This is a genomic window from Halorubrum sp. CBA1229 (assembly GCF_003721435.2).
Lineage (GTDB): Archaea > Halobacteriota > Halobacteria > Halobacteriales > Haloferacaceae > Halorubrum.
The window spans coordinates 780850-836045 of record NZ_CP054585.1; the positions used below are offsets into that span (position 1 = coordinate 780850).

General features: G+C 69.4%; 56 protein-coding genes, 2 tRNA genes and 1 pseudogene (2 of these 59 only partly in view). 29 read left to right on the forward strand and 30 right to left on the reverse strand.

What is annotated here, in order from left to right; translation table 11 throughout:
• Positions 1-731, forward strand: the 3' portion of a protein-coding gene (locus tag Hrr1229_RS03890; RefSeq protein WP_123114099.1) for an SDR family NAD(P)-dependent oxidoreductase. The gene continues 181 nt to the left of window position 1, outside the view; only the last 731 of its 912 coding nucleotides appear in the window; its start codon lies off the left edge, out of view; its stop codon occupies positions 729-731.
• A gap of 44 nt (positions 732-775) precedes the next feature.
• Here the strand turns inward: Hrr1229_RS03890 and Hrr1229_RS03895 are convergent, their stop codons facing one another.
• The 4 genes from Hrr1229_RS03895 to Hrr1229_RS03910 form a co-directional block, all read right to left on the reverse strand.
• Positions 776-994 (reverse strand): DUF2892 domain-containing protein, encoded by a 219-nt coding sequence (locus Hrr1229_RS03895; RefSeq protein ID WP_123114098.1) that lies wholly within the window; start codon positions 992-994, stop codon positions 776-778.
• Between the two features lie 134 nt (positions 995-1128).
• On the reverse strand, positions 1129-1395 hold the full coding sequence (locus Hrr1229_RS03900) for a hypothetical protein (protein ID WP_123114097.1): 267 nt from the start codon (positions 1393-1395) through the stop codon (positions 1129-1131).
• Positions 1392-1652 carry a hypothetical protein gene (locus Hrr1229_RS03905; protein WP_123114929.1) on the reverse strand — a complete coding sequence of 87 codons (261 nt, stop codon included), beginning with the start codon at positions 1650-1652 and terminating at the stop codon, positions 1392-1394. The genes Hrr1229_RS03900 and Hrr1229_RS03905 overlap by 4 nt, the downstream gene beginning before the upstream one ends.
• Positions 1653-1837: 185 nt before the next feature.
• A complete protein-coding gene (locus Hrr1229_RS03910) occupies positions 1838-2197 on the reverse strand; it encodes a hypothetical protein (RefSeq protein WP_123114096.1) in 360 nt (119 codons plus the stop codon).
• A 73-nt stretch (positions 2198-2270) separates the two neighbouring features.
• On the opposite strand from Hrr1229_RS03910, the gene Hrr1229_RS03915 reads away from it, so the two are divergent.
• From Hrr1229_RS03915 to Hrr1229_RS03925, 3 genes are all read left to right on the forward strand, one after another.
• The gene (locus Hrr1229_RS03915) at positions 2271-2735 is read left to right on the forward strand and encodes a pyridoxamine 5'-phosphate oxidase family protein (RefSeq protein WP_123114095.1); all 465 of its coding nucleotides are present in this window, start codon (positions 2271-2273) and stop codon (positions 2733-2735) included.
• Positions 2736-2947: 212 nt separating this feature from the next.
• Complete coding sequence (locus Hrr1229_RS03920) at positions 2948-3451, forward strand: FlaD/FlaE family flagellar protein (protein ID WP_123114928.1); 504 nt, start codon at positions 2948-2950, stop codon at positions 3449-3451.
• Complete coding sequence (locus tag Hrr1229_RS03925; RefSeq protein WP_123114094.1) at positions 3448-4503, forward strand: hypothetical protein; 1056 nt, start codon at positions 3448-3450, stop codon at positions 4501-4503. Before Hrr1229_RS03920 ends, Hrr1229_RS03925 begins: the two co-directional genes overlap by 4 nt.
• 25 nt (positions 4504-4528) lie before the next feature.
• On the opposite strand, the gene Hrr1229_RS03930 is transcribed toward Hrr1229_RS03925, so the two are convergent.
• The 10 genes from Hrr1229_RS03930 to Hrr1229_RS03975 all read right to left on the reverse strand — a co-directional run bounded on the left by Hrr1229_RS03930 (position 4529) and on the right by Hrr1229_RS03975 (position 12455).
• A complete protein-coding gene (locus tag Hrr1229_RS03930; protein WP_123114093.1) occupies positions 4529-5002 on the reverse strand; it encodes a hypothetical protein in 474 nt (157 codons plus the stop codon).
• Between the two features lie 96 nt (positions 5003-5098).
• Complete coding sequence (locus Hrr1229_RS03935; RefSeq protein WP_158606081.1) at positions 5099-5548, reverse strand: hypothetical protein; 450 nt, start codon at positions 5546-5548, stop codon at positions 5099-5101.
• A gap of 156 nt (positions 5549-5704) precedes the next feature.
• On the reverse strand, positions 5705-6046 hold the full coding sequence (gene mnhG, locus Hrr1229_RS03940; RefSeq protein ID WP_123114090.1) for a monovalent cation/H(+) antiporter subunit G: 342 nt from the start codon (positions 6044-6046) through the stop codon (positions 5705-5707).
• Between the two features lie 73 nt (positions 6047-6119).
• Complete coding sequence (locus Hrr1229_RS03945; RefSeq protein WP_123114089.1) at positions 6120-6413, reverse strand: monovalent cation/H+ antiporter complex subunit F; 294 nt, start codon at positions 6411-6413, stop codon at positions 6120-6122.
• Positions 6403-7137, reverse strand: a complete 735-nt coding sequence (locus Hrr1229_RS03950; protein ID WP_123114088.1) for a Na+/H+ antiporter subunit E — start codon at positions 7135-7137, stop codon at positions 6403-6405. The genes Hrr1229_RS03945 and Hrr1229_RS03950 overlap by 11 nt, the downstream gene beginning before the upstream one ends.
• Positions 7134-8741, reverse strand: a complete 1608-nt coding sequence (locus Hrr1229_RS03955) for a proton-conducting transporter membrane subunit (RefSeq protein ID WP_123114927.1) — start codon at positions 8739-8741, stop codon at positions 7134-7136. Before Hrr1229_RS03955 ends, Hrr1229_RS03950 begins: the two co-directional genes overlap by 4 nt.
• Positions 8738-9082, reverse strand: coding sequence for a sodium:proton antiporter (locus Hrr1229_RS03960; protein ID WP_123114087.1), 345 nt, complete (start codon positions 9080-9082; stop codon positions 8738-8740). Before Hrr1229_RS03960 ends, Hrr1229_RS03955 begins: the two co-directional genes overlap by 4 nt.
• A gap of 46 nt (positions 9083-9128) precedes the next feature.
• Positions 9129-9593: an MnhB domain-containing protein gene (locus Hrr1229_RS03965; protein ID WP_123114086.1), complete on the reverse strand. Its 465-nt coding sequence runs from the start codon at positions 9591-9593 to the stop codon at positions 9129-9131.
• Entirely contained in the window at positions 9590-11986 is a 2397-nt protein-coding gene (mbhE, locus tag Hrr1229_RS03970; RefSeq protein WP_123114085.1) for a hydrogen gas-evolving membrane-bound hydrogenase subunit E, read from the reverse strand. Before mbhE ends, Hrr1229_RS03965 begins: the two co-directional genes overlap by 4 nt.
• A 318-nt stretch (positions 11987-12304) precedes the next feature.
• Positions 12305-12455 (reverse strand) — tRNA-Gln (locus Hrr1229_RS03975).
• 101 nt (positions 12456-12556) lie between these two features.
• Between Hrr1229_RS03975 and Hrr1229_RS03980 the strand changes: the two genes are divergently transcribed.
• Complete coding sequence (locus tag Hrr1229_RS03980) at positions 12557-13450, forward strand: NAD(P)-dependent oxidoreductase (protein WP_123114084.1); 894 nt, start codon at positions 12557-12559, stop codon at positions 13448-13450.
• An 18-nt stretch (positions 13451-13468) separates the two neighbouring features.
• Here Hrr1229_RS03980 and Hrr1229_RS03985 read toward each other — a convergent pair whose 3' ends face one another.
• From Hrr1229_RS03985 to Hrr1229_RS04005, 5 genes are all read right to left on the reverse strand, one after another.
• Positions 13469-14773 carry a DUF5305 domain-containing protein gene (locus tag Hrr1229_RS03985; protein ID WP_158606080.1) on the reverse strand — a complete coding sequence of 435 codons (1305 nt, stop codon included), beginning with the start codon at positions 14771-14773 and terminating at the stop codon, positions 13469-13471.
• Between the two features lie 4 nt (positions 14774-14777).
• Positions 14778-15941: a signal peptidase I gene (locus tag Hrr1229_RS03990; RefSeq protein WP_123114083.1), complete on the reverse strand. Its 1164-nt coding sequence runs from the start codon at positions 15939-15941 to the stop codon at positions 14778-14780.
• A gap of 167 nt (positions 15942-16108) precedes the next feature.
• On the reverse strand, positions 16109-17014 hold the full coding sequence (locus tag Hrr1229_RS03995; RefSeq protein ID WP_123114082.1) for a hypothetical protein: 906 nt from the start codon (positions 17012-17014) through the stop codon (positions 16109-16111).
• 112 nt (positions 17015-17126) lie between these two features.
• Positions 17127-18662 (reverse strand): DUF1102 domain-containing protein, encoded by a 1536-nt coding sequence (locus Hrr1229_RS04000; protein WP_123114081.1) that lies wholly within the window; start codon positions 18660-18662, stop codon positions 17127-17129.
• 223 nt (positions 18663-18885) lie between these two features.
• Positions 18886-19641 carry a hypothetical protein gene (locus tag Hrr1229_RS04005; RefSeq protein ID WP_148041766.1) on the reverse strand — a complete coding sequence of 252 codons (756 nt, stop codon included), beginning with the start codon at positions 19639-19641 and terminating at the stop codon, positions 18886-18888.
• Positions 19642-20107: 466 nt separating this feature from the next.
• Here Hrr1229_RS04005 and Hrr1229_RS04010 point away from each other — a divergent pair, with 466 nt between their 5' ends.
• The 3 genes from Hrr1229_RS04010 to Hrr1229_RS04020 all read left to right on the forward strand — a co-directional run bounded on the left by Hrr1229_RS04010 (position 20108) and on the right by Hrr1229_RS04020 (position 23419).
• On the forward strand, positions 20108-20689 hold the full coding sequence (locus Hrr1229_RS04010; protein ID WP_123114079.1) for a hypothetical protein: 582 nt from the start codon (positions 20108-20110) through the stop codon (positions 20687-20689).
• Positions 20690-20841: 152 nt separating this feature from the next.
• Complete coding sequence (locus tag Hrr1229_RS04015) at positions 20842-21684, forward strand: hypothetical protein (RefSeq protein WP_123114078.1); 843 nt, start codon at positions 20842-20844, stop codon at positions 21682-21684.
• A 643-nt stretch (positions 21685-22327) separates the two neighbouring features.
• Positions 22328-23419, forward strand: a complete 1092-nt coding sequence (locus tag Hrr1229_RS04020; RefSeq protein ID WP_148041765.1) for a hypothetical protein — start codon at positions 22328-22330, stop codon at positions 23417-23419.
• Positions 23420-23478: 59 nt separating this feature from the next.
• Here Hrr1229_RS04020 and Hrr1229_RS04025 read toward each other — a convergent pair.
• Positions 23479-24119 (reverse strand): annotated as a pseudogene (locus tag Hrr1229_RS04025) (IS6 family transposase).
• A gap of 447 nt (positions 24120-24566) precedes the next feature.
• On the opposite strand from Hrr1229_RS04025, the gene Hrr1229_RS04030 reads away from it, so the two are divergent.
• Positions 24567-25211, forward strand: a complete 645-nt coding sequence (locus Hrr1229_RS04030) for a DUF1102 domain-containing protein (RefSeq protein WP_148041764.1) — start codon at positions 24567-24569, stop codon at positions 25209-25211.
• 614 nt (positions 25212-25825) lie between these two features.
• Here Hrr1229_RS04030 and Hrr1229_RS04035 read toward each other — a convergent pair.
• Together Hrr1229_RS04035 and Hrr1229_RS04040 are read right to left on the reverse strand one after the other, a co-directional pair.
• Positions 25826-26104 carry a hypothetical protein gene (locus Hrr1229_RS04035; protein ID WP_123114076.1) on the reverse strand — a complete coding sequence of 93 codons (279 nt, stop codon included), beginning with the start codon at positions 26102-26104 and terminating at the stop codon, positions 25826-25828.
• Positions 26082-26684: a hypothetical protein gene (locus tag Hrr1229_RS04040; RefSeq protein ID WP_123114075.1), complete on the reverse strand. Its 603-nt coding sequence runs from the start codon at positions 26682-26684 to the stop codon at positions 26082-26084. Before Hrr1229_RS04040 ends, Hrr1229_RS04035 begins: the two co-directional genes overlap by 23 nt.
• 125 nt (positions 26685-26809) lie before the next feature.
• On the opposite strand from Hrr1229_RS04040, the gene Hrr1229_RS04045 reads away from it, so the two are divergent.
• A complete protein-coding gene (locus tag Hrr1229_RS04045) occupies positions 26810-26959 on the forward strand; it encodes a hypothetical protein (RefSeq protein WP_170938252.1) in 150 nt (49 codons plus the stop codon).
• A 57-nt stretch (positions 26960-27016) separates the two neighbouring features.
• On the opposite strand, the gene Hrr1229_RS04050 is transcribed toward Hrr1229_RS04045, so the two are convergent.
• The 3 genes from Hrr1229_RS04050 to Hrr1229_RS04060 form a co-directional block, all read right to left on the reverse strand.
• Complete coding sequence (locus Hrr1229_RS04050; RefSeq protein WP_123114074.1) at positions 27017-28147, reverse strand: ABC transporter ATP-binding protein; 1131 nt, start codon at positions 28145-28147, stop codon at positions 27017-27019.
• A 169-nt stretch (positions 28148-28316) separates the two neighbouring features.
• Positions 28317-30566, reverse strand: coding sequence for a phosphoribosylformylglycinamidine synthase subunit PurL (gene purL / locus Hrr1229_RS04055; protein WP_123114073.1), 2250 nt, complete (start codon positions 30564-30566; stop codon positions 28317-28319).
• 519 nt (positions 30567-31085) lie between these two features.
• On the reverse strand, positions 31086-31463 hold the full coding sequence (locus Hrr1229_RS04060; protein WP_123114072.1) for a hypothetical protein: 378 nt from the start codon (positions 31461-31463) through the stop codon (positions 31086-31088).
• A gap of 201 nt (positions 31464-31664) precedes the next feature.
• On the opposite strand from Hrr1229_RS04060, the gene Hrr1229_RS04065 reads away from it, so the two are divergent.
• From Hrr1229_RS04065 to pyrE, 10 genes are all read left to right on the forward strand, one after another.
• Positions 31665-32717, forward strand: coding sequence for a PAS domain-containing sensor histidine kinase (locus Hrr1229_RS04065; protein ID WP_123114071.1), 1053 nt, complete (start codon positions 31665-31667; stop codon positions 32715-32717).
• Between the two features lie 87 nt (positions 32718-32804).
• Positions 32805-33881 (forward strand): MBL fold metallo-hydrolase, encoded by a 1077-nt coding sequence (locus Hrr1229_RS04070; protein WP_123114070.1) that lies wholly within the window; start codon positions 32805-32807, stop codon positions 33879-33881.
• A gap of 81 nt (positions 33882-33962) precedes the next feature.
• The gene (locus Hrr1229_RS04075) at positions 33963-34913 is read left to right on the forward strand and encodes a DUF4129 domain-containing protein (protein WP_123114069.1); all 951 of its coding nucleotides are present in this window, start codon (positions 33963-33965) and stop codon (positions 34911-34913) included.
• Complete coding sequence (locus Hrr1229_RS04080) at positions 34913-35494, forward strand: hypothetical protein (RefSeq protein WP_123114068.1); 582 nt, start codon at positions 34913-34915, stop codon at positions 35492-35494. The genes Hrr1229_RS04075 and Hrr1229_RS04080 overlap by 1 nt, the downstream gene beginning before the upstream one ends.
• Positions 35491-36876, forward strand: coding sequence for a DUF58 domain-containing protein (locus Hrr1229_RS04085; protein WP_123114067.1), 1386 nt, complete (start codon positions 35491-35493; stop codon positions 36874-36876). The genes Hrr1229_RS04080 and Hrr1229_RS04085 overlap by 4 nt, the downstream gene beginning before the upstream one ends.
• On the forward strand, positions 36816-37424 hold the full coding sequence (locus tag Hrr1229_RS04090; protein ID WP_123114066.1) for a hypothetical protein: 609 nt from the start codon (positions 36816-36818) through the stop codon (positions 37422-37424). The genes Hrr1229_RS04085 and Hrr1229_RS04090 overlap by 61 nt, the downstream gene beginning before the upstream one ends.
• A 58-nt stretch (positions 37425-37482) precedes the next feature.
• Positions 37483-37605, forward strand: coding sequence for a hypothetical protein (locus Hrr1229_RS18120; protein ID WP_255212555.1), 123 nt, complete (start codon positions 37483-37485; stop codon positions 37603-37605).
• Entirely contained in the window at positions 37593-38558 is a 966-nt protein-coding gene (gene kdgK1, locus Hrr1229_RS04095; protein WP_176329351.1) for a bifunctional 2-dehydro-3-deoxygluconokinase/2-dehydro-3-deoxygalactonokinase, read from the forward strand. Before Hrr1229_RS18120 ends, kdgK1 begins: the two co-directional genes overlap by 13 nt.
• Positions 38559-38839: 281 nt before the next feature.
• Positions 38840-42103 (forward strand): PAS domain-containing protein, encoded by a 3264-nt coding sequence (locus Hrr1229_RS04100; protein ID WP_123114926.1) that lies wholly within the window; start codon positions 38840-38842, stop codon positions 42101-42103.
• 95 nt (positions 42104-42198) lie between these two features.
• Positions 42199-42747 (forward strand): orotate phosphoribosyltransferase, encoded by a 549-nt coding sequence (gene pyrE / locus Hrr1229_RS04105; RefSeq protein WP_176329353.1) that lies wholly within the window; start codon positions 42199-42201, stop codon positions 42745-42747.
• Between the two features lie 32 nt (positions 42748-42779).
• Here pyrE and Hrr1229_RS04110 read toward each other — a convergent pair whose 3' ends face one another.
• Positions 42780-43742: an AAA family ATPase gene (locus tag Hrr1229_RS04110; RefSeq protein WP_123114064.1), complete on the reverse strand. Its 963-nt coding sequence runs from the start codon at positions 43740-43742 to the stop codon at positions 42780-42782.
• A 156-nt stretch (positions 43743-43898) separates the two neighbouring features.
• On the opposite strand from Hrr1229_RS04110, the gene Hrr1229_RS04115 reads away from it, so the two are divergent.
• Positions 43899-43983: transfer RNA gene (locus Hrr1229_RS04115), tRNA-Ser, on the forward strand.
• Between the two features lie 140 nt (positions 43984-44123).
• On the forward strand, positions 44124-44486 hold the full coding sequence (locus Hrr1229_RS04120) for a group 1 truncated hemoglobin (RefSeq protein WP_123114063.1): 363 nt from the start codon (positions 44124-44126) through the stop codon (positions 44484-44486).
• Positions 44487-44541: 55 nt separating this feature from the next.
• Here the strand turns inward: Hrr1229_RS04120 and Hrr1229_RS04125 are convergent, their stop codons facing one another.
• The gene (locus Hrr1229_RS04125; protein ID WP_123114062.1) at positions 44542-44853 is read right to left on the reverse strand and encodes a hypothetical protein; all 312 of its coding nucleotides are present in this window, start codon (positions 44851-44853) and stop codon (positions 44542-44544) included.
• A 128-nt stretch (positions 44854-44981) separates the two neighbouring features.
• Between Hrr1229_RS04125 and Hrr1229_RS04130 the strand changes: the two genes are divergently transcribed.
• Positions 44982-46652 carry an alpha-amylase family protein gene (locus Hrr1229_RS04130; protein ID WP_123114061.1) on the forward strand — a complete coding sequence of 557 codons (1671 nt, stop codon included), beginning with the start codon at positions 44982-44984 and terminating at the stop codon, positions 46650-46652.
• A 51-nt stretch (positions 46653-46703) separates the two neighbouring features.
• Here the strand turns inward: Hrr1229_RS04130 and Hrr1229_RS04135 are convergent, their stop codons facing one another.
• The gene (locus tag Hrr1229_RS04135; RefSeq protein WP_176329355.1) at positions 46704-48254 is read right to left on the reverse strand and encodes a (R)-citramalate synthase; all 1551 of its coding nucleotides are present in this window, start codon (positions 48252-48254) and stop codon (positions 46704-46706) included.
• 332 nt (positions 48255-48586) lie between these two features.
• On the opposite strand from Hrr1229_RS04135, the gene Hrr1229_RS04140 reads away from it, so the two are divergent.
• Positions 48587-49075 (forward strand): cupin domain-containing protein, encoded by a 489-nt coding sequence (locus Hrr1229_RS04140; RefSeq protein ID WP_123114059.1) that lies wholly within the window; start codon positions 48587-48589, stop codon positions 49073-49075.
• A gap of 16 nt (positions 49076-49091) precedes the next feature.
• On the opposite strand, the gene Hrr1229_RS04145 is transcribed toward Hrr1229_RS04140, so the two are convergent.
• Positions 49092-49775, reverse strand: a complete 684-nt coding sequence (locus Hrr1229_RS04145) for a hypothetical protein (RefSeq protein WP_123114058.1) — start codon at positions 49773-49775, stop codon at positions 49092-49094.
• A 455-nt stretch (positions 49776-50230) separates the two neighbouring features.
• Positions 50231-50911 carry a hypothetical protein gene (locus Hrr1229_RS04150; protein ID WP_123114057.1) on the reverse strand — a complete coding sequence of 227 codons (681 nt, stop codon included), beginning with the start codon at positions 50909-50911 and terminating at the stop codon, positions 50231-50233.
• A 171-nt stretch (positions 50912-51082) separates the two neighbouring features.
• Between Hrr1229_RS04150 and Hrr1229_RS04155 the strand changes: the two genes are divergently transcribed.
• The 5 genes from Hrr1229_RS04155 to Hrr1229_RS04175 all read left to right on the forward strand — a co-directional run.
• Positions 51083-51664, forward strand: a complete 582-nt coding sequence (locus Hrr1229_RS04155; RefSeq protein WP_123114924.1) for a biotin transporter BioY — start codon at positions 51083-51085, stop codon at positions 51662-51664.
• Positions 51665-51719: 55 nt separating this feature from the next.
• On the forward strand, positions 51720-52487 hold the full coding sequence (locus Hrr1229_RS04160) for an ABC transporter ATP-binding protein (protein ID WP_123114056.1): 768 nt from the start codon (positions 51720-51722) through the stop codon (positions 52485-52487).
• Positions 52484-53197, forward strand: a complete 714-nt coding sequence (locus Hrr1229_RS04165; protein WP_123114055.1) for an energy-coupling factor transporter transmembrane protein EcfT — start codon at positions 52484-52486, stop codon at positions 53195-53197. Before Hrr1229_RS04160 ends, Hrr1229_RS04165 begins: the two co-directional genes overlap by 4 nt.
• Positions 53198-53276: 79 nt before the next feature.
• A complete protein-coding gene (locus Hrr1229_RS04170; RefSeq protein ID WP_123114054.1) occupies positions 53277-54113 on the forward strand; it encodes a phosphoenolpyruvate hydrolase family protein in 837 nt (278 codons plus the stop codon).
• On the forward strand, positions 54110-55196 hold the 5' portion of the coding sequence (locus Hrr1229_RS04175) for a Tm-1-like ATP-binding domain-containing protein (protein WP_123114053.1). The gene runs 137 nt beyond the window's last position; only the first 1087 of its 1224 coding nucleotides appear in the window; the start codon lies at positions 54110-54112; its stop codon lies off the right edge, out of view. Before Hrr1229_RS04170 ends, Hrr1229_RS04175 begins: the two co-directional genes overlap by 4 nt.

Below are 55196 nucleotides of genomic sequence, written 5' to 3' on the forward strand. Positions count from 1 at the left end.
AGCTCGAGGCGACCGGTTCGCACGGCCGGTTCGTCCGGGCGGACTTCGCGGACTCCGATTCGGTGCGGGAGCTCGCCGCGAGCGTTCGCCGGGAGACGGACGAGCTCGACGTGCTGATCAACAACGCCGGCGGCTTCTTCCGGAAGGGGCGATTGACCGACCTCGGCGTCGAGTACACCTTCCACGTCAACCATCTCAGTCCGTACCTCCTGACGGCCGAGCTGCTCGATCACCTCGCCGACGGCGCCCGGGTCGTGACGACGGCGTCGGCCGCCCACCGGGGAACGGAGCTCGACCTCTCGAGGGTATGCACGGTCGAAGGGCACTCGGCGACGTGGGCGTACGGCCACTCGAAGCTCGCGAACGTCCTGTTCGCGAACGAACTTGCCGCCCGCTTGGACGCGACCGACCGGAACGTCGTCTCGAACAGCGTCCATCCCGGCGCGATCCCGGGGAGCGGGTTCAGTCGATTCCTCCCGGCACCGCTGCCGCGCGTCCTGGGGGCGCTCGACGCCCTGCCCGTCGTCACGAGCGTCGCGGACGGCGCCGCCGAACTGCTCGTCCCCGCCGTGTCGCCCCGAACGGCCGACGTGTCTGGCCGGTACTTCTCCGGTCAGCGACCGACGCGGCCGGCGCGCGCGGCGGTGGACGCGGCCGCCGCCCGCCGTCTCTGGAAGGCGAGCGCCGAGCTTCTCGACACTGAGCCGCCGCTCTCGACCGCCAGGTCGTGAATCGGGCGGTCGACGTTCGAGAGAACCGGTCGACGAGCGGGGCCTCACTTCGCCGGACAGCGGTCGATGCCGAGCGCTCGGTACAGCAGACACCGCCGCGTCGCGCCCTCGACGATCAGGACCGCCGCGGCGATACCGAGGCCGACCGCGGAGACGACCGGGACGCTCACCGTGCCGCTCGCGACGAGGAGTGCGAGCGCCGCGGTCGCGACGCCGCCCGCGATTCGGGCGATCGCGTCGATCCGTCCGACGTTTCGCTGCATACGCGTCATAGCGGCTCCGCGGGCTAAAGCGCTGGGTGACTGACCCCCGGCGAAGGGGCGAGAATGCCGTCGCGTCGTCTCGAGCGTGCCGATCACGCGGACGTCGCCGTCGAGCTCGCCCGGGCGACGGCCCGCTACCGCTGTGTGACCCGCCACGTGGTCGCCCCGGTGTACGACCACTTCTCGATCTCGAGGTCCTGCATCGAGTCCTGGAGCCGGACGATCAGCGCGCCGATCTCCTTCGGCGAGAGGTCGACGTCGTCGGCGATGAACTTCGCTTTGAAATACGTCTCGCCGTCGGCCGCCTCGGCCCGGAGGAACTCGGCGAGCCGGTCGGCCTTCGACTCCGACGACTCGGGCGAACTCGCGGCCGACCGCTCGGCGGTGTCGGTCGCGCTCATGACCGGCTCGCGGCGCTGTCGTGGTCGTGACCGATGACGACGCACGCCGCGTGGAGGGCGATGAGCGCCAGCGGGCTCCACCCCTCGAATCCCATCGCGCCGTAAGCGGCGGGCACGTACGCGAGCGGCAGGATGATCGCCGCCCAGAAGGCGACCGCGCGAACGCTCGCGACCGCTCGGTTCCAACAGGCGCTCGAGACGCTGGCCCCGATCCGCATCGGCGCTCGAATCCGTGAGGAGGACGTTTTGCTTGACATGGGGAACACCGGACGTACTCGTCGCATGGAGCGGGGACATCATATAACGGCCAGAGCGTTGGCGCTGGTTCGCTTGGATTAACCGAGATACCGGACGTTTCGGGACCGTTCACGAACCGCCCGCGACCGTTCAAATAGCGTCCAGAGACTATTAAACGGTTTATAATCCGCTGAGAGGATGTTATTCAGGAGCGCAGTCGGTCCGCGGGCGGCGACCGAATCACGTCTCGACGGAGCGCGATATCCCGCGGTCGCTCTTCGGGTCGCCATCGACCGCCGATCTGGTCGCGCGGGTAGTCCCGATAGGTGCCGTCGAGGAACGTGGTGACGCAGCCGATCGCCGCGGTGAGCGTGACCGCCCAGACGACCTCCTCGCGGAACGAGGCCTCCAGCGCGCTCAGGTGCGTGGTCCCCGTCCAGTCGCGGGTGCGATGTCGTCGCCTCCCGGCATCTCGCCCGGCGACCGTTCGGACTGCCGACCGGATCCCCGCCCCCGACGACGGCGAGGGCGAGGACGAACGGCGAGTCGTCGCTGAGACGCTCAACCGGACGCACAGGCCGAGAAGGACCCGTCAACGGCCGCGATGGATTTATGTTTTCTCTGGTACATTTCGACGTATGAATCAGCCGCCAGCAGAAGCGCTGGACGACGCGGCGATCGAGTCGTTCCTCGAAACGCAGTCGGTGGGGACCCTCTCGCTCGCCAAGGCGGACGAGTCGTACGGCGTCCCCGTCGCGTTCACCTTCGACCCGGACGCCCGAGACCTGTACTTCCGGCTCGGGTACGCCCCGGGGAGTCGCAAGCGAGAGTTCGTCGACTCGACGGATCGAGCGACGTTCGTCGTCGCCGACGAGACCGAGGCGGGCTGGAAGAGCGTCCTCGCGCGCGGCGAGCTCGAACACCGCAGCACCGTCGAAAGCCTCGACACGCACCGGTCGGGCGACGACTCGGTCAGTCAGGCCGAACGCGAACTCGCGATCCCCTTTTATAATGTGTTCGACGAGCCCGAGGACATGGTCTTTGCACTCGTCCGCCTCCCGATCGACGAGGTGACCGGCGTGGCGGAAGCCGGCACCAACTGACGCTAGGCGCTCGGAACCGGGGCGTGGGGCGAGTTCGGTCGGAGCCGGCCGAGACGGAGAGCCGCGACCGGACGAGTCGGATTCCGGGCGACGGCGCGAGCGCGAGACCGAGGCGCCGGGCGAATAGTTTCTCATCAGTGATAACTGCGGAGGAACTATCATATATCTCGGTGGCCGACCGTGTCGGTACGGACGCGAACGACGGACGGAACATGAGTCTGAATCCACGGCAATACGACGTACGGGAGCTGCGCCGGATCGCGGACGCACCGCGGGACGGCGCGGACGAAGCGCCTCGGGAGCGGCCGCTTCGTCAGCCGAACCGGAACCGAGCGGAGCAAGCGGCCCGCTCGGCCGCGTTCACCGAGCTGCTCCAGCGTCAGCGAGGGCTGCGGCTGTCCGGCGACGGGTCTCGACCCGCAGACGCCGAGGACCGCCCGTACCTGCGGGCGGTCCCGGCCTCGCCGGACGCGGAACGCGAGGTCGGCGACTGGCTCGGCTACCTCGTCGACGTCGGCGGTCACCTGCGGAGCCGCGACGCGCTGTCGTACTACGCCGAACTGGGCTGGGTCGCCCCCGCCGCGGTCGACGCGCTGACGCGTCGGCTGGAGGGGTTCGACGCCCCGCGCCACGATCGGCCGTTCACTCCCGCGGACCACCGGATCAGTCTCGTCTCCATCGTCCGAATCGCTTCGTGTGCGAGTGATCAAGAATGAGCGACGACGACGAATCCACGGAGATCAACGGTACAGACGGCCCCGAAGCGGTCGGCGTGAAACTCGGCAGCACCCGGACGGTGCTCGACCTCCCCGACGGTCGAGGCGGCCGCGAGCGCCACTCGACGCTGACGTGTCTGGCGACGTACGAGGACGCCATCACGGGCGAAGAGAAGGTCCTGTTCGGCCACGAGGCCGCGATCGAGTACCCCGACACGGTGCGGTTCATGCTCCGGTCCGGGCTGCCCGAGGACGACGAGAGCGTCGCGGACGCCGAGCGCTTCTTCGAGGCCCTCGTGGACGCCCACGACGTCCCCGAGGACAGCGCGGTCGTCTACGCGGTCCCCACCATCGACAACGAGGCGGGCGTGAAGAACCTCAAGTCGGTGATCGAGGGCTCCTCCATCGGTGAGGTCGAGACGCGGAGCTACCCCGAGTCGCTGTGCGGGGCGATCCCCGCCTACGGCGACGATCTGGCCGCCATCGACGAGGTGTTCGTCTCGATCAACATGGGGTCGACGACGCTGGAGGCGTGCGCCTACCGGCGCGGCGAGCAGCTCTCGCCGTTCTCGACCGGCTCGGTGACGGGCAACGAGGTCGACCGCCGGATCGTCGCCGCGGTCGAGGAGGAGAGCCAGGGCCGGGTCCACATCGACCGGACGACCGCTCGGGAGTACAAGGAGGAACACGCCGACGTGTACGACTTCGAGCCGTTCACCGACGTGATCCAGCAGCCCGGCGGCGGGAGCCACGAGTTCACCGTCGACCGCGGCGTCCGGGAGCCGGTCGACCGCTACATCGACGAGGCGGTCGACGCCGTCGCCAACGAGTTCCTCCCGGAGCTCGCGAACGACCACATGAAGCCGTACCAGCTCGCGCTTGGGCGCCCCATCGCGGCGACCGGCGGCATGGCCTGCATCCCCGGGCTCACTGAGGAGTTCGAGAAGCGCCTCTCGGCCGAGCTCGACCGCGACGTCGAGGTCGTCTCCCCCGACGACCCCGCGACCGCCGCCGCCGAGGGCGCCGGTCGGATCGCCGAGCGCCTGATCTGATCGGGCGGGTCACCCCCGACGCTATTTAAATATCGAACAGCCGCTCGGCGTCTTCAGCCTGCCGGCGGTAGATCCCCCGTCCCTTCAGCCGCGGCACCTCGTGCCGGTGGAGCGTCTCCGCCTCGCAGTCGTACAGCATGGGAAAGACGTTGGTCCGGCGGCGGGCGACCGTGTACGAGCACGCCGCGTCGACGAGCGACGGGTCCGGGTCGGCGACCGGGAAGACGACGTAGCCGAGGGGGGTCGTCGACCCGTGTCGGTCGTCGACGCGGTCGACGAGCACGTCGCGGAACGCGTCGGCGGTCGAGACGAGGTTCTCCGGCTCGGGATCCGAGTCGTCGTCGACCAGAGTGGCGAGGACGGTGACGGACCCGATCGAGTCGTCGTCGTCGCGTACCTCCCATACCGGGTCGAACCCGTTCGTGTTCCCCTCGATCGGCTCGAAGCCGTGTTTCCGGCGATTCGCGACGACGGCGTCGCGGTACTGCGTATGGTCCATGCGCACACACATGGACCGGATGATAAAAAATGACACACATACCGGCGACCGTCGCCCGTCGCAGCCCGGTCGCCGACGGAGTCCCGACGAGTCGGATCAGCGGAGCCGGTCGAGCTCGTCAGCCGCCGCGAGCTCCGCGATTATATACCGGTGTTGGACCGCCCAGAGCCGCTTCGCGACCGCGTAGGCGACGGCGACGGCGGCGACCGAGAGGAGGCCGGCGGCCGGGCCCGCCGTGACGGCGACGACCGAGGACTGGTAGCCGAGCGCGCAGACGACGAGCGCCGCGACGACGGTGGCGAGGGGGCGACGCAGCGGGTTCCGGGCGAGATCAGCGAGACTCCGGAGGTCCCGTTCGAACGCCGCCGGCAACTCGCCGTCGAGGCGGATCCGCTCCGCCGCCGCCCACGTGTGGGAGTCGTCGGCGGCGTGGGGGACCGGATCGGCGTCGGCAACCGGATCGGCGTCAGCAACCGGATCGGCGTCGGCAACCGGATCGCCGTCGCCCTCTCTCCCCGACCGCGGCGACCGAGGGGATCCCGACATACGGGTGCGAAGGGGCACGCAGCTTATAAATACCTTGTGGATAGTTCACATGTAACGGAGGCGCGGGACGTCGGTCGGGAGTGATCCAACGAGTGAGTCGGATGAAAGCCGGGAAACCTGACGAAGCCGCCGCCCGCGACGGCGTCGGGAGTGCCCCTACTCGTCGTCGGATTTCCCCGGCCACGTCACGGAGCCGAGGAACGGGACGCCGGTCTGTTCCGCCGCTCGCGAGATCATGTGCGCGCCGGTCGGCACCGTCAGGAACAGGAAGACGATGCCGATGAGCGACGAGAGACCGGCGCCTCCGGGACCGAAGTAGACGAACCCGGCGAGGAAGACCGCGACCGCGCCGATGGTCGCCGGCTTGCTCGTCGCGTGCATCCGGTTGTACACGTTCGGCAGCCGCAACAGCCCGATCGTCCCGACCGTGAGGAAGAACGTCCCGACGGCGATGAAGCCGATGACGATCCAGGTCCGTAGCGGGGTCGATTCGATCATCGGCGGTCCCCTCCGGAAACGCGATGCCCCGTCGAAGCGTGCGATTGTGTTCGGTGTCGGTGATTCATGATGGTCACTCCCGCGTAACGATGATGTCGCCTTCGGTGATGAACTTGGCAACCGCGACCGTCGAGAGGAACGCGATGATCGCGAGGACGAGGCTGACGTTCACGAAGATCCCCCGGCCGGTCTTGATCGCGAACAGGACGGCGATCGCGACGACGTTCGTCGCGATGGCGTCCAGCGCGACCACGCGGTCGGGAACCGTCGGTCCTCGGACCGCGCGGTAGCCGCACAGCAGGTTCAGCAGCGCCACGAGGACGATGGCGGCGTCGATGACCGGCAACAGGGCTCCCTCAGCGGCCATTCTTGTCACCTCCCGTGGTCTCCTCGGTCCGCGGATCGGTCTCTGTCTCCTCGGTCCGCGGATCGGTCTCTGTCTTCTCCATCGGTGAGTCGGTCTCTGTCTTCTCCATCGGTGGGTCGGTCTCCTCCCCCGCCTCCGGAGCGGCCTGTTTGAGGGCGGGATGCGTTCGGTCGGGCGGGTAGACGGCGAAGTCCGGCGCGGGGTCGCTCGGCGAGAGCTCCTCGTCGAAGATGACGAGGGCGTAGCGCTCCCACTCGCGGATCGGGTCGACGATGTCCTCCGGATCGCTCCCGTCGATGACGTGGACGTACAGCGCGTTCTCCTCGGGATCGTAGTTGAGCGTGAGCGACCCGGGGGTCATCGTGATGCTGTTGGCGATGGTGGTCACGCCGAGGTCGGTCCGCACGCGCAGGGGGATGAGGATCACCTCGGACTCGATCGGCCCGGCGGGCGCGAGCACGCGGTACGTGACGTCGAGGCTGGCGACGATCGCCTCCCGAACGAACGTCAGCGCGTACAACAACGCGTACGGGACCCCGCGAAGCGTCCGGGGGAGATCGACGGTCGCCCCGTACAGGCGTCGGAAGACGAAGGCCGTGGGCAGGCCGACCACGAGGCCGATCAGCAGCGACCCGACGAGCGGTTCGGGCGCGATCGGCGGCCCCTGGACGAACACCCAGAGGACGGCGAACAGGGACCCGGCGACCGGCCAGGTGCGGGTCACGGGCCGTCACCCCCGCTCAGGCCCACGACGTCGACGTAGCCCTCGGCGTCGAGCGCGGCGGTCGCGGCCGCCTCCGCGAACCGGTAGATCGGGTCGAACCCCACGCCGACGAGAACGACGGCCGCCGCGAGGGCGACGAGGACAGAGACCTGTCCCACCTCGGCGGAAGCGGTCTCGACCGCCGCCGACTCCCGCCCCCAGAACCCGCCGACCCAGACGCGCGTCGAGTACAGGATCGTGAGGACGGCCCCGAGGAGCAGCGCGACCAGTACGAGCGCCGACAGGGTGCCGGGACCGGACGCGAGTCCCCGAACCGCCGCGTCGAACGCGAGGAGCTTCCCGAAGAACCCGGTCAGCGGCGGGAGGCCGATCAGCGAGAGGAGCCCGACGAAGACGGCCCCCGAGAGCACCGGCGAGCGACCCGCCAGCCCGCCGAGGTCCCGCAGCCGCTCGGTCTTGGTCGCGTCCTCGATAGCGGCCACCGAGAGGAAGAGCAGCCCCTTCGCGAGCGCGTGGTGGAGCGCGAACACGAGCGCGGCCGCGACGGCGACCCCCCGGAGCGCCCCCGTGGGGTCCGCCGCCGCGGCGATGGCGATGGAGACCGCGATGAAGCCGACCTGTCCGATGCTCGAGTACGCGAACACGCCGTCGAGCCGGTCCTGACCGACGGCGCCGAACCCGCCGACGACGATGCTCGCCACGCCCATCGCTCCCAGCACCGGGGCGAGGAAGGCCAGCGGCGACGCGCCGGTGATCCCCGGCAGGTCGATCGGGATCGAGGCGGCCGCGAAGACGGTGAAGTAGAGGCGAACGATCGCGTAGACGCCGACCTTCTTCGTGACGCCGGCGAACATCGCGGTGACGGGCGCCGGGGCGGCGCCGTAGGCGGCCGGCACCCAGAACTGGAAGGGGACGAGCCCGGCCTTCAGCGCGAACACCGCGAGCAGCAGCGCGGACAGCCCGACGACGGGCGCGGGGTCGATGCCGTACGCCTCGGGGGCCGCCAGCCGCCGGGCCATGTCGGCCATGTTGAGCGTCCCCGTCGTGGCGTACAGGCCGCCGACGGCGACGAGCATGAGCGCGCTTCCGAACACGTTCATCACGAGGTACCGGAACGACGCCGCGGTGGCGCGATCGGTGCCGTAGAAGGCCACGAAGACGTAGCTGACGATCAGCATCACCTCGAACCAGACGAACAGGTTGAACAGGTCGCCGGTGAGGAACGAGCCGGTCACGCCAACGAGCAGCGTGTGGAACAGCGGATGGTAGTACACGCGCTGGTTCTCGGAAGTCACGTACCGGACCGAGAACAGTATCGAGGCGATGCCGACGCCCGCGGCGATCGCCAGCATGAACGCCGACAGCCCGTCCAGCACGAGCGTGATCCCGAAGGGGGCGGGCCAGCCGCCGACCTGATAGACCGCCGCGCCGGGGGCCGACGGCCCGAGAACGAGCGTCCGAACGGCGACGGCGACGGCTCCGACGTAGCCGACGACGCCGGCCACGCTCGCCGCGCGTTGGACCCGCGGCAGCCGGCCGAGCGCGAGCGTCAGTACGGCGGCGGTCACCGCGATCAGTAGCGGCGCGATCACGAGCACGCTCATCTCGTCCACTCCGTGACGTCCATGGATTCGTTCTCCTCGTAGGCGCGGTACGACAGCACGAGCGCCAGCGCGGTCGTGCCGAGACTGATGACGATCGCCGTGAGGACGAGCGCCTGAACCACCGGGTCGGCGATCTCGGGGACTCCGCCGCCGTGACCCTCGAGGACGGGCACGAGGTCCCGGGTCCCCTCGTCGACGCCGCCCATCGCGATCAGGTAGACGAACGTCGCCTGCGAGACGACGGCGACCCCGAACACGACCCGCACGAGGTCGCGCTGGAGGAGGAGGAACGTCCCGACGGCGAACAGGCCGCCGACCGCGACCGCGAGGGCGACGCTCATCGCTCACCCGCCCCGCGTCCCGTGCCCCGCGTCGCTCCGCTCCGGGTCATTCGGCGCTCACCACCGAGACGATCGTCAGGAGGCTACCGACGACGACGAGGAACACGCCCAGATCGAACGCGAGCGCGCTCGCGAGTTCGACCTCGTGGTAGATCGGGACGCCTTCGAGGTGGACGTACCCCTGCGTCAGGAACGGGTCGCCGACGAGGATCCCCGCGACGCCGCTGCCGAGAACGACCACCAGACCCGCGAGCAGCGTGCGGCGGTAGGCGGTGACCGTTCGGTGCTCGAAGACGCTGGTCCCGGGGTCGACCTCCCGACCGAGCACCCCCGACTCCAGGAAGTCGAGGTCGTAGGCGACGTATATCAGCACGAACGCCGCCGTGGTGAGGACGCCGCCGATGAAGCCGCCGCCGGGCAGGTTGTGCCCCTGAAGGAACAGCGAGATCGAGACGACGAGCACGATGGGAACGGTCACCCGGGCCGTCGTCCGCATGATCGTCGTCGTCACGGCGAGTCACCTCCGTCGGGAATCGGCCCCCCGTCGCCCTCGGTCGCGGCCGCTTCGCCGCGGGTCCGCATCGTCACGAGCACGAGGATGGCGATCGCGGCAATCGCGACGACCAGCAGCTCGCCCAGCGTGTCGAACGCCCGGAAGTCCACGAGGATGACGTTGACGACGTTCGTGCCGCCGCCGCCCGGAACCGCCTGCTCCGTGTAGTACGTCGCGACGCTCGTCGGGTCGGCGTCGGGGCCGGGGATCGTCAGGAGGACCGAGACGAACGCCGTCGCGCCCACGAGGATCGAAACGGCCGCATCGCGGGCGATCGCGAGCGGGCGGACCTCCGAGTAGAACGACGGCAACCGCTGGAGAACTAAAAGGAAGACGAGGAGGACGAGCGTCTCGACGACCAGCTGGGTGAGCGCCAAGTCCGGCGCGCTCGCGAGGATGAAGAAGATGGCGAGCATGAATCCGAGGATCGACAGCATGAGCACGCCCGACACGTGCGACGAGGCGGTCGCCACGGCCACGCCGGCGAGGGTCGCGACGCCCAACACGACGGCCACTGCCGCCGGCACGCCGAGCTCGCCGATCTCGAGGGAGACTCCCGTCGCCGCGAAGCCGGCGAGGGCGAGCAGGCTCCCGGCCGCCGCCACCCATCCCACGTACGTCCGGAGGAGGCCGTTATGGACGGCCGGGCCGAACCGAGCGCTCGTCGCCGCCGCGGTCGAGACGGTCCAGTCGTACCACCCGCTGGGCCGAACGGGGATCGGCGCGTCGACGCCGCGTCGAATTGCCGCCGCCAGCCGCCCGCGAAGCGGGTATGCGCCGAACCCGCCGAGGACGGCGACGGCGGACATGGCGACCGGGGGCGAGAGGTGCGTCGGCAGTCCGACCTCAAGCTGCGCCTCGCCGGTGGCGGTGGCCTCGACGGCCCCCTGGACGATGATGTCGACAGCCAACTGCGGCGCGACGCTGACGACGGCCGCCGCGACGGCCAGCACGGCGGGGGGCCCGACCAGCGCGATCGGGGGTCGGTGGACCTCCGCGACGGGGGCCCGCCGCTCGCCGAAGAACATCGCGAGGAACTGCAGCGAGTAGACGACCGTCAACACGCTCGCGAGGGTCGCCACGGCGGGGTACAGCCAGGCGAGGCCGCCGGCCTCGTGGGCGACTTCGTACGCCGCCTCGAACAGCAGCTCCTTGGAGTAGAAGCCGTTGAACGGCGGGATACCGGCCATGCTCAACGCGGCGACCCCAGTGACGGCCGCCGTCACCGGGAGCTCCCGCCACAGTCCCCCGAGGTCGTCGAGGTTCCGGGTTCCGGCCTCGTGAACGACGATCCCGGCGACGAGGAACAGCGGCGCCTTGAACAGCGCGTGGTTGAGCAGGTGGAACGCGCCGGCCTCGCCGCCGTAGACGATATCGAAGCCGAAGCCGGCGACCATCAGCCCGAGGTGGCTCGCCGTCGAGTAGGCGAGCAGCTCCTTGGTGTCGGTCGCGGCCACCGCCAGCAGCGCCCCCACGGTCATCGTCAGCAGTCCGAGGGTCGCGACGATCAACACCCACTCGGGACTCATCAGGAGGGGACGCACGCGACCGAGGAAGTAGACGCCAACCTTGACCATCGTCGCGGAGTGGAGGAACGCGGAGACGGGCGTCGGCGCGACCATGGCGTTCGGCAGCCAGAAGTGGAGCGGCACCTGCGCGGACTTGGCGGCCGCGGCGACGACGATGAGGCCCAGCGCCGGGACGAACAGCCCCGACTCGCGGAGGGCCGCGCGCATCGCCTCGTCGTTCGCGATCATCGCCGTCAGGTCGAAGGTCGCGCCGCCGAGGGCGCCCCGCGCCGCCGCCGCGAGCATGAGCAGCCCCGCGAGCAGACACAGGCCGCCGCCCACAGTCACGACCATGGCCATCCGCGCCGAGTAACGGGACCCGTCGTCCTCGGTGTAGTGGCCGATGAGCACGAACGAACAGAGGCTGGTCAGCTCCCAGAACAGGAAGATCGACACGAGGTCGGAGGCGAGCGCGACGCCGAGTATCGAACCCATAAAGGCCAACAGCGCCGCGTAGTAGCGCGCAAGCCCCTCCTCGCCGTGCATGTACGCCGCCGAGTAGACGAACACGAGGACGCCGATCCCGCTGGCCAACAGCGCGAAGAGGAGCCCCCACCCGTCGACGGTGAACCGGATCCCCACGTCGAGCGCGGGGACCCACGGCACCCCGACGGTGCCGTACTCGCCGATCCCCGTCGCCAGCAGTCCGAAACTGGCCGCCGCGACGACGGCCCCCGCGTAACCGGTCCGTTCGCCGAGGACGCGATACAGAAGCGGCGAGAGGGCCGCGGCGGCGAACGGAAGCGCGACGGCGGTCGAAATGACCGTCAGGTCTGGTGCCATCAGTAATCGCTCTTTCGGCCGATACGTCACCGCCGGGGTCGGTCGGATCGGCCTCTACCCGACCATCTGACGCCTCCGCTAAAACTCCTGTGCCTGATGCGGTGGCGGCGGCCGAACGAGTCCCGAGGCGACGAGTTCCGACGCCGATCGATCCGAGCGGCACGCTCTCGGCTCGCAGTGGAGTTCGCGGCAGAAGTAGTCCTCACGTCGTTCGGAGAATAGTCCCGGGCGGATTCGAACCGCGAAGACTCGAATCCTCTCGTCTTCTGGGCTCGAATCCTCGTTGTGACTATTCGTGCTCACTTCGTTCGCACGGAATAGTCCCGGGCGGATTCGAACCGCCGTCAATGGCTGACTTCGGGCATCCGACGGCCGTCTCCGGCGAACCGGACTACGATCGCGTCTCAACCGCGGACGCCGACGGATTCCCTCCAAAGGCCATTATGATTGGCCACTACACCACGGGACTGCGATCGTGGGTTGTCCGCGCGCACTCAAGTAGGTTACTTTCCCTGACGGGTCGACGACCGATCGCCGGAGCTACGTGCGCCGATCGCGGAGCCCTCGGACATGGCAACCATCCTCGTCACGGGGAGCCGCGGCGGCGTCGGGAGCTGGACGGTCGACCGCTTCGCCGAGGCCGGCCACGAGGTCGTCGGCGTCGACCGCCGGCTCCCGCCGGGCACCCGCGAGAACGCCGCGTTCAAAGCGGCCGACCTGACCGACTACGGCGAGACGAGGCAGCTGGTCGCGGCCGCCGACCCGGACGCCGTCGTCCACCTCGCCGCGATCCCGAACCCGGACCATCACGCCGGCTCGCGCGTCTTCGAGAACAACGTCGTCAGCACCTACAACGTCCTCGACGCCGCGGGCGCGGCCGGCGCGCGGATCGCGTGGGCGTCGAGCGAGAGTCTCTACGGCACCGTCTTCGCGGAGGAGCACTGGCTCCCAGACGCGTTCCCGATCGACGAGGAGACGCCGACCGAGCCGGAGGACCCCTACGGCCTCTCGAAGGTGGTCGGCGAGGAGATCGCGGCGCGGGTCGCCCGGCGGTACGGCGTGCCCGCCGTCTCCCTGCGCGCCTCGTGGGTGAACTACCCCGGCGCCTACGAGACGCGCCCGGCGCGGGAGGGGTTCGACCCCGCGACCGCCGACCCCAGCGGGAACTTCTGGACCTACGTCGACGTGCGAGACCTGATCGACGCGATCGAGGCCGCGATCGACCCGGAGACCGCGATCGAGGGCCACGAGGCCGTCCTCGTCACCGCGGCGGAGAACTTCATCGGGCGCGACACGGCCGCCGCGATCGAGGCGGTCCACGGCGACCTCCCGGACGACTGCGACCTCGACGGCGACGAGGCCGCCTTCGACCTCGGGAAGGCGAAGCGGCTGCTCGGTTGGGAGCCGGAGCACTCGTGGCGCGAGGCGGAGGGGCTCGACGTCGACGGCCCCGACTTCGTCTGAGCGCCCGGCGCGCGGGGCTCAGTCCCGGCCGTCGTCGCCCGTGGGTTCGTCGCGGGTTTCGGGGTCATCCGGCGCGTCGGATCCGTCCGTCGCATCGTCGATGCCCACCGCCTCCTCGACCGTCGTGAGGTCGTCGACGGCGGACTCCTCGTCTCCGTCGGCGGTAGGAGCCTCGCCGGCTCCGGCGGCGGTCGCCTCGTCGCCCTCGACGGCGGCCCCCTCGGCGCCCCCGTCGCCGGACCCGACCGCCGGCGGCGACGGCGGCCGGTACGTGTAGACGAACTCGCCGGCCACGGCGTGGTACGCGCCCGTCTCTGGGTCCTCCACGACGCCGGTGTCGTTGTCGATGGCGAAGTCGACGAGGTCGCGGAGGCTCTCCGCCTCCGCCTCGGGGCGCTCGTGGACGGACGCCGGGAGGCGGAACGTCGTGATCCACTCCGCGAACTCGGACCGGTCGTCGCTGTACGAGAGGTAGTCGCGCTCGGCGGGCGTGAGCGCGAGGTCGCGCTTCCGGCGGACGTACGCCAGCGCCCCGCCGCCGAGGAGTCCGAGCACGAGGAGCATCGGGCCGCCGATCGACCGGAGCGGCCCGTAGCTGCGCTCGACGGTCACGGTCTCCGTGCGCTCGGAGGTGTCCGACTGGACGCCGGGGTCGGAGACCGTGTAGGTGTCGCCGCCGTGGTCGATCCCAAGCTCGACCGTCCGGGCGTACGAGGTCGACTCGCCGTTGATCGTCCCCTCCACCGTCACGTCGGTGACGACGAATATCTCCGTCTCGCCCGGGGACGCGCCCAGCTCCTCCTCGATCGCGGCCGCGGTCGCCGAGGCCGCCGAGCTGTTGAGCGCGAACGACGACGCGGCGGTCTCGCCGGGCTCGACGCCCGAGACCGTCTCCGACGCCAGCGTCTCGCGCTCGCTCCAGTAGACGGTGCCCCCGTCCTCGCCGACGTTGCGGACGACGAGGACGGAGTCGAACTGCACGTCGACGTTGGCCGCGGACGAGGCCGCGTAGCTCGTCTCGACGTCGACGTCGAGCTCGGGGGCGATCCGCGTGAAGTACGTGCTGCGGCCGTCGAGGACCGTCCCGGTCTCGAACACCGAGTTCGGCTCGGTCACCTCGGCGGAGTGGTTGTACGCCGTCTCGACCGTGAACGAGGAGACGGTCTGCTGGCGGGTCTCGGTGCCGGGGTCGACGTGCGTCGTGTAGACGAGCCCGCCGCCGACGGCGGCCGCGATCAGGCAGACGGCGATAATCACGGCGAACTGTGCGTCGAGTAGCGCCCGGAGTCGGAGTCGGGTCTCGTCGGGGGATGAAGAGCTCATTCGGTCACCTGTAGAACTGGCGGAGGACGCGGCGATACAGCGGGGGTTTCTCGCGCGATTCGCGGGAGCGGATCCGCGCGGGCTCGCCGCGCAGGAGAAGGAGGCCGAGGCCGACGATACCGCCGCCGAGCAGGCCGTTGATCGCGACGAGCGGCGCCCACGGGTGGACGCCGTACAGCTGGTCGACCACGCCGTGCGGGAGCACCGCGAGGTACCGGTGCTCGGCGACGAACAGCCGGTAGTAGCCGGTCTCGGGCGGCGCCGTGAGCGTCACCGTGGTGGACGCCTCGCCGCGGCTCCCGACCGCGAGCCGCTGCGGCTCGACCTCGACGCCGGGGCTCGCCGGGGTGACGTACGCGTACACCGGGACCAGTCCGGCGTTGGGGACGACGTACTCCAGCTCCTGGCTCGTGCCGCTCTCGATGACCGTGGGGTTCTCCGACTCGAACTCGGCGCTCACGACGCCGTACTCCTGCGTGCCGGCCGGGACGACCATCGCCGCGGTCGCGGTCGCCATCAACACCAGCGCGAGCACGGCGACGACCGCGAACACCGAGGTGCCGTCGTCCCGGGACCGGTCGCGTTCACGGGTCCCGCGTGAGTTCCGGTTCAGGTACCAGTCGACCGCGTACGCGACCATCGAGAGCGCGAAGAGGATGTACGCCAACCCCTGCGTCCCCTGGAGCGACCGGACTCCGAACGTGACCGCGAGCCACGTCTGGAACGAGCCGAGCCCGGACTGGACAGCCATCGCGACGGTGCCCAAGTGCGGGATGACGACCACGCTCCCGCCCACCGAGAGCGCCACGGCGACGATGTCGGCGTCCTGCACGACGGGTTCGCCCCCGTCCTGATCGGTGAACGGGTTGTTGTCGCCCCGCGTGATATACCCGCGCTCCGTCTCCTCGACGACGCGGTGGGTGGTCAGCCCGCCGCCCTCGATCTCCTGGGCGTCGAACGTCACCACGTCCCCGACGCCGATATTCCCGGCGAGCGGCGCGGGGATCGCGACGAACCCGTCGCCGGGGTCGAGGGTGGGCTGCATGCTGCCGGTCTCGACGAAGCTGAGCAGGATCGGCTGCCCGAGGAGCTGGCCGACGACCAGCGAGAGGACGACCAAGACGACCGCGACCTGCAGCGTTATCGAGAGGACGCGTTTGGGTGACATGGGTCGTGTCGGTTTGCGCGCCACGCCGCGGGCGTCGGTCTCGTCGCGGAGCCGGCGCGTGGCTTCGATCGTGGAGTGTCAGCGAGGCGTTATAAATTCGTGGATCGGAGCAGGATGGGACGGGCGTTTCGCGGTCCGCGGCGGGGGCGTCCCGCCGTGCCGTGGTGTCACTCCTCGAACGCCCCGACCGCGAGCAGGGCGAAGGGTCCGATGAAGGCGAGCGAGAAGCCCAGCAGGTGGACGTAGAGGTTCACGACGCTGCCCGCGCCGGTCGGGTCGCTCGGGAATCCGACGACGGGGTAGCCGACGACGAGCACCGCGCCGACGGCGAACAGGTCCCCCTCGCCCGGGCGCGAGGCGATCTCGCGGGCCCCCCGGCGCGCGGTCGCGAGGACGCGGATCCCCGCGCTCGACGCGTAAATGAGCGCGAGCAGCGCGCCCGCGACGCCGACCGCGAGCCCGGCGAGACCGACGCCGGTCGTCGAGAGCGGGAGCGCGAGCAGCGCGATCCAGCCGAGGAGCGCGAAGAAGACCGCGGGGAGCGCGCGGAGCGACGCGCCCGGGGCGAACCGCTCGCGGGCGTACGTCCCGAGCAGCAGCGGGAGCAGTCCCGCGAGCGCCATGTTGATCCCGGAGAAGCCGAAGCCGATCGCGTCCCGCGGGACGGCGAGGTTCAGCCCCGAGAGGGCGAACGGGAACGCCAGCAGGAACGCCGCCAGCGCGGTCAGAAAGAAGCGGCGGGCGCCCCCGAGGACCGCGAGCGCGTAGCCGACGCCCGCGAGGAGGCAGTAGCTCGCCACGTTCCCGGCGAGGTGGCCGGCGTCGAGGTGGACGTAGTGCGCGGTGAACGCGGTCGGAACGGTCGGGTCCGCGTACGCGAACGCGAGCGACCGGCGGGTCGACTCCGGGAGCGCGAAGACCGCGATCAGGACCGCCGGCACCGCGAGCAGGACGAGCAGGTCAATCGCTCGGGCGCTCGCGAGCAGCTCCCGGCGGAGGGACCGGTCCCCGTCCCGGTCGGCGGTCGCGGCGCCGGCGGCACGGTCGCGCTCGTCGGTCGGTGACGCGGTCACGGGCGGGACCTCGCCGACCAGCGGTTAAGACCTGTCGGCGCGCGTCTCACCGCCGCAAGATCGATGCCCAAGAGGGCGGTTCGGACGAGAAACTCTCCCGACGACCGATCGGTCATCGCGGCATCCGCCGGACGAGCGTGAGAGTGGCGAGGGAGATGACCACGAGCGCGAGCGGGCCGGCGAGGTCTGCCGGGTCGATCCCGAACGGCTCCTCCGTGGTCCCGGTGACGGTGGCGGAGTCGTCGCCGCCGACGTTCGACTCGCCGCCCGATCCCCCCGCGTCGTCGCTCGCGAGGTCGCCGACGAGCAGCGTCCCGACGGCGGTCCCGTCGACCGCGAGGTCGTAGGCGCCGGGGGACTCGAAGGTCGCGTCGAACGCCACCGTCGCCGTCTCGTTCGGGTCGAGCGCGACGGTCTCGTTCGCGATCGGGGTGCCGTTCGCCGTCAGCGTGACCGCGCGCTCGCCCGCCGCGCCGCCGCCGTTTCGCAGGGTGGTCCGGACCGTGACGTTCTCGCCGGGGTCGATCGCCTCGGGCGCGACCGTCGCCTCGGTCACGTCGAACCGGGGCTCGTGCGCCGCGACCGCGAACGTCGACGACAGGTCAGTCGTTGCGCGGAAGTGGACGCGGTCCTCGGGGAGCCCCAGCATTCGGGCCACGTCGTCGTCAACGACCTCGACCGGCACCTCCTCCCACGCGCCCGCGTCCGTTTGCCGGTAGAGCGTCACGTCCTCCGGGTCGGTCCCGGTCGCGTTCAGGTGGTCCGGGTCGGCGCTGAACCGGACCGTCATCGCGTCGACCGCGTCGGGGTCGAAGTCGGGCGCCAGCGAGAGGTACCCCATCGGGCGCGGCCTCGTCGGCGCCGTCAGCGGGCCCGCGTCCGCGAACGGCTCCGGGCTCCCCGCGGCGTCCAGCTCGACGCGCTCGTTGTCGATCCCGTCCAGGTCGATCCCCTCCAGCGTCACGTTCTCGCCGTCGAGGTGCATCCCCTCCGCGAGCCACCGGACCGACTCTCCGCGGTCGATCCCGCTCGCGACGAACTCGCGGTGGGTCGCGTTCGGCGCCCTGACCGTGGTGGTCGGGCCGCCGTCGCCGTCGTCGTTGTCGTCGTCGAACGACGTGAATCCGGTCGTGTCGACGTCATCCGGCTCCGCGAGGCTCGCGTTGATCCTGAACTCGTCGGTGCCCAGCTGCGTCCCGGCGGCCGCGTCGCCCGCGTCGAGCGCGAGGCCGACCGTGACGGTCTGGTTGGGTCCGAGCGTGACGTTGTTCGCCTCGCCCTCGATCGAGTCGCCGTCGGAGACGAAGGTGACCTCGCCGTCGCCGTCGTACTCGATCCACACGTGCGCGTACCGCTCGGCCGTGTACGTGATCGTGAAGACGTCGTCGATCGTCGCGGTCGAGTCGACGTTGACCCCCTCGAAGTCGGCCGGGAGGTTCGGGTTCGCCGCCGAGATGTCGATCGCGATCTCGTCGTCGTTATTTAAATAGGCGTAGTCGCCGTTCGGGCCGTCGGCCGGCTGGACCGCGAGGTCGTCGTCCACGAAGTCCGCCGGGCCGTTGACCACTGCTGCACCCGTGGCGAAGGCGAGGGAGCCCGCCGCTACGAGGAGGAGGGCGAGGGTCAGGGTGCGGCGGGTATTGGGCATGCTAATTATCTTAGGGCGCGATTATGATGATTCGCGGTGTTTGAACCACTCATATATTTTTGAACCAGTCCTCTCGACATCGTCTGACTCGCCACCGGATTCCAACAGCTGGCTCTTTGAACCATCTGAATCGAGGGGTATAATTTCATCGACCAGCGCGAGAGCACAGCCGCGAAGCCGATTGAAATAATTTAATGACGGATATATGCTACTTGTCGGCGATTTATTTTGCCTTTGTGCTGCCTTCGGAGTTGGTCTCGGAGGTAGTCGAAGCGGCTTCGTTGGTCACCGTCACGTCGAAGTTCCCAGTTGCGACACTCTTACCAACCGTCCCGTCATCATTATCGAGCAGAACGTATCCGCCGTTATTGTTCTCGCGATAAAATCTTACAATCTTTTTGAAGGTAATGGTGTATGTCGTCGATGAGTCGTCGGTATTAACATCGAGATCGCCGATATCCTGCCCAATAATAGCTGGATCTTGGATACTATCTTGACTAATAGGCGCTCCCTCATCAGCAAGAATTGTCCACTGGATATCGGAGTTCACTTCACCTGCCAGCGCATTAGCGCCAGCCGACGAGCTGTCTTCATCCACCGCGTCGATAGTCCCGGTCTCGCCAGAACCGCCCCAGCCACCGTCAGCGATTAGCTGAACGGAAACCGGGTCACCCTTCTGAAGAACGTACTCTCCATTACTGCGATCGTTTCCTCCTCCGTCAACGATCGAGATTCGGTTCTCGAATGCAACCGCGTCAACACCCACGTCGAAGCCGTCCCAGGAAATCTCGTGATCCAGTGAAACGATAACCTCGGATAGGTCACCATCGTCGTTTGAAATTGAGTTAGCGTCAGCGATATTGAGCGTCGAGGTCGTCTGAGCAGATGCGCCGCCCGACATCGCGATAACGCCAGCTCCGCCAGCACTTGCTGTTGCTGCGATACCACCGATAGCCTTTAGCAGATTGCGTCGTTCCATAGTTATCGAATACCGTTGATCGTTTGCGGCCATTCCCGATCACACCGAACTGCTATCCCATCGGGCCGGACCGCAACGTCATACTACACGAGAGTATCCCATATCGTTATGAACTGACAGAAACACTTCCGGGCGGGACTGAATATTCGACCGGCCGGTTCCGCCCTCGCCTGAACCCCGATCCGACCGCTTCAGGCCCTGCCTGAGATTAACTCGGGACGCATTCAGGGCCATCTTGAAGCGGCAATCGTTGCTGCTGAGATATTCATGTGTTTGATAAGAACTGATAAACGGCGACAAACGGATCAGTGACATCGATCCCCACAAACACTAATTTACGGGCTTTCAACCGATAATACGCCCGAATGACGTGTTCGGTACTCTGATTGTTTGAACTTCGAGAAAGTTTAGCAGATTATCATAACCATGGCATTTATGTTGGCCTATGAATATGTGTCTGACAGAAATGGCGTCGGTACAGCAGATAGACGGGGGAGGGGCAGAACCGACGACGGAGGTGTCCGAGGACGAGCTGTTCGAGGTGTTGGCGAATCAGCGCCGGCGCTTCGCGGTACACCTGTTGAAAAAAGAAGAGGACGAGACGATCGCGATCGGGGACATGGCCGAGCAGATCGCGGCCTGGGAGAACGGGATCGACACGACGGAGATCACGGGTAACGAGCGCAAGCGCGTCTACACCGCGCTCCAGCAGTCGCACCTGCCGAAGATGGACGACGCGGGCGTCGTGGAGTTCAACAAGGACCGGGGCATCGTCGAGCCGACGCCCGCGCTGCAGAACGTCGACTTATATATGGACGTCGTCGAGGGGAAGGAGATCCCTTGGAGCACCTACTATCTGGGGCTCTCGGGGGTCGCCGTCGCGCTCACCGGCGCGGTGGCGCTGGACGCGTGGCCGTTCGTGCTGCTGCCCGACATGGCGTGGACGGTCGCGATCGTCGTGGCGTTCGCGTTCTCCGCGATCGCGCACAAGTACTACACCGCGGAGATGAAGGTCGGCGAACCCGAGGAGCCGCCGGAACTCACCTGAGATCAGTGTTTCAGGCAGCGGTTTCGGGTCTTCCGGCAGCGCATAACCATAGGGTCGGAACACGTCGGATAGCGTGAACAAAGTGTGAGACACCACCGCATATGAGGCGACGAAACCTCATCCTGTTGCTTGGCGGCGCGAGCTCCAGCGCGATGAGCGTCGGTACCGGCGCGTTCAGCAGTATGGAGGCGGAGCGGGGAGTGGAGGTGAACGTCGTCGAGGACGACGAGGCGTTCGTCGGGTACGAAACGCCAAAAGAAAACAAGAACGGGAACGTTCCAGTATCTGACGGGGATCGTCTAACATTAGTGACGGTTCGGAACCGATTCAGCTCGAACCACGCGATCGGTCTGGTGGGTTTCGAGATTGACGATGACGGGAAGGATATAATTGAAGACGTCAGTATCGACGTTGAGCCACCCGACAAAAGCGAGAAAGATCCAAGTTCGATTGAGGATCTAGGAAACGAATACGACGTCCAGTCGCCTGAGAAAACTTTCAAGCCACCTGGAAAAGCACAGATCACCGCAGACATCGACGGAATTTCGTCCGGACAAACAGTCGATATCGAAGTCACGATCACGGTCAAGGGGACTGGCGTCGCAGCCCGGCTGTTCGGCGATACGCGAATGTTCACGCTCGAAGGGACCGGTCCCGCAAGAATTGACAGCCTCACGTTCAACGGTGCGCGAAACGCGAATACTGACGGCGCGTCCGGAACCTACACACTCGACTTCTGGCTCGTAAATAAGAACGACTCAGACGACTACATCACGCAAGAGCGCGAGTGGAACGGAACTGGAAACGTCAATTCAGGTAACGGTCAGGGGAACAGCGAAATCAACAATTATCGCCTCCTCGCGGTCCGATTCCATGAGACGAATCAGGCGTTTTATCGCCCAAACTGCGGCATCAACGAAACCGACCTACCGTGGAATGTAGGGACGGTTGTCGAAGCCGACGGAAACGGGAATTCCGCGTGTAATCCGAACTAAGCAGTACTAGTCGACCCATTACGACTGCGGATCGTATCTCCACTGGAATACACAAAGTGACGAGTATTGGTTCGTCTATAGCAGGTCACAGATCGTTTTTGCGGCAGCGTGCAACTCGTCTAGTTTCTACATGTTCGGCTCTGTTGAAATCCTTAAGAACTGATAGGATTGGCGTGCGAGATGAAATGCGCGTATCGGTCACGTTCTATTAGTCCAATCCCTAATGATTCTCGGACGCTGTTTTTTGTTTATTAGTTCGAATATTAGACTACCCCTGCTAGATTAGGATTGAATGGGTGGTAGTTATACTGGGTGACAACTCATCGAAACGTAGTTTCATACCCCAAAATATATTGATCGCTTCGGTTCGTGGGTATAAGCCCTGAAAGCTGTTGATTCAAATCGAGAGTAAACACCGTTTTAACGGGGTTGTTGCTAGTTTCAAGCAATCCCTGAGCCTCGAGAAGGAGAATCTGGGCACACCTGAAACTAAATAGGAGGTCCAGCGTGTCATTCAGGGCTACCAATATATTTTCACATGAGGCCTGTCATTAACGGCGGTCCTATCAGGCACCTCAATACAATATAGGGAGGTGTACATGGACGAGATGAGCGCTCCCGAAGTGGGACACTCGGTTGACTCATGCAACGACGTAAACTCCTCAAGACGGTCGGCGGTATCGGCGCGGTAGCAACAGCCAGTGGTGCAGGCATCCTCGCAACGACGGGGAGTGCGGCGGCGTCAACAGTGAACATCAGCGCCGGGAACCCCGGTACGGTCAAGAATGACCGTGGTGACCTGAGCCAGGTCACTATCGACCCTGAATTTACGGTGACTTGGGAAGACCTAGACGACTACGTGGGAAAGATATTCTACCTCGTGGAAGCGAAGGTGGGAGGCGGCGACTGGGAACCGATCTACCGAGCGACTCCGTGGATCGGTTTTGAGGTCAAGAACAATTCGTACTTTCGCGTCGAGCCAGGGACGACTGGAGAGTACCGGTTGAAGCAGCCGTTCTCGGTGGCAACGTCTCAGGACCCCCGATTCAATGACGGTGATGGTCCTGATATCAGTGCCAGCCCACTCGTCATCGCAGACGAGCAGGGGAAGCCTGACTACTCGTCTCTGTCCTTCCCCGGTGGTGTGGATATCGATTCCTTCCTGGACGGGACGAGCATTGGAGGCGCAAGTGACTACCCCGGTGCTCACGAGGACGGTGGATTCCAGAACAACTACCACGATATCGACGCTGGATACTACGGAGCGGCTTCGGACACAGCCCCGTTAGACAACGGGGACGACAACGCTGGCGAAGGCTCGACCAAGACCACGCCGGTCCAGCTTCGGTACACGTTCGAGCTCCAGCGCCCGAACCTGAGTCAGCTCAAGTACGCCATCACCACGATGTACGGCGGTCAGCGTGTTCTGGCTGACGACCAGGCGACGACGTGGGCAAGTCTCTCGGACTCCGAGAAGAAGGAGGCAGGCGCAAGCCGAATTGACGGACTCGAAGTCTCGGACATCAACGCAGGCAACTCCGAGATAGTGATGTACGGCGAGGACGGATACACCGACTTCGGTGGCGCTACTCCGTCCGGACTCTCGTACTCCCAGATGCAGAACAACGACGGCCACGTCGGTGTCATGGTCGCCACGACGAGCTTCGACGTGAGTGTGACCAACGAAGGGTCGGGCTCCGGAGTCACGGGCGACTCGAACACCGGGGCGAACTAAGGTACTGGCAAACAAGCTCTCCAGCACTTTCACATACATTAGGAAATATATCGTAGTGTTCAGATAAGCTGATTCCATGCGAAAGCGAACGATCTGAGCCACTCGTCAGCAGTTTCTGCTTCGGCGTTGCTGAAACAGTTTGAGAAACAGGTAGTTCTCCGTTTTACCTCACGAAAAACACGTTCGACGCTGTTTCGATTTCCATGTCGTTCGTGTCTGAAATCGAGGTTGTGTTTGTGACAGGCTCGCTAAAGTGATGCTGATCATCGACGAGAACAGTTGCGTCATCAATATCGTGTTTGTCACGGAGATCAGCGAAAAACAGATCTGCGAGAGCGTTATTTGTAGTTGGTTCAAACTGTGTGTGTAGCAAATCGTTTGTTTCCGGATCGACAGCAGCATACAGCCAATACTGTTCATCGTTAAGTCGAATCACTGTCTCATCGACCGCAACGTGATTTGGGCTCCGACCAGATTCCGGCTATAGATCGGCCTTGTGAACCCAGTTATGAACGGTGGAGCGAACTCGATCAACACCGAATACCTCAAGAAACGAAACAGTATTCGAAAGCGATAATCCAGCCAAATGAAGCTGAATACTGAGCTTCATCAGCAGTTTCGGTGTTGCCTCTCGCTCCACAAACTCTAAGTTGATCTCGTCTAAACAGCCGCCGAGGCGGGCGTTTTCGGGATAGGTCACTTTGAAGACGCACCGCCTCGCCTTTCAATCCTTATCTGAACACCGCCCTGCTGGTGAGGCAAAGAACTACGGAGTGAATTGCTGACTACATCCTCTGTATTCAGCAGAACGCTGAGAACATATCACCAGTTGAGGATTTCAACAGAGCCACATGTTCAGGTTATAGGATGAGATCAGGCCGGTCTGGATCACACGGGAGAGAGTCATCGAAACGCAACTGCGAGTCAGCCAGATAATCGGTTGAAGGGGCTGCTTGAAAAGCGACAGAGCAAGCCTGAATCGGGATAGAACGACTCTGAAACGTCTTCAGTACTTGCCAGACAGTCTTCTGCCGACTCATAACGATATGGGATACGTCCCATGAGTGTAGTAGAGCGACCCGGGGTGACACGGGATGTCTCGTGTCCCCGAACGCGGGTCGCGTGCGGTAACAGAGGTAGACCAACCATGGAACGACGCAAATTCATGATCGGACTTGGATCGCTCGCTGCTGGCGGGGCAGCTGCAACTGGGACGGGCGCCTTCTCAGAAGTTACGGCAACCCGTAATGCAGATGTCCAGATTGCGTACGACGGAGACGCCTACCTAGCGATGAAGCCGGATTCGGGGCCGAATGGCGATTACGCCCAGTGGGCAGGTGACGGATCTGGAACACTCACACTCGATTTTAGCGGCAGCAACAGTGATGTCACCGGTGGCGGAGCCGGTGTCAATAACCAAGCGGAGTTCCGAGCAGACCGCGTGTTCACGATCACAAACCAGGGAACGCAAGATGTCTGGGTTTGGTTTGAGGATGGTGTCCCCGATGAAGGAGATCCCTTGGACGTGGTCGGGTACCCCGGTTCAACAGATGGGCCGTTCGATATCTGGTTCTACCACTTTGAGGCACGTAGCCCAGAGCAAGCGCTTGACGGCGCTGCAGGCTATGTCAACTTAGGTCCCGGAGATAGCTCAAGGATCGGTGTCGCAATCAACACTGACGTAGATGGCAATCTCAGCGAATATACTGTCCCCGTCAAGGTGATAGCTAACGATACTCGCCCGGACGACAAGCCGACCCCTGAAGGCGTGGACAGCAAGAGCGGATTCTAAGAGACCAATAGAATCTGAGAATCACACGTATTGGAGTCAAGCACTAAGCTATTCGGCTGTTGTTTCCATATTGTTCAACAATAATTAGTATGATTAATTTCCTAGTTTCTCGTTCACAATCACGTTGATATCTCGAAGTCCACAAGTCAGGCGTACGGTCAGTATTCTTATATCAAGTCGCTACAATACGTGATCGATGGTCTTGGTGAAATGGGTTACAAAAGACAGCCTTTCTCTCCCACTCCACACCACGATCCCTCAGCGGTAATACTCGATAGCATCTCGCGCGGTTCACTGGAGGCTCCGCTCGTGGTCGTATAGCTCACACCTAGACAAAGACAGGGAGCCTCCTAACCAACGTTTCGAGTCATTAACGCACGAGTATTTATTACGGCTGGTACGTGGTGCCGGACGCATACACGAAGATCGCTAGGAATCTGGAATCGTTCGAGTAACGAGTATCAGGGCTCGTGAGAAAATCTCGGTATGGCGTCGTCGCTCCCGCTATCAGAGGAGGAAAAAGAACGAATGCGGCGCGGCCGAGTCAGTTCCAGGGTCGCGACCGACGAAGCGGATATCGACGAGATACTCTACGGCTGAGTTCTGGTGTCGATTCACTCCCCGTCCTCACCATTCCCATCGCTCTCACGTTCCGCTCGCAACGTCTCCTGCGCGAACTCCCGAATTCGCTTTTTATCATCGACGCTCACGTCGACCGCCTGTGCGCTCTCGATCTGGCCGTTCACGACCGCGTTCTGCTGTGGCCCCCACACCTCGGGCGGCTGTTCCTTTATATACTCGGCCCACCGGATCACCTGCTCGTAGCGAGGCGGTCGCTCGGGGTCGTCGTCGGCTTCGGCCGAGTCCTCTTCAGGCGTTCGTGAGTCGCTCATAGCGCTCCTCGACGTCGAGTCGTTCGACCCACGTTTCGAGTCGGTCGCGGGAAAGCGTTTCTCCGAAGACGGTGTAGAGGTGCGCGGCGTCCTCGAGGTCGGTGCGACCGCCGAGCGAGAGCTTGTACGCGATCTGGAGTTCGAGCGGGCCGATGGGGACCGTGTGGCCGCCGACGTGCGCGTCCACCGCGTTCGCGAGGGACGCGTCGTCGAACTCGTCGCTCGGGAACTTCACTTCGAGGTGGGGCGTCATCTCGCCGTCCGGAGCGACCCAGATGTTCGTCTCGTTGGAGAGATTCCCGTACGTCTCGGAGAGCGGCATCGCGGGGCCCCAGTACCCCTCGCGTTCCAGCTCGGCGACGAGCCCGTCGATCCGCTCGGCCGAACAGCGCTCGATGAACACGTCGATGTCCTCGGTCGACCGCGACCGACCGGCGAGGATCGCGACGTAGCCGGCGACGAAGACGTGGTCGATGTCGAACCGAGAGAGGATCTCGGAGAAGCCGACCGCGAGCTCGTCGAGTCGATTCGGCTCGCGGTCGACGACGAGCCCCCGATCGGTGAGTTCGACGCCGGTCATACGGGCCGATTCGCGCGATGGCGGATAAATCTCCCCGACGAACCCTCCGGGAACTGCGCGATCGGGCGTCGTATCCGCCGCCCGGTTCAGATGCGCTTATATGTCCGCCGTACTGACCCTCGCACATGGACGACCACTCACACGAGCCCGACCCGGACGAGCGCGTGACCGCCCCCATGCAGGAGTTCGGCAGCCGCGAGGTCGGCATCGGCGCGGCGGTGACCCTCGTCGGCCTGCTGGTCGCGTACGTCCTCCCCTTCCTGTTCAGCTTCTGAGCGACACGCGTCGCTTCCCGATTTAAAAGACACGACGAACCGCCGCCAGCGACGCGCTTACCGCGGGTACCAGGCCAGCGGGTGGTCGGCGGTCAGCTCTAAGCTCACGGGCTCGTCGAGCCCGAACTCCTCGACGTGGTTGTGCAGGCAGTGGACCGTGTCGCCGGTCTCCAGCTCCACCCGGTAGACGAACGAGGGGCCGACGTACTGCCGCGAGACGATGACCCCGTCGGCCAGCTCAGGGCTCGCGGGCGTCGCTCGGAGGTCGTCCGGGCGCACCAAGACGTCGACGGGCGCGCCGTCGTAGACGGTGTCGTACCCCTCCAGCGTGACGGCGTCAAACCGGCCGATCCCGGTCTCGACCTTCCCGTCGCGGAGCTCGCCCTCGAGGAACGACGCGCGCCCGAGGAAGGAGGCGACGAACTTCGACTCGGGGCGCTCGAACACCTGCTCGGGGCGGCCGACCTGCTCGATCTTCCCCTCGTTCATGACGGCGACGCGGTCGGAGATGGAGAGCGCCTCCTCCTGGTCGTGGGTGACGGAGACGGCGGTGACGCCGGCCTCCTTCAGGATCTGCCGCACCTCCTCGCGCATCTCCACGCGGAGCCGGACGTCGAGGTTCGAGAACGGCTCATCGAGGAGGAGCACCTCGGGCTCGGGCGCGAGCGACCGGGCGAGCGCGACGCGCTGCTTCTGCCCGCCGGAGAGCTGGTCGGGCGTCTTCTCGCCGTGCTCGGGCATGTCGACGAGGTCGAGCAGCTCGTCGACGCGGGCCGCGGTCGCCGCCTCGTCGGCGTCGGAGAGCCCGAAGGCGATGTTCTCGCGAACGGTGAGGTGCGGGAACAGCGCGAAGTTCTGGAAGACGATCCCGACGTCGCGCTGCTCGGGCGCGACGAACCCGCCGTCGCCGGCGACGGTCTCGCCGCCGAGGGTGATCTCCCCCTCCGTCGGCTCCTCTAAGCCGGCGATGGTCCGGAGGGTCGTCGTCTTCCCGCAGCCGGAGGGCCCGAGGAAGGTGAGGAGCTCGCCCGGCTCGACGTCGAGCGAAACCCCGTCGACCGCGGTCTCGGGGCCGAACTCCTTGGTCACGTCCGACAGCGACAACACCGGGTCGGGCGACGGGTCCGCGGGCGACCCGCTCTCCGTATCGCTCGACTGCCTCGTGCCGACTGGTTGCGTTTGAGCCATCGGTGAATCGGGCGCCGAGTCGACCGGCGTCCCGTGGTTGCCCCTAGGTATTTTAGGAACACCTAAAAGCGTATCGCTCGCTTTCGCGCGGCGGAAATCGGGAGCGGGAGCGCGTCTCGGGGCGAGACGGACGCGTCTCGGCGAGAGTCGAGCGCGTCTCGGCGCCTCGTCAGGCCAGTTCGCGCTCGATCACGCCGCGGAGCTCGCGGATCGCGTCGGCGTCGACTGCGGTCGACTCGCCGCCGACCGACAGCGAGAGCGTCCCGTCCGTCGTCACGTCGCCGAGCCGGTGCACGGGAAGCTCGCCCGCGGCCTCGGCGACCGCCTCGGGGTCGGTCGTCTGCACGACGAGGCGGCCGGGCGTCTCGTCGAACGCCGCGACGCGGTCGGGGAGACGAACGTCGGCGCCGGCCGCGTCGGTCACCAGCTCGGCGAGCGCGACCGCGAGCCCGCCGTCGCTCACGTCGTGGGCCGCGAGCGTCGACTCGTCCCGGGCGACCGCCGCGAGCGACGCGACGCGGTCGGCGAGGGCGACGCCGTCCGACTCGTCCGGCAGGTCCGGGAACCGGTCCGTCCCGCCCGCCTGCGCGAGGTACTCGGAGCCGCCGAGCGCGTCGCCGCCGGCGCCGACCAACAGGAGCTCGGAGTCGTCGGCGCGCTCGGCATCGAGCGCCGCCGACGGGGCGTCGTACCCGCGCTTCGTCCCGATCAGCGCGAGCGTCGGCGTCGGCGGGATCGGCCCCTCGACGCTGTCGTTGTACAGCGAGACGTTGCCGCCGACCACGGGGGTGTCGAGGGCGGCGCAGGCGTCGGCGAGGCCGTCGACAATCCCCTTGAATCCGCCGTACACGTCCGGCTTCTCCGGGTTGCCGCCGTTGAGGCAGTCGACCGCCGCGAGCGGGACCGCGCCCTTCGCGGCGAGGTTGGTCGCGTTCTCTACGGCGACCGCGCGGGCCCCCTCGTACGGGGCGGCCGCGGTCCAGTTCGGGTTCGCGCCCGAGGAGAGCGCGAGGCCGACCCCCTGTTCGTCGGGATCGAGCGCGGCGGCCGCCTCGTCGTCCGCCGCGGTCTCCCGGATCGCCATGATTGCGGCGTCGTCACCGGGCTTCACGGCGGTGCGCGCGCCGACCTCGTGGTCGTACTGGCGGTACACCCAACGCTTGCTCGCGGTCGACGGGGCCGAGACGACCGACTCGACCGCGTCGCCGAGGGCCGGCTCTGGGTCGGGCAGGTCGCGGTCAGGCTGCGTCGGCGCCTCGCTCGGGAGGTCGTTCATCGGCGCGCCGTCGGCGAGGTACTCGGCGTCGACGTCGACGACGGTCTCGCTCTCGTCGCCGTCGCCCGCGAACTCGCAGACGTAGTTCCCGTCGGTCACCTCGCCGATGACGGAGCAGCCGAGGTCGAAGCGGTCGGCGAGCGCGGAGACGCGGTCGACGTCGTCGGGGGCGACCTCGTAACACATCCGCTCCTGGCTCTCGGCGAGCAGGATCTCGGTCGCGTTCATGTTCGGCTCGCGCTGGTGGACGCGGTCGAGGTCGATGCGGGCGCCGAGCCCGCCCTTCGCGACGAGCTCGGAGGAGGCGCCGCCGAGCCCGGCCGCGCCGAGGTCGCGGGCCGACAGGATCAGGTCCTCGTCGACCAGCGCCTCGTTGCACTCGATCAGCCGCTTCTCGGCGTAGGGGTCGCCGACCTGCACCGCGGGGCGGTCCTCCGTCTCGGCGTCCTCCGCGAGGTCCTCGCTGGCGAAGGAGGCGCCGCCGAGCCCGTCGCGGCCGGTGCCGTTGCCGACGAGGACGAGCTTGTTTCCGGGCTCCTGAGCGGTCGCGGTCACCAGCCGGTCCTCGTTCGTGAGGCCGACGCAGGCGACGTTGACGAGGGGGTTCCCCTCGTAGCCGCCGTGGAAGGCGACGCTGCCGCCGACGGTGGGGACGCCGATGCAGTTGCCGTAGTGGGAGATCCCCTCGACGACGCCCTCGAAGAGGTACCGCGAGCGCTCGCGGTCGAAGCCGCCGAAGTATAACGAGTCGAGTAAGGCGATCGGGTACGCGCCCATGCTCATCGTGTCGCGGACGATGCCGCCGACCCCCGTCGCGGCCCCGTCGAACGGGTCGACGAAGGAGGGGTGGTTGTGGCTCTCGACGCCGAAGGTGACGTACTGGTCGCCGTAGTCGTCGGCGTCGCGGTCGGCCGCGGGGGCGTTCGCGGCGTCCGGCTCGGGGAGCGCGAGGACGGCGGCGTCGTCGCCGGGACCGACGACGACCTGGTCGCCCTCGCTCTCGAACGCCGACAGCAGGGGCCGCGAGGAGCGGTACGCGCAGTGCTCGCTCCAGAGGTTCTCGAACAGCGCGGCCTCGGCCGTCGTCGGCTCCCGACCGAGCTCGGCGACCACGAGCTCGCGGTCCGGTTCGGACAGACTCATTCACTTACGTGGTTACCGAGCCCGTTCTAATGCTTTTCTATGTGCACGTTCGTGTGGTTCGATCCCGACGGCCGACGTTTGGGGTACGCCATGATCGTTCATCGAACCGACCGGCGCGCGCCTCCGAGCGGCCGTTTTTAAACGGCCGCGAGGAGCGCGTGCGAGGGAGTCGCTGGCACCCTCCGCTTCGCGTCGGGTGCCAGCGACGAGGCTGGGGAGGCGTGAGGCTGCGGTCGCTGTGCGGGGCGGGGCTCAAAGGGGCAGCCGCGAGGACGGCGCAGGCGACGCAAGCACCGCAACGAGGGAGCGAACGAAGTGAGCGACCGAGTGAGGAGCGCAGCGAGCGTGCGCCGTCCTCGCGGCTGGGGCTTTGGCGGTGGTCGCCGACGATCCGTCAGCAACGACGTACAGCCGATCGGCTGGGGCTTTGGAGAGGTTCACCGACGACCCGGTCTCACACGTTTATAAACGAGCGCCCGAGACTTCGGTGAGGATCACCGTCGCTCCGACGGCATCCATTTATAAACCGACGACTGCCACACCGTAGATCACGACAGCGCCGACGACGGCGGCGGCAAGCGACTTCGCGTTCAGCCGGATCGCGCGCTTCCGGTCGGCGGCCAGCGCCGCCTCGTCGAGGACCTGGTTCGTCCCGTCGCCGACGTCGAAGACGCCGATGCCCGCGAAGCCGACGCAGAACCGCTCGCGGTACTGGAGGTAGCCCATCGCGGCGCCGTACAGGGGGAACACCGAGAGCAGCAGCGTCCAGCGCGGCCAGCCGACCGCGACGGCGGCGGCGACGAGGAGAGCCGCGAGGAGGAGGGAGGCGGTCCCGAGGAGGAGTCGCCGTCGCTGTTGGGCCGGTCCGATGTTGCACACGCCCGGTTGGTACTCCATGCGATCGGATGGGCCCGCGGCGACGAAAACGCACCGGATCCGGGCGGGACCCACACCGAATCCGTGCGAGACTCACATCCGATCCGCGCGGGGCTCAAGCCGTATCGACACCGAGCGCGCCCGAAACGACTGCCGAGCGAGCCGACGACCGTGACGGCCCATTTATTACCGAACGGGTGAAACGATCGGGCGAGTAGAGCCATGACGGAACGGTCACCCCGGGACAGGGAGATACGGCGGTACGAGACGATCCTCGAGTCGCTCGACGACGCCGTCTACGCCGTGCGTCCCGACGGGACCATCGCGTACGTCAACGAGCGCTACGCCGAGATGAAAGGCGTGAGCCGCGAGGAGCTGATCGGCACGGAAATCTACGACTGGGTGACCGAGGAGGCCGCGGAGAAGGCGAAGCAGGTACGCCGCGAGATCGAGGCCGGAGAGCGGGACGCCGGGACGGTGGAGTACGAGTTCCTCACCGCGGAGGGCGAGCGGTTCCCGGTGGAGATGCGGTTCAATCGGCTCGCGGGCGAGGGGGAGGACGGCGAGGGAGACAGCGGCGACGCGTCCGACCTCGACCGCGTCGGCGTCATCCGCGACGTCAGCGATCGGAAGCGCCGCGAGGAGGCGCTGCAAACGAAGAACGAGCGGTTAGAGGAGTTCGCGAGCATCGTCTCGCACGACCTCCGGAACCCCCTCAGCGTCGCCGAGGGGCGACTGGACCTCGCCCGGGAGGAGTGCGACTCCGAGCACCTCGACCACGTCGCCCGGGCCCACGAGCGCATGGACTCCCTCATCGACGACCTGCTGACGCTCGCGCGCGACGGCGAGGGCGTCGAGGAGCCGGAGAAGGTCTCACTCGACGAACTCGCCAAGGAGTGCTGGGAGGGAGTCGAGACCGCCGACGCGACGCTCCGGGTCGACACGGACCGCGCGATCCGCGCCGACCGGAGCCGCCTCAGGCAGATCTTCGAGAACCTCGTCCGAAACGCGATCGAGCACGCGGGCGAGGACGTCACGGTCACCGTCGGCGACGTCGGCGGCGGCTTCTACGTCGCCGACGACGGCCCGGGAATCCCCGAGGGCGAGCGCGAGGCGGTGTTCGAGGCGGGGTACAGCACGAACGACGACGGGACCGGCTTCGGGCTGGAGATCGTCGAGGCCGTCGCGGCGGCCCACGGCTGGGAGGTGCGCGTCACCGAGAGCGCCGACGGCGGCGCCCGCTTCGAGTTCTCCGGCGTCGACGTGCTCGACTGAGTCGGAGCGGACCGCTCGGGCCGACGCCGCCCGTCCGCGATTTTCCGCGGAGGTAACCCTCAAATGCGCGCCCGACGAGGAGACGGTGTGAACCGGATCCAGCTCGGCAACACCGTGTTCGAGGGCGAGAACGACGTCTACCTGCTCGACGGCGAGACGACCGCGCTGGTCGACACCGGCGTCGCGCTCCCGGACGTCCGCGCCGACCTGGAGGCCGGCCTCGCCGACCACGGCGTCGACTTCGCCGACGTCGACGAGGTCGTCCTGACGCACTGGCACCCCGACCACGCGGGACTGGCCGGCGAGGTCCAGGCCGCGGGCGGCGCCGACGTGTTCGTCCACGAGGCCGACGCGCCCCTCGTCGACGGGACGGAGACGCCGCTCACGGCCGACCCCGACCTCCAGCGCGAGACGTTCGAGCGGTGGGGGCTCCCCGAGGTCGACCAGAAGCGGCTCCGCGACTTCTTCGACGCGGTGAGCGCCGACCTCAGCGGCCGCCCCGCCGACGTCACGACCGTCGCCGACGGCGACGCGATCGAGGCGGGCGGCGTCGCGCTGGAGGCCGTCCACCTGCCGGGCCACACCGCCGGGCTCACCGGGTTCGCGTTCGACCCGCGCGAGGTCCCGGACCACGAGCCGGTGGGGCGGGCGGGGCGGGACACGCGGAAGGGATCTGCAGCCCCCGCGGAGCTGTTCGCCGGCGACGCGCTCCTCCCGAAGTACACCCCGAACGTCGGCGGCGCGGACGTCCGGGTCGACGCGCCCCTCGCGGCGTACGCCCGGAGCCTCGCGCGGATCGTCGAGCGCGACTTCGACGCGGCGCACCCGGGGCACCGCGAGCGGATCGACGACCCGAGCCGGCGGGCCGCGACGATCCTCGACCACCACCGCCACCGGACGCGGCGCGTCCTCGACGTCCTCGCCGACGGCGGCCCCGCGACGGCGTGGGAGGTGTCGGCCGAGCTGTTCGGCGACTTAGTCGACATCCACGTGCTCCACGGGCCGGGCGAGGCGTTCGCGCACCTCGACCACCTCGCCGACGCGGGGGTCGTCGAGCGCGACGGGACCGACTACCGCCTCGTCGACCCGGATCCCGACGTCGACGCGCTGTTCCCGACGACGCCCCTCGACGACGCCGTCGACGGGAGTGGGACGGCGGAGTGATCCCTCTCGTCGTCGGGAGCGAAACAGCGGAGTGACCGCCGCCGTCGAAAGCTATTCGTTCGACACGGCGTATCCACGGACGTGAATCGGGACACCCTCGCTGCGGTCCTCCTCGCCCTCCTCGCGGTCGTCGCGCTCGGCGTCGCCGCGGCGACCCTCGACTCCGCCGTGAGCCTCGGCGGCGGCGGGTTCGGCGTCGCCGGCGACGGCGGCGGCCCGACCGGGGAGAGCGGCGACGTCGGCGCGTCGCCAGCCCCGAGCGGCGGGGGTGCCCTCTCCCTCCCGCCCGCGTGCTACGAGTTCCTCCGCGAGCCCCCGGCGCTCGCGGCGTTCGCCGCCGTCCTCCTCGCGCTCGCGTGGTTCGTGTACCGGGACACCGGGTCGAGGCTGGCCGCGGGCGCCGTCGCCGCGTCGATGGGGTTCCCGGTCGCCGCGCTGGGGTGGCTGCTCTCGGCCTGCCGGCCGGTCGACCAGGGATTCGAGTTCGAGCGCGGCGCGGCCGTCGCCGGCGAGGGCGGGCTCCTGCCGCAGGGCGGCGGCGGAGCCGGCGCGGGGGGCGGCGAGGGAGCCGCCTCGGCGCCGGAGCTGCTGTTCGCCGCGGTCGTCGTCGCCGCGCTCGTCGCGAGCGTCGCCGTCCTCCTCGCGGCCGGCGGCGACGACGAGGCGGACGCCGGCGAGGCCGGGGCCGGAGGCGAGGACGAGCCTGGGCCGGCCGATCCGGACCTCCGAGAGGTCGGGCGGGCCGCCGGCGAAGCGGCCGACCGGATCGAGCGGTCCGACGCCGACAACGAGGTGTACCGCGCGTGGCGCGACATGACCGAGGCCCTCGACGTGGACCGCCCCGCCTCCTCGACGCCCGCCGAGTTCGCGGCCGCCGCCGTCGACGCCGGCGTCGACGAGGACCCGGTCGCGGACCTCACCGCCGTCTTCGAGCGGGTGCGATACGGGGGCGAGGACGCGACCGCGGAGCGCGAGCGCCGGGCCGCGGACGCCCTCCGCCGGATCGAGGAGCGCCACGGGGGTGCGGAGTAGTGGTCCGGCCACTCGTCGCCGTCGGCGTGGCGGCGGTCGCGGTCGGCTTCGTCGCCGCCGTCGACCGCGGGGTCGCGGCCGCGCTGGACCCCTCGACGACCGTCGTCACGCTGATCGGCGCGCTCGGCGCGGTCCAGGGCCTCAGGTACGCGAACGCCCGTCGCAACCGGACGCGCGAGGCGGCCGCCCCGGGTGACCCGGAGCGGCGGGCGCCGGCGTCGGTTCCCGGCGCCGACCTCGACGAGCGCATCGAGCGGGCGACCGGCCCCGCGCTCGGCGGCCACCGGGCCCGCCGGGAGGTCCGCGACCGAGTTCGCGAGCTCGCGGTCGCGGCCGTCGCCCGCGACCGGAACGCGCCGACCGACGCGGCCGAGGACCTCGTCGAGACGGGCGAGTGGACCGACGACGCGACCGCCGCGGCGTTCCTCGCGCCGCGGTCGTCGTACCCGGTCCGGGTCCGCGTCCGGGCGATGGTCTCGGGGCGCTCGCGCTACGAGTCCGGCCTCCGGGCCGCGGTCGACGCGCTCGACCGACTGGAAGACGGCGAGCCGGAGGACTGCGAGTCGGAGGCCGAGCGATGAGCGAGAGCGGCGGTTCGGCGACTGACGGCGAGCCAGCGGAGCGCGGAGGGGCCGCGGAGGGCGGGGGGGCCGCGGAGGGCGCGGAGGCCGCGGCGACCGAACGCAGCGTCCGCCGCGAGGCGGAGACGGGCCGCTGGGACGGGGTCCGCGGGGCGGCGCTCGCACTCGTCGGCGTCGGGGTCGTGGCCCGACGGCCGGGACTCGTGCTCCTCGGCGCGGTCGGGGTGGGCTACGCACTCTACGCCGGCGTCGGCGAGGCGCCGGCCGCGGCGCTCGACGTGACCCGAACCGTGAGCGACGCGACGCCCGAGCCGGGCGACGAGGTGACCGTCGCGGTCCGGGCGCGCAACGTCGGGGACGCGTCCCTCGCCGACCTCCGACTCGTCGACGGGGTGCCGCCGGGGCTGGAGGTCGTCGACGGTCCCGCTCGGGTCGCGACCGCGCTCCGCCCGGGCGCGGCGGTCGCGTTCGAGTACGCGGTGCGCGCGAGCCGCGGCGAACACGAGTGGGAATCGGTCACGGCGATCACCCGGAACCCGTCCGGGTCGCGCGAGCGGACGACCGCGATCGAGCCGGCCGACCCCGCGCGGGTCGTCTGCACCCCGGAGCTGGCCGCCGGCGGCGACCTCCCCCTCCGGGGGCTGACGACGCGCTCGCACGGGCGGATGCCGACCGACGTGGGCGGGGCGGGCGTGGAGTTCCACGCCACCCGCGAGTACCGCCGCGGCGACCCCCTCAAGCGAGTCGACTGGAACCGCCGGGCGCGGACGGGGGAGCTGGCCACCGTGGAGCTCCGCGAGGAGCGCGCCGCGACCGTCGTCCTCCTAGTCGACGCGCGAGATACCGCGTACGCCGCGGCCGAGCCGGCGGCGGAGACCGGGGTCGAGGCGAGCGTCGGCGCCGCCGGGCAGGCGTTCCGCGCGCTCCTCGACGGCGGCGACCGCGTCGGGATCGCGGCGCTCGGCCCCGTCGACTGCTGGCTCGCCCCGGGCGCCGGCACGGCCCACGCCGCGCGGGGCCGCGAGACGCTGGCGACCGACCCCGCGCTGGCGCCGACGCCCAGCGGGGACCGCTTCTACCGGTCGCTGTGGCTCCGCCGGTTCCGGCGGCGGCTCCCGGCCGACGCTCAGGTGCTCTTCTTCACGCCCCTCGTCGACGACGCGGCCGCGTCGCTCGCGCGCCGGATCGACGCGCACGGCCACCTCGTCACCGTCCTCTCGCCCGACGTCACGGCGAGCGGGACCGCCGGCGAGCGGCTCGTCGGCTTCGAGCGCCGCGAGCGGCTCCGCGAGCTCCGGTCGGCCGGGATCCGCGCGGTCGAGTGGGGCGGGGAATCGTTCCCCGTCGCGGTCGCCCGGGCGACGAACAGGTGGTCGCCGTGAGCGCCGGCGTCGCTCCCGACGACGGCGACGACGCGAACGTCCCGACCGACCCCCGGCCGGAGCGCGACCCCCGGCCGCCGACGCTCGCCGTCGTGGTGAGCCTGGCCGCGGCCGCGGTCGCGAGCCTCGCGGCCCTGATCGCCGCGCCGACCGGGGGCGCCCTCCTCGCGGCCGCGACGGTCGGCCTCCTCGCTGGAGCGCTCCGCCGGTCGCACCGGGTCCTCTCGTGGGCGGCCGGGATCGGGGTCGTCGGGCTCGCCGTCGCGGGGTATCGCGGCGGCGGCGTCGAGGCGCTGCTCGTCGGGGGGGTCGCGCTCGCGGTCGCGTGGGACGCGGCGGACCACGGGCTCTCCGTCGGCGAACAGGTCGGCCGCGAGGCCCGCACCGGTCGGAACGTCGCGGTCCACGCGGGGACGACGCTGCTCGCGGGGGCGCTCTCGGTCGGCGTCGTCTACGGGGTCTACCTCGCCGCCGCCGGGTCGCAGCCGGTCGCGGCCCTCGCGCTGCTGCTGTTCGGGGCGGTGGCGCTGGCGTCGGCGCTGCGGTGACGCGGTGCTGGCGTCGGCGATCGCTTGCCCTTTTATACTCCGACGCCGACGCTCCGGTATGCACACTGCAGCGACCGCGACGGCCGTGGCGATCGCGGCGACCGCGGCGACCGCGACGACGGCGGTGACAGCGGCGGGCGCGCGGGCCGCGACGGCGGGGCCGGCGGGGTGGTCGGCGTGACGGACCTCGTGACGTTCGGCGAGACGATGCTCCGGCTCTCGCCGCCGCGCGGCGTCCGGCTGGAGACCGCCCGGAACCTCGGCGTCCAGGCGGGCGGGGCGGAGAGCAACGTGGCGGTCGGCGCGGCGCGGCTCGGCGCGGACGCCGTCTGGCTCTCCAAGCTCCCGGAGTCGCCGCTCGGCCGGCGGGTCGTGAGCGAGCTCCGAAGCCACGGCGTCCGGACCGGCGTCGCGTGGGACGACCCCGAGTCGAGCCGCGTCGGGACGTATTACCTCGAACACGGCGGCGAGCCGCGCGGGACCACGGTGATCTACGACCGCGCCGACGCCGCGATCACGACGGTCGAGCCCGGCGAGCTGCCGACCGCCGCCCTGGAGTCGGCGGACCGCTTCCACACGACCGGGATCACCCCGGCGCTCTCCGACCGGGCCGCGGAGACGACGACCGCGCTGCTCCGCGCCGCGGGCGAGGCCGGGGCGACCCGCTCGTTCGACCTGAACTACCGGGCGAAGCTCTGGGACCCCGAGACGGCGCGGGCGGCGTACGAGGAGCTGTTCGCGCACGTCGACACGCTGTTCGTCCCGCGGCGGGACGCCCGCGAGGTGCTGGGCCGCGAGGGCGACGCGGTAGAGATCGCCCACGGGCTCGCCGCCGAGTTCGACTTCACCACCGTCGTCGTCACGCGGGGCGCCGAGGGGGCGGTGGCCCTGCGGAACGGCGCGGTGTACGAGCAGGGCGTCTACGACGCGGAGACGTTCGACGCGATCGGCACCGGCGACGCGTTCGTCGCGGGCTACCTCGCGAAGCGGCTCGACGGCGGGGACGTCGCCGACGGGCTGGAGTGGGCGGCCGCGGCCGCCGCCCTGAAGCGCACCGTCGACGGCGACCTCGCCGTGATCTCCCCCGAGGACGTCGCCGCCGTCGTCGACGGCGCCGGCGGGATCGACCGGTAGCGGTCGGCTCCGTTCTCGCCGCCGACGACGCCGGTTCCGTCGTCCGCTTCCGCCGGAGCGGTCACCCGACGGCCTCGTTTCGGGACCGAAGTCGACGCGCGTTTATTTATAAGAGTAAAATGTCAAACCCGAGCGTTCGGGGGGAACCGTTATGTCTCCCGTTCCGGTACGTACGTGCATGATTGGAACGCTCGATCGGGACCGTCGACCCCCGGAGTCGACGACCCCTGCCCTTCGCGCCGAGGAGCGCGGCGCGGTCCGGGACCGCACGCGCCGAGGGGATGGGGACTGACAGACCCGCGCTCCACGTCGGCGACCGCGACGGCCTGCCGGACGCGGCGTGGACGAGCCTGCCGGCGGAGACGACGCGGATCGCGCCGAGCGAGCCAGCTGAACGCGACGACCGATTTAAAAAGGACGCCGTCGTGGTCGTCCGGCTCGACGCGGGAGAGGAGGGCCCCGCCGAACGGCTGCGCCGGATCCGAGAGCGGTTCCCCGACGCGCCGGTGCTCGCCTACTCGGCGGACGACGACCCGGACGCGGCCATCGACGCGGGCCGACTCGGGATCGAGTACGTCTCCGGCCGGCGACTGGCGGCCGACGGCGAGACGCTCGCGGACCGGGTCGCCGAGCTGACGGAACGCGACGGCGACGGTCGCCGTGACGACGTCGACCGCGCGTTCCTCGAACCGTTCGTGCGGATCGTCTCCGACAGGCGCGCGGACTTGGAAGAGCAGATCGACGCGCTGCTCGAACTCGGTCGCGGCTACCTCGGGCTGTCGATCGGGTACTCGTCCCGGATCACCGACGACCGGCTCGAGATCCGACAGTACAGCGATTCCACAGGTGTTCTCGACCCGATCGCGGGCGGCGACGCGGACGGGTCGGTCCCGCTGGAGCTGACCTACTGTCGGCGGACCGTGAGCAGCCGCTCCGCCGGGGGCGACCGGGGAACCGACGGGGGACGGGGCGAACGCGGCGGCGGGGAGGACGGGGAACGAAACGGTCGCCCCGGCGTGTTCGCGTTCACCGACCCCGAGGCCGCCGGGATGCGGGGCGACCCGGCGTACGAGCAGTTCGGCTTCGGCAGCTACGTCGGCGGGCGCGTCGTCGTCGACGAGGAGGTGTTCGGCACGATCTGTTTCCTCGACCCCGAGTCCCGCGACCGCCCGTTCGACGCGTCGGAGGAGCTGTTCGTCGAGCTTCTCGCCGAGTGGCTCGGCCGAGAGATAGAGCGCCGGCTGGCCCTCGAGCGGCGCGAGGCGGCGGTCGAGCAGTACGAGGAGACGCTCGAACGGATCGACGACGCCTTCTTCGCGCTCGACGACGAGTGGCGGTTCACCTACGTCAACGAGAAGGCCGCGACGCTGCTCGACCGCGACCCGGACGAGCTGCTCGGCGCCGAGGTGTGGGAGGAGTTCCCGGCCGCGATCGGCCGGGAGTACGAGCGGAACTACCGGCGGGCCATGGAGGAACAGGAGACGGTCTCGTTCGAGGAGCACTACGAGCCGCTCGACCTCTGGACCGAGGTGACCGCCTATCCCTCGCCGGACGGGCTCTCCGTGTTCTTCTCCGACGTCACCGACCGGAAGCGCCGGGAGGCGACGCTCGAGCGGCTCCTCAGCACCGTTGAGCGGATCCAGCGGACCGACGACAAGGAGGCGATCGCCAACCGGCTGATCGAGGCCGCCGACGAGGTCCTCGGGTACGAGATCGGCGGCGTGCGGCTGCACGACCCCGAGACCGACCGGCTCCGGCTGGTCGCCACGAGCGACGGGCTCGGCGAGCGGTTCGCCGGTCGCGACCCGCGGCCGCCCGGTGAGGGGGTCACGGGCACGGTGTACGAGCGCGGCGAGCCGTGGGTGTGCGACGACGTCGCCGCGCTGGGCGACGACCGCGACTACCACGGGATGCGGTCGTTCGCGACCATGCCGCTCGGCGAGCACGGCGCGTTCGTGGTCGGCGCCAGCGAGCCGAACGCGTTCGACGAGGACGACGTGTCGGTGCTCGAACTGCTGTCGACGAACGCGGTCGCGGCGATGGACGCCCACGACCGTCGCGGCCGCCTCCGGACCTACGAGAACGCCCTCAAGAACGTCGACGACATGGTCTGCGTGCTCGACGCCGACGGCGCAGTGACGTACGCCACGAAGCCGTTCGCCGAGTGGCTCGGCGTCGACGACCGCGCGCTCGTCGGGAGCCGCCTCGAGGAGGCGCTGCCGGACCCGTCGGCCGAGCGCGTCTCGACCGCCGTCCGGGGGCTCCTCGACCACGTCGCCTCCGGCGGACCCGCGGCGGACGGGCCGAACGCCGACCCGGTCCAGAGCGTCGTCGTGTCGGTCGAGCGCGACGACGACTCGCGCACCCAGCGCGGCGAGCTGCGGCTCTCCGCGCTGGCCGGCGGGTCGACCGGGGTGGTCGGGTCGCTGTCGGACACCACGGACCTCCACCGAACGCGGACGGAGCTCACCCGCGAGCAGGACCGCTTCGACCGGCTGTTCGAGCGCCTCCCGGATCCGGTGATCGAGGTCGCGCTCGAGCCGAACGAGACGGTGATCGCCGGGGTCAACTCGGCGTTCGCGGACCGGTTCGGCTACGACCCGGTCGCGCTCCGCGGGCGCACCATCGACGCGCTGGACATCCTCGACGACCGGATCGCCGGCCCGGGCGAGGAGCCCGGGACGGGGGGAGAAGGCGAGGGGACGGACGAGCGGTCCCTCGACGAGCGCGTCCGCGAGGAGGGGTCCGTCGCCGCCGAGGTCCGCCGGCGGACCGTCGACGGACCGCGAGAGTTCCTCTTCCGCGGGTTCACGTACGAGACGGCCGGCGGGCGCCGCGCGTTCGGCATCTACACCGACATCACCGACCGGCAGCGCCGCGAGCGGTACTTCCGGGTCGTCAACCGCATCCTCCGGCACAACCTCCGCAACGAGCTGAACGTCGTGTTCGGGTTCGCGAGCGAGATCGCGAGCAACGCCGAGGACGACCGGACCGCCGACTACGCCCGCCGGATCGAGACGACCGGGAGGCGGCTCGCCGACCTCGCGGAGGGAGCGGCCGGGATCAGGCGCGTCGTCGAGGAGGGGACCGTGAGCGACCCCGAACCCGTCTCGGTCGGGCAGGTCGCCGGGGCGGTCCGCGAGGAGTGCGCCGAGCGGTACCCCGAGGCCCGGATCGACGCCGCGGTCCCCGACGACGCCGTCGTCCGCGGCGACGATCGACTGAGGGACGCGCTCGGGCACCTCGTCGAGAACGCCGTGGTCCACGCGCGGGCCGACGCGCCGCGGGTGGAGATCGGCGCCGAGCGCCACCCGGAGGGCGAGACCGTGAGCGTGCGGGTCGCCGACGACGGCCCGGGGATCCCCGACGGGGTCCGCGAGGTGATCACGGGCGAGGCCGAGGTGACGCAGCTCAACCACAACACCGGCATCGGGCTGTGGATCGTCGCCTGGATCGTCGAGGCGTACGGCGGCGAGGTCGCGTTCGGGCCGGGGATCGACGGCGAGGGGACGACCGTCACGCTCCGGCTCCCGGCGGCGGAGTGACGGGGCGAGACGCCGGTGGTGGGAGCGCCCGCCGGTCGAAGCGAGGAGCGCCGCGTTCCGACCCGTTTATAATCGCCGGGGCGCCCCCTCTGGGTATGACCGACGACGAGCGACGACGCGAGCTCATCGCCGCACTGCGGGCGGCCGACGCCGTCCGATTCGGCGAGTTCGAGCTCTCGCACGGCGGCACCAGCGACTACTACGTAGACAAGTACCTGTTCGAGACCGACCCGGACGCGCTGACGCTCGTCAGCGAGGCGTTCGCGGCCCGGCTCGAGGACGCGGACGCGAAGCTCGCGGGGGTCGCGCTCGGCGCGGTCCCGCTCGTGGCCGTCACGGCCGCCGAGCTGGGGCGCCCGTACGTCATCGCGCGCAAGTCGGCGAAGGAGTACGGCACCGGCAACCGCATCGAGGGGCGGCTCGACGAGGGCGAGGAGGTCGTCGTGTTGGAGGACATCGCCACGACCGGGCAGTCGGCCGTCGACGCCGTCGAGGCGCTGCGCGAGGCGGGCGCGACGGTGAACCGCGTGCTCGTCGTCGTCGACCGGGAGGAGGGGGCCGAGGAGCTGCTCGCCGACCACGACGTGGAGCTGGAGTCGCTTTTGACGGCGACGGAGCTGCTGGCGGAGCGGGACGAGGAGTAGGCGGGCGGACCGGGCCGTTTTTTAAGCACGCGTCAGGCCTCGGCCGTCTCGACGGTCGGCACCGCGACGCGGTCGAGGGCGTCGGCGATCACGTCGCGCTTGTCGACGTCGTTGACGGCGGCGTCCGGGGTCAGGACGAGCCGGTGCGCGAGCGCCGGCTCCGCGACGCGCTTCACGTCGTCCGGGGTGACGAACTCGCGGCCGGCGACGACCGCCGCGGCGCGGGCGGTCTCGAACAGCCGCTGGGTGCCCCGGGGCGAGACGCCCACGTCGACGCGGCGGTCCTCGCGGGTCGCGCGGACGAGCGCGGCCATGTACCCGAGCAGGTCGTCCTCGACGCGGACGGACTCGGGCACCTCGCGGAGCGCCGAGACGGCGTCGGCGTCGAGCACGCGGTCGACGGTCGGCGCCTGCTCGACGCGGCCCGCGCGCCGCCGGAGCAGCTCGACCTCGCCGTCGTCGTCGGGGTAGCCGATCGAGGTCTTGATCGTGAACCGGTCGAGCTGCGCCTCGGGCAGGGGGAACGCGCCCTCGCTCTCCACCGGGTTCTGGGTCGCGATGACGTAGAACGGCTCCGGGAGGGCGTGCGTGTCGCCGTCGACGGTCACCTGTCCCTCCTCCATCGCCTCCAGCAGCGCCGCCTGCGTCTTCGGCGGCGCCCGGTTGATCTCGTCGGCGAGCACGACGTTGGCGAAGATCGGGCCGGGCGAGAAGGCGAAGGAGCCGTCGCCTTCGTCGAACACGTTCGTCCCGGTGACGTCGCTCGGGAGGAGGTCCGGCGTGAACTGCACCCGGGAGAACTCTAAGCCGAGCGCGGTCGCGAACGAGCGCGCAGAGAGGGTCTTGCCGGTGCCGGGCACGTCCTCGAGGAGGACGTGGCCGCGGGCGAGGATACCGAGAGTGACGCGGTCGAGGAACTCGCGGTCGGCGACGACCGCCCCGCCGACCTCGTCGACGACGCGCGAGCAGGCCGCCGCCGCTTCGGGGACGTCCATACCGGCCGCACGGGGGCCGCGCCGAAAAGCGTTGCCGGCGGCCCGGCTCTCGTCGGCGTCTCGGCGACGCGTCGCGGGGAGCGTCGCCGTCGCCGTCGGGGGTTCGCCGCCGGCGATCGAAACGCATAACAGCGGAACCGGCCAACCCGCAAGTGAGCCGAGGTAGCCTAGCCTGGCCAAGGCGGTAGATTCGAAATCTACTGTCCATTCGGACACCGGAGTTCAAATCTCCGCCTCGGCGCTTCTCTCGACCCCTGCCCCGTTCAGCGACGCGGCTCGCGGTTCCTCGACGCAGTTTTTTGGTTTATAACTGACGCCACGAGCGATCAGCGAGCGACGGAGCGGGGAAAAAGCCATACGTCGCGGCCGTGACCGGATCGTATGGCAGACGCGACGCTGTACGACCGCCTGGGCGGCGAGCCGGCGGTCGGTGCGGTTGTAGGGGAGTTCTACGACCGGGTGCTGGCCGACGAGCGGGTGGCCCACCACTTCGACGACGTGGACATGTCGGCCCAGCGCTCCCACCAGACGAAGTTCCTGAGCGCGGTCACCGGCGGCCCGATGCAGTACGAGGGCGACGACATGGAGACGGCCCACGAGGGGCTCGCGATCACGGACGCGGAGTTCGACGCGATCGCGGGGCACCTCGACGGGGCGCTCCGGGAGTTCGACGTCGCCGACGCGGACCGCGAGGCGGTGATGGAGACGGTCGAGGGGTACCGCGACGACATCGTCGAGGCGTGACCGGAAAACTGGCGGAAGGGGTCGAAACGCGGCCCGCAGTGACCGCGAGCGACGCCTACCGCTCTCCGCCCAGCGACTCCTGTTCGGGGCCGGCGTCGCCGCCTGCGGGGCGACGCCGCTTGTCGTAGGCCGCCTCCAGCTTGGCGTTCGTCGCCCGTGAGACGAGGTAGCAGTCGACCGCGTCGTCGTCTCGGGGATGGGCGCTCGCGACCCAGACGTGGCCGTCGCCCGCCGAGAGGTCGGACGCCCAGCGCTCCGCGGCCGCGCGGCTCTCGAAGGCGTGGCGTGGGCCGTCCTCGAAGACGAGCCGCCCCACCTTCGCGTTGCGCTTGCGCGCCGAGGGCTTCACCGCGACGACGACGCTCACGGGCGACGTTGGGGCGTCGTCGTGTAAAAACCTCGTCAGACGCGGTCGGCCGCGAGTCGGGGAGGGCGGCCGCGAGTCGGGGAGAGCGAACCGCAAGAAACCAGACCCCCGCTTCCGTACCCGGACGCATGAGCGATCCGGCCTGGTACGAGGACGCGACGATCTACTCGTTGGACGTCAAGACGTTCAACGACGGCGACGGGGACGGCTGGGGGGATTTCCGGGGGGCGATCGAGCGGCTCGACTACCTCGACGAGCTCGGTGTCGACGCGCTCTGGATCCGGCCGTTCTACCCGAGCCCGCTCCGCGACAACGGGTACGACGTCGCCGACTACTACGGCGTCGACGACCGGCTGGGGAGCCTCGACGACTTCCGCGAGTTCGCCGACCGGGCGCACGAGCGGGGGATCCGCGTGATCACCGACCTCGTCTTCAACCACACCTCGAACGAGCACGAGTGGTTCCAGCGGGCGCGCGAGGACCCCGACTCCGACTACCACGACTACTACCTGTGGACGAGTCACCTGGCGGACGCCCACCAGCGCGGCAACATCTTCCCGGAGTACGAGGACGGCGTCTGGTCGTACGACGACGTCGCCGAGAAGCACTACTTCCACCAGTTCTACGGCCACCAGCCCGACCTCAACGTCGCGAACCCCGCGGTCCGCGAGGAGCTGTACGACGTGCTCCGGTTCTGGCTCGACCAGGGCGCGGACGGCTTCCGGATCGACGCCGCCCACCCGATGCTGATGCCGAAGGGACACAACGCGACCACCCTCGACGAGACCGACCTCGGCGACTCAATCGAGCTGTTCAAGGAGATGCGACGGGTCGTCGAGGCGGAGCAGTCCGACGCGGTGCTGCTCGCCGAGGCCGACGACGAGCCGGAACACCTCGACTACTACTTCGGCGACGGCGAGGCGTTCCACCTCCAGTTCAACTTCGTGATGAACGCGCACCTCACGTACGCGGTCGGCGTGAAAGACACCTGGCCGCTCCAGCGCGCCGAGGAGATCCTCCCCGACGTCTCCGACGTGGGCGCGTGGGTGAACTTCCTGCGGAACCACGACGAGTGGAACCTGCTGAAGCTCCCGGAGGAGGCGTTCGAGCACGCCCGCGAACACTTCGGCGACGACGCCGGCGACTCGTGGATCTTCGAGCGCGGCCACCGGCTCCGGCTCGCGGACCTGTACGACGGCGACCGCGACCGGATCGCCGTCGCCCACAGCCTCCTCTTCTCGCTCCCCGGGTCCGTCGCGCTCCAGTCCGGTGACGAGATCGGGATGGGCGCGGACCTCTCGCTCCCCGAGCGCGAGGCCGTCCGCACGCCGATGCAGTGGGACGACTCCCCGAACGGCGGCTTCTCGACCGCGGCCCCTGAGGACTGCTACAACCCCGTGGTCGACGAGGGCGCCTACGCCTACGACCGCGTGAACGTCGCCGCCCAGCGCGACGACCCCGACTCGCTGCTCTCGCGGGTCGAGGCGCTCGTGGCGGCCCGCGACGCGTGTCCCGAGATCGCCCGCGGCGACTACCGCGCGCTCGAGACCGACCACAAGGAGACGCGCGTTCACCGGTTCGACCATGAAAGGGGAGACGGAGAGGACACGGACGGGACCGTCCTCCTCTGCGCGCACAACCTCGCCGACGACTACCGCGAGGAGATCGTCGGCTTCGACGTCGACCCGGACACCGTCGAGCACGTCGTCGGCGACGGCGAGCACTACGTCGCGGAGGGGGGCGTCACGTTCAAGCTCGACGCCTGCGACTACGCGTGGCTGCGCGGCGAGAAGCGGTAACGCGGCCGAGCGGGGCGACGGCGCGCCGGACCGAGGCGGGTTCCGCCCCCGTCAGTCGTCCGCCAGCGAGGCCGCGTCCGGCACCGATCCGTCCTCGGCGGCGGCCGAGAGCAGGCGGTCGAGCCCGTCGACCATCGCGACGACGCTGGCGCGGGTGATGTCCGCGTCCGTCGAGGAGACGGAGACCGACCGGTCGCCCCGCGAGAGGTCGACCTCGACGGTGACGACCGCGTCGGTGCCGCCCGTGATCGCGTCGACGTGGTAGGAGTTCAGATCGAAGGAGACGCCTTCTCCGCTCGAATCGCCCGCCAGCGCGGCCCGCACGGCCTCGAGGCCGGCGTCGACCGGGCCGGCGCCCGTACCGGAGGCGACGCGCTCCTCGTCGCCGACGCGGAGTCGCACCGACGCGGTGGGGAGGTTCCCGCCGGAGGTGGCCGACAGGTCGACGAGCTCGACGCGGCGGTCGCGCTCGCGGCCCTGCACGTCCTCGGTGATCGCGAGCAGGTCGGCGTCGGTGACGCGCTTCCCGCGGTCGCCGAGCTCCTTCACGCGGCTCACGACCGCGCTCAGCTCGTCGTCGTCGACCGCGACGTCGTGCTCGGCGAGCGCGGCCTTGACGCCGGCGCGGCCGGCGTGTTTCCCGAGGACGAGGCGCCGCTCGCGGCCCACCGTCTCGGGCGGGTACGGCTCGTACATCGTCCCGTCCTTGAGCGTGCCGTCGGTGTGGATGCCGGACTCGTGGGCGAAGGCGTTGGCGCCGCAGACCGCCTTGTTCGGCGGGAGCGCGACGCCCGTGGCTTCCGAGACGGTCCGACAGAGCCGGTAGAGCCGCTCTAGCTCGACCGTGTCGACGTCGTACGACCGGGCGAGCGCGACGGCGACCTCCTCTAAGGCGACGTTGCCGGCGCGCTCGCCGACGCCCATCACGGTGCCGTGGACGGTGTCGGCGCCCGCCTTCAGCCCGGCGTGGACGTTCGCCACGCCGAGGCCGAGGTCGTCGTGGGTGTGGAGGCTCGTCGGGCCGCGGTCGGCGAGCCGGGAGACGACCTCGGCGGTGCGCTCCGGGTCGGCCGCGCCGACCGTGTCGCAGTAGCAGATCCGGTCGGCGCCGGCGTCGAGGCCGGCGCCGAGCAGGCGGTCGAGGTAGTCGAGGTCGGCGCGGGAGCCGTCCTCGCCGAGCACCTCGACCCACAGGCCGTGGTCTTTCGCGTACTCGACGAGCTCGACCGTCGTGTCGACCACCTCGTCGCGGGTCGAGCCGACCTTCGTCTCGACGTGCTTGTCCGAGGCCGGGACGACGAGGTTGATCCCGTCGACGCCGCAGTCGAGCGCGTGGTCGACGTCGGCCTTCACGCCGCGGGCGAAGCTCGTCACGGTCGCCGAGAGCCCCTCGCCCGCGACCCGCCGGATGGCCTCGCGCTCGCCCTCCGAGGTGCACGCCGAGCCCGCCTCGATCAGGTGCATCCCCGCCGCGTCGAGCTCGCGGGCGACGTCGACCTTCTCGGCCGGCGTCAGCGAGACGCTGGGCATCTGCTCGCCGTCGCGCAGGGTGGTGTCTAACAGCTGTACCTCGTCGAGGTCGGTGAGTGGTGTTCGGGTCAAAAGGGAGTCCGTCCGCTTGTCGGTGGGTTCGGAGCCGGTGCCGCCGCGGGGCGGTCGTGCCCCGGAATCGTTATCGCCGGAGAATTTCGCGGCCAGCCGCCGCGAGGCGACTTCCTCTATCCTCCGAACGACCACGATCGTCTCGTGTCATTCGTGTCCGTGCCGACGTGTCTCACACATATAAACGAACGGGTCGAGACAGGTATGGCCAACGGATCGTTAGCGACGGGCGTGGTTCGGTGATGATTCGTCGGCGGCGCACCGGAGCGCCGTCCCGGCGGGGCCGTTCCGTCGCCGACAGGGTTACGAACGCGGGCCGAGAGCGGGCCCGCATGAAGCGAGTCGCGGTCGACGACGTCGACGTCGTCACGAACCCGATGGAGGTCCACGACGTGCGCAGACCGGTCTCTCGCGTCCTCGGCACGGAGCACGTGGCGATGAACTACTTCGAGCTCGCGCCCGGCGACGCCTTCTCCGGCGGGCTTCACGCCCACGGCGACCAGGAGGAGGTGTTCTACGTGCTCTCCGGGACCGCCACCTTCGAGGTCGGGCGGGAGCGCGAGCGCGTCGACGTCGAGGCCGGCGAGCTGATCCGGTTCGCGCCCGGCGAGTTCCAGTCCGGGTTCGTCCGCGAGGACGCCGACGAGGAGGTCGTCGCGTGGGCGTTCGGCGCCCCCGGCGCGCGTCACGACTGGGAGCAGATCGAGTCGCTGATCGAGTGTCGGAGCTGCGGGGAGGAGCTCCCGCACGCGACGGAGCTGACCGACGAGGGGCGATTCCGGTTCACGTGCAGCGAGTGCGGCACGTCGTTCTCGCCGTAGGGAGTGGGCCGAGACCTCACCCCAGCAGCGACCGGAACGACCGGCGACCGACGCCGCACCGCTCGCGGTAGTCGCAGGCCGAACACCGGTCGTCGTCGACGCGCGACGGCGGCCCGTCGATCGCGCGGGCCGCCCGCAGCGCGCGGCGGTAGGCGGCCTTCCGCCGAGTCGTGAGCCGGACCTCGCGGACGGCGCCGACGCTCGGGTACTCGACCAGCGCGCGCGGCACCTCGCGCTCGCGCTCCCACGCGACCGCCTTCGCGACGGCGACGGCTCTGACCGACTGCGGCTCCCAGACGCCGTTTTCGGGGGGTTCGCCCGGCGAGACGACGGTGGGGAGGGGCGGGTCGGTGGGGGCGGTCGGATCGTCGGCAGGGGCGGTCGGAGAGAGCACCTTGTGCACCGTTCCGCGGCAGTCTCTCCCCGAGACGAACGCGCGCTCGCGCTCGGGGTCGGCGAGCCGGTCGTAGTCGTCGCGCTCGCGGAGCCGGTCGAGGTTCCGTCGGTAGGCGGCGGGCGAGCGCCGGATCGGGAGCCGGCGGAGCGTCGCGTCCGGTGCGTCGGCGAGCGCGGGGTAGCGGTAGGCGAGGTCGATCCGGGCGCGGGCGTCCGGCGGGACCGCCCGGTCGTCCTCGCGGCGGGCGTAGTAGAGCTGTCGGGGGCAGTAGGCCGCGCGGGCCACGTCGCTGAAGGGGGTCACGGATCGGTTGGACGCGGTTTGGTTTATAAAGAGTTGACTGCGGATAAACAGTGAACACCGCCAAAGCCCCAGCCGCTCGCTTATAGGCAGCTGCTTACGGATCGTCGATGAAGACCTCCAAAGCCCCAGCCGCGAGGACTCGCGTGGCTCGCTGCGCGCTTCAGTCGCTCGCGATGCTCGCTCCTTCCAGTGCTTGCGTCGCCAAGCGTCGTCCTCGCGGCTGGGGCTTTGAGTCCCGCCCCGCACAGCAACCGCGCCTCACGCCTCCCCAGCCTCGGCGGACGGACCGGCACGGCTCCGCCCGCGCCGGCCCGCCGCCTCCCTCGCGGGCGGGTCGCGCCCGCTGGGCGCGACCCGGCGCGCCCCTTCATCGTTGGGGCTCGTGAGCGTGCGGTGGTGGTCAAGCGAGAGCGGGGAGACGGCAGGCCGTGAAGGCGGTTACAACGAGCGACTATTTATAAGGAAACGTCCGTCTCGATGTCCTCGGTCGCCTCCTGCAACCCGTCCTCGCGGGCGGTTTCGGCGTGGTTTCCCTCGATCTCGGCGTCGGTGAGGAGGTCGCGGAGCTCGTCGCGGAAGCGGTCGTTCGCCCGGGTGGACGTGAGGTCGACGCGGGCGACGCGCGCGTGTTTCGCGACGGCGTCGGGCTCGGCACCGAGCTCCGCCGCGCACTCGACGATGGACCGGCCCTCGGCGGTCAGCGACTTCAGGTCCGCGTACTCGAACGGAGCGTCGTCGACCTCGCGGTCGGCCTCTCGCACGAGGTGGAGGTCGAAGCGGGCGTCGCGGACGGTGTCGGGGTCGACATCGACGGGCTCGGGGGTGTCGTCCGAGGGGTCGCTCGCGTCGCCCGCGCGGACCACGTCGTCGCCCTCGGCGAGCGCAGCCGCGATCGCCGCGTCGTCGTCGAACTCGAAGCGCCCGCGGGCGATCCGGGCGTAGGCCGCGTCGTCGAGGTCCGTCGAGAAGTCGTACCGCTCTCGCATCGCGGCGACCAGCTCGCGGACCCGCTCGCCGACGGCGGCCTCGTCGCGGTCGGTGAGGGTCCCGGGGGACTCCGCCTGCCGCTCGGTGACCGTGTCGGACCCGGTGGTCTCGACGAAGATGTCGCGGAGCTCGGCCGTCTTCTCGTCCATGGGCCCGAACGTACGCGCTCCCGATAGAAAAGCCTCGCGTCCGGTTTCGGAGGGTTCGAGCGTTGTCGGGACGATGCCCGCGGAATCGGGACGATGATGACGACCGCCGCCGACGGGCGGCGAGAGTCGTCAACCAGTATATTCAAGTCGGTTTACGAGCGTGTCGAGGGCATGGCAACCAGCACGGAGTCGGTGGATCTCGTCGGCGACGAGGCCGCGACGAACCTCGCTCGCGCGGCGCTGTTCGCCGCGCTCGTCGGCGCGTTCGCGTACGTGACGTTCCCGAATCCCGTCTCGCCCGTCTCGGTGACCCTCCAGGTGCTCGGCGTGTTCCTCGCCGGGATCTACCTCGGGCCAGTGTGGGGGGCCGCGTCGCTCGTCCTCTACCTCGCCGCGGGCGCGCTCGGCGCCCCAGTGTTCCAAGGCGGCTCGGCCGGTGTCGGCGCGCTCGTCGGCCAGTCCGCCGGCTACCTCTGGTCGTACCCGCTCGCCGCCGCCGCGGTCGGCGCGGTCGTCCACCGGGGCGCGACCCTCCGCGACCTCGATTCCGTCGGCGTCCCGACGCTCGTCGGCGCGATGATACTCGGCACCGCGATCATCTACGCGCTCGGCGTCGCCGGCCTCGCCCTCGTGCTCTCGCTCGGCCCGGTCGAGGCGGTGACCGTCGGCGCCGCGGCGTTCCTCCCCGCGGAGGCGCTGAAGGTCGCCGCCGCGGTCGGCATCGTGCGCTCGGACGCGATCGCGGCGGCGTGAGGTACGCGCGTGACTGACGCGGAGGTGGCGCCGTGATCGACGCGGAGGTGGCGCCGTGATCGACGTCGACGGCCTCACCTGTCGGTACGGCGGTGGTTCCGGGGACGAAGCCAGCGTCACGGCCGTCGACGACGCGACCCTCTCGGTCCCGGACGGCGAGTTCCTCGTCGTCGCGGGCGCGAACGGCTCCGGAAAGACGACGCTGGTCCGGACGTTCAACGGGCTCGTGACGCCGGACTCTGGGACGGTCTCGGTCAACGGGACGCCCGTCGAGAGCGACCTCGTCGCCGCCCGGACCGCGGTCGGCATGGTGTTCCAAGACCCCCGCGACCAGCTCGTCGCGGCCACCGTCGGCGCCGACGTCGCGTTCGGCCCGGAGAACCTCGGCCTCGCGCACGACGAGATCGACCGCCGGGTCGCGGCGGCGCTCGACGCCGTAAACATGGCCGGGCGCGGGGACGACCGGATCGCGTCGCTGTCGGGCGGCGAGCGCGAGCGCGTCGCGATCGCCGGCGCGCTGGCGATGGAGCCGGATCACCTCGTCTTAGACGAGCCGTTCACCGGGCTCGACGAGCCGGCTCGGCGCTCGGTCGTGGACCGCCTCCGGGACCGCCACCGCGCGGGGACGAGCGTGGTCGTCGTCACCCACGACCTCCGCGACGTGCTCGGGCTCGCCGACCGCGTGGTCGGGCTGGCGGACGGGCGGGTCGCGGTCGACGCCGCCCCGGAGGCGGCGGTCGCGGACCTGCCGGGACTGGACGTGCGGGTCCCCGCGGGAGCGACCGGAGACCGCCCCGACGAAACCCCCGCCTCGGACCCGTGACGCTCTCGTACGCGCCCGGCGACTCGCTCGCCCACCGGCTCGACCCGCGGTCGAAGCTGCTCGCGCAGGCCGGGTTCGCGGCCGCGGCGTACGCGTACACGACCCCCGGCGGGCTCGCGGCGCTCACCCTCCTCGCGGTCGGGTTCCTGCGGCTCGCTGGGGGCGACCTCCGCGACGTGTGGACCTACCGGTTCGCGCTTCCGGTACTCGCCCTCGCGCCCCTCGTGGCGGGCGCGACGCTCGGCGCGCCGTGGTTCCGCCCCGACCGCGCCGCGACCACGGGGCTCGCGAGCTACCGGGTCCTGCTGATCCTGATCGTCGCGGCGGGGTACGTCCGGTCGACGCCGGTCCGCGACTCCCGGGCGGCGCTCCAGCGGACGGTTCCCGGGAGGGCGGGGCAGTTCCTCGGCGTGGGCGTCGCGCTCGTGTTCCGGTTCCTCCCCCTGCTGAAGCGGGACTTGCTGACCGCGCGTGAAGCGATCCGCGCGCGCGGCGGCGACGCGCTCCCGGTTCGGGACCGGGTGCGGCTCGTCGCCGTCGCCGGGATCAACCGGGCGTTCGGCCGGGCGGACCGGCTCGGGACCGCGCTGAACGCGCGCTGTTTCGCGTGGAACCCGACCCTCCCGCGGCTGGCGCTCGGGCGAACGGACGCGGTCGCGCTGGGGGTCGGGGTCGGCCTGTTCGCGGCCGCCCTCGTGGCCGTTCCCTGACCGGCCCAGAGACGCTCTTCCCCTCGGCGAGAATATCCCGAACGTTCATTATGATTCTGGGAGATGACGGACGCGTCACATGAAATTCGACCGATCGGAGACGCTCGACCGACTCGAATCAGTCGTCGCGGACGGCGACCCCGTGATCGGCGCCGGCGCGGGGACGGGGCTCTCGGCGAAATTCGCCGAGCGGGGCGGCGTCGACCTGCTCATCATCTACAACTCCGGACGCTACCGGATGAACGGGCGGGGGTCGCTGGCCGGGCTGCTCCCGTACGGCGACGCCAACGAGATCGTCGTCGAAATGGGTCACGAGGTGATCCCGGTCGTGGAGGACACGCCGGTGCTCGCGGGAGTCAACGGGACCGATCCGTTCCGTGAGATGAGCGTGTTCATCGAAGAACTCAAGCGGCAGGGGTTCTCGGGCGTCCAGAACTTCCCGACCGTGGGCCTCATCGACGAAGACAGCGACTTCCGACGGAATCTGGAAGAGACCGGGATGGGGTACGATCGGGAGGTCGAGATGATCCGCGAGGCCAGCGAGCGCGGAATGGTAACGTGTCCGTACGTCTTCACCGAGGACCAAGCCCGCGAGATGGTACGCGCCGGCGCGGACGTCGTCGTCTCGCACATGGGGCTGACCACCTCCGGCGACATCGGCGCCGAGACGGCGCTGGACCTGGAGACGGCCGCCGAGCGCGTCCAGGCCCACTGCGACGCCGCCAAATCGGTCGACGAGGACGTGATGGTTATCTGTCACGGCGGACCGATCGCCTGGCCCGACGACGCCCGGTACGTGCTCGAACACACCGACGACGTCGTCGGCTTCTTCGGCGCCTCCAGCATCGAGCGGCTCCCCACCGAGGAGGCGATAGAGGAGCAGGCCCGCGAGTTCAAGGAGATCGATCCGCGATGAGCGTCGTCATCGTCGGCACCCTCGACACCAAAGGCGAGGAGATCGGGTTCGCCCGGGACGTCCTCCGCGCCCAGGGCGTCGACGTCCACGTGGTCGACGTCGGAGTGATGGGCGAGCCTGAGTTCGAGCCGGACACGGGGGCCGACGCTGTCGCCGCGGCCGCTGACGCGTCCCTCGACCGGCTCCGCGAGGCGGCCGACCGCGGCGAGGCCATCGACGCGATGGGCGAGGGCGCGGCCGCCGTGGTCTCGCGCATGCACGAGGCCGGCGAACTCGACGGCGTGTTGGGGCTCGGCGGGTCCGGAAACACCTCGGTCGCGACGGCGGCGATGCGCGCGCTCCCGGTCGGGGTTCCGAAGCTGATGGTCTCGACGATGGCCTCCGGCGACACCGAGCCCTACGTCGGCGCCACGGACATCGCGATGCTGTACTCCGTCGCCGACGTCGAGGGGCTCAATCAGCTCTCCCGACGGGTCATCGCCAACGCGGCGCTCGCGATGGTCGGGATGGTCGCGAACGACCCCGACGTCGAGGTCGAGGAGCGCCCAACGATCGGGATCACGATGTTCGGCGTGACCACCCCGTGCGTCCAGACCGCCCGCGAGCACCTCGAAGAGTGGGGCTACGAGACGATCGTCTTCCACGCGACCGGGACGGGCGGTCGCGCCATGGAGAACCTCGTGGCGGAGGGCGTCATCGACGGCGTGCTCGACGTTACCACGACGGAGTGGGCCGACGAACTCGTCGGGGGTGTGCTCTCGGCCGGGCCGGACCGCCTCGACGCGGCCGGGGAGGCGGGGATCCCGCAGGTCGTCTCGACCGGCGCGCTCGATATGGTGAACTTCGGTCCGCGCGACTCCGTTCCCGAGCGGTTCGAAGGGCGTCAGTTCCACGTTCACAACCCGCAGGTGACGCTGATGCGAACGACCCCCGAGGAGTGCGCCGAGCTCGGCGAGATCATCGCCGAGAAGCTGAACGCCGCGACCGGCCCGACCGCGCTCGCGCTTCCACTCGGCGGCGTCTCGATGCTCGACGTGGCCGGCGAGGCGTTCCACGACCCCGAGACGGACGCGGCGCTGTTCG

Excerpts from the sequence above, each read along its gene's own strand:
- Hrr1229_RS04030 (WP_148041764.1), top strand. The coding sequence starts at position 24,567 with ATGGAACGACGCAAATTCATGATCGGACTTGGATCGCTCGCTGCTGGC.
- Hrr1229_RS04005 (WP_148041766.1), bottom strand. The coding sequence starts at position 19,641 with ATGGAACGACGCAATCTGCTAAAGGCTATCGGTGGTATCGCAGCAACA.
- Hrr1229_RS03980 (WP_123114084.1), top strand. The coding sequence starts at position 12,557 with ATGGCAACCATCCTCGTCACGGGGAGCCGCGGCGGCGTCGGGAGCTGG.
- Hrr1229_RS03960 (WP_123114087.1), bottom strand. The coding sequence starts at position 9,082 with ATGAGCGTCGCCCTCGCGGTCGCGGTCGGCGGCCTGTTCGCCGTCGGG.
- Hrr1229_RS04015 (WP_123114078.1), top strand. The coding sequence starts at position 20,842 with ATGAGCGTCGGTACCGGCGCGTTCAGCAGTATGGAGGCGGAGCGGGGA.
- Hrr1229_RS04045 (WP_170938252.1), top strand. The coding sequence starts at position 26,810 with ATGGACGACCACTCACACGAGCCCGACCCGGACGAGCGCGTGACCGCC.
- Hrr1229_RS03930 (WP_123114093.1), bottom strand. The coding sequence starts at position 5,002 with ATGGACCATACGCAGTACCGCGACGCCGTCGTCGCGAATCGCCGGAAA.
- Hrr1229_RS04140 (WP_123114059.1), top strand. The coding sequence starts at position 48,587 with ATGAAGCGAGTCGCGGTCGACGACGTCGACGTCGTCACGAACCCGATG.
- Hrr1229_RS03925 (WP_123114094.1), top strand. The coding sequence starts at position 3,448 with ATGAGCGACGACGACGAATCCACGGAGATCAACGGTACAGACGGCCCC.
- mbhE (WP_123114085.1), bottom strand. The coding sequence starts at position 11,986 with ATGGCACCAGACCTGACGGTCATTTCGACCGCCGTCGCGCTTCCGTTC.
- pyrE (WP_176329353.1), top strand. The coding sequence starts at position 42,199 with ATGACCGACGACGAGCGACGACGCGAGCTCATCGCCGCACTGCGGGCG.
- Hrr1229_RS03985 (WP_158606080.1), bottom strand. The coding sequence starts at position 14,773 with ATGAGCTCTTCATCCCCCGACGAGACCCGACTCCGACTCCGGGCGCTA.
- Hrr1229_RS04010 (WP_123114079.1), top strand. The coding sequence starts at position 20,108 with ATGGCGTCGGTACAGCAGATAGACGGGGGAGGGGCAGAACCGACGACG.
- Hrr1229_RS03955 (WP_123114927.1), bottom strand. The coding sequence starts at position 8,741 with ATGAGCGTGCTCGTGATCGCGCCGCTACTGATCGCGGTGACCGCCGCC.
- Hrr1229_RS04040 (WP_123114075.1), bottom strand. The coding sequence starts at position 26,684 with ATGACCGGCGTCGAACTCACCGATCGGGGGCTCGTCGTCGACCGCGAG.
- Hrr1229_RS04110 (WP_123114064.1), bottom strand. The coding sequence starts at position 43,742 with ATGGACGTCCCCGAAGCGGCGGCGGCCTGCTCGCGCGTCGTCGACGAG.
- purL (WP_123114073.1), bottom strand. The coding sequence starts at position 30,566 with ATGAGTCTGTCCGAACCGGACCGCGAGCTCGTGGTCGCCGAGCTCGGT.
- Hrr1229_RS04035 (WP_123114076.1), bottom strand. The coding sequence starts at position 26,104 with ATGAGCGACTCACGAACGCCTGAAGAGGACTCGGCCGAAGCCGACGAC.
- Hrr1229_RS03990 (WP_123114083.1), bottom strand. The coding sequence starts at position 15,941 with ATGTCACCCAAACGCGTCCTCTCGATAACGCTGCAGGTCGCGGTCGTC.
- Hrr1229_RS03915 (WP_123114095.1), top strand. The coding sequence starts at position 2,271 with ATGAATCAGCCGCCAGCAGAAGCGCTGGACGACGCGGCGATCGAGTCG.
- Hrr1229_RS04155 (WP_123114924.1), top strand. The coding sequence starts at position 51,083 with ATGGCAACCAGCACGGAGTCGGTGGATCTCGTCGGCGACGAGGCCGCG.
- Hrr1229_RS04100 (WP_123114926.1), top strand. The coding sequence starts at position 38,840 with ATGGGGACTGACAGACCCGCGCTCCACGTCGGCGACCGCGACGGCCTG.
- Hrr1229_RS04000 (WP_123114081.1), bottom strand. The coding sequence starts at position 18,662 with ATGCCCAATACCCGCCGCACCCTGACCCTCGCCCTCCTCCTCGTAGCG.
- Hrr1229_RS04060 (WP_123114072.1), bottom strand. The coding sequence starts at position 31,463 with ATGGAGTACCAACCGGGCGTGTGCAACATCGGACCGGCCCAACAGCGA.
- Hrr1229_RS04150 (WP_123114057.1), bottom strand. The coding sequence starts at position 50,911 with ATGGACGAGAAGACGGCCGAGCTCCGCGACATCTTCGTCGAGACCACC.
- Hrr1229_RS03900 (WP_123114097.1), bottom strand. The coding sequence starts at position 1,395 with ATGAGCGCGACCGACACCGCCGAGCGGTCGGCCGCGAGTTCGCCCGAG.
- Hrr1229_RS04020 (WP_148041765.1), top strand. The coding sequence starts at position 22,328 with ATGCAACGACGTAAACTCCTCAAGACGGTCGGCGGTATCGGCGCGGTA.
- Hrr1229_RS18120 (WP_255212555.1), top strand. The coding sequence starts at position 37,483 with ATGCACACTGCAGCGACCGCGACGGCCGTGGCGATCGCGGCGACCGCG.
- Hrr1229_RS03895 (WP_123114098.1), bottom strand. The coding sequence starts at position 994 with ATGCAGCGAAACGTCGGACGGATCGACGCGATCGCCCGAATCGCGGGC.
- Hrr1229_RS04130 (WP_123114061.1), top strand. The coding sequence starts at position 44,982 with ATGAGCGATCCGGCCTGGTACGAGGACGCGACGATCTACTCGTTGGAC.
- Hrr1229_RS03945 (WP_123114089.1), bottom strand. The coding sequence starts at position 6,413 with ATGGCCGCTGAGGGAGCCCTGTTGCCGGTCATCGACGCCGCCATCGTC.
- Hrr1229_RS03905 (WP_123114929.1), bottom strand. The coding sequence starts at position 1,652 with ATGTCAAGCAAAACGTCCTCCTCACGGATTCGAGCGCCGATGCGGATC.
- Hrr1229_RS04120 (WP_123114063.1), top strand. The coding sequence starts at position 44,124 with ATGGCAGACGCGACGCTGTACGACCGCCTGGGCGGCGAGCCGGCGGTC.
- Hrr1229_RS04085 (WP_123114067.1), top strand. The coding sequence starts at position 35,491 with ATGAGCGAGAGCGGCGGTTCGGCGACTGACGGCGAGCCAGCGGAGCGC.
- Hrr1229_RS04065 (WP_123114071.1), top strand. The coding sequence starts at position 31,665 with ATGACGGAACGGTCACCCCGGGACAGGGAGATACGGCGGTACGAGACG.
- mnhG (WP_123114090.1), bottom strand. The coding sequence starts at position 6,046 with ATGATCGAATCGACCCCGCTACGGACCTGGATCGTCATCGGCTTCATC.
- Hrr1229_RS03920 (WP_123114928.1), top strand. The coding sequence starts at position 2,948 with ATGAGTCTGAATCCACGGCAATACGACGTACGGGAGCTGCGCCGGATC.
- Hrr1229_RS04170 (WP_123114054.1), top strand. The coding sequence starts at position 53,277 with ATGAAATTCGACCGATCGGAGACGCTCGACCGACTCGAATCAGTCGTC.
- Hrr1229_RS03935 (WP_158606081.1), bottom strand. The coding sequence starts at position 5,548 with ATGTCGGGATCCCCTCGGTCGCCGCGGTCGGGGAGAGAGGGCGACGGC.
- Hrr1229_RS04050 (WP_123114074.1), bottom strand. The coding sequence starts at position 28,147 with ATGGCTCAAACGCAACCAGTCGGCACGAGGCAGTCGAGCGATACGGAG.